The sequence below is a fragment of the Halobellus sp. H-GB7 genome, assembly GCF_030848585.1.
Taxonomy (GTDB): Archaea; Halobacteriota; Halobacteria; order Halobacteriales; family Haloferacaceae; genus Haloquadratum; species Haloquadratum inordinatus.
The window spans coordinates 53363-110003 of record NZ_JAVDDW010000005.1 but is presented as its reverse complement, the minus strand read 5'-3'; the positions used below and the strand labels follow the sequence as shown (position 1 = coordinate 110003).

Genomic DNA, 56641 nt, shown 5'->3' with positions numbered 1-56641 from the left:
TGTCGGAGACGGAGTCCCACATATTGGAGAGGCCGCCTTCGTACATCAGATCGACGATGAGCTTCAGTTCGTTCAGACACTCGAAGTACGCCATCTCCGGGGAGTAGCCGGCGTCGACGAGCGTCTCGAATCCCTCGCGGACGAGCGCGGTCATCCCGCCGCAGAGGACGGCCTGCTCCCCGAAGAGGTCGGTCTCGGTCTCCTCGCGGAACGTCGTCTCGATGACGCCGGCGCGAGTACAGCCGATCGCGTGCGCGTACGCGAACGCTTCGTCTCTCGCCTCGCCCGTCTCGTCCTGGTAGACGGCGACGAGACCGGGCGTGCCCTGGCCGGCCTCGTAGTTCCGGCGGACGAGGTGGCCCGGCGACTTCGGCGCGACCATCGTCACGTCGACGTCTTCGGGCGGGCGGATCTGGTTGTAGTGGATGTTGAATCCGTGTGCGAACTGAAGCGTGTCGCCCGCGTCGAGTCCGTCCTTGATCTCCTCGAAGACAGCCGGCTGGACGGTGTCGGGGACGAGCACGGAGACGATGTCCGCCTCGGCGGCGGCGTCGGCGGGCGTCTCGACGCGCAGGCCATCTGCCTCGGCAGCGGCGCGCGAGGAGGAGTCCTCGCGCAGGCCGACGATCACGTCGACACCGCTGTCTGCGAGGTTCTGAGAGTGCGCGTGACCCTGGCTGCCGTATCCGAGTACGGCTACGGTCTTGTCGTCGATGTATGAGCGATCCGCGTCGTCGTCGTAGTATACTGTCGTGTTCAGGTCTGTCATTGTGCGTTTGTGGGTTGTGTGGGTTCGTCTGCTGTGCCTGGCTTCTCGCCCGGCACGGTCGCCTGATCGCCGCGTGCCAGCGCCGTGTATCCCGTTCGGGCGATCTCGATGATGCCGAACTGGCGGAACGCGTCGATCGCGTCGTCGATCTTCTGTTCGTCGCCGGTGAGTTGGACCGTGATGGTCCGCGGTCCGGCGTCGAGCGTCTGTCCGTCGTACATCTCCGTGACGGCGTGGACCTTGTCGGGGTCGTCGCCCTCGACTTTCAGGAGGACGAGCTCGGTCCGCACGGCGTCGGCGTCGAGTTCACCGACGGAGATGACGGGCTTGAGTTTGGCGAGTTGCTTCTCGATCTGGTCGATCCCCGGATCGGGCTCTTCGACGACCATCGTGATCCGCGAGTGGTTCTCGACGGTGGTCGGCCCGACGGTGAGGCTCTCGATGTTGAACTGCCGGCGGGAGAACAGCCCGGAGACGCGCGAGAGCACGCCCGGGTCGTCCTCGACGAGCGCCGAAATGACCGCACGCCGCGGTTCGTGTTCGGCTTCCGCCTCGGGGTCGATACGGATCCCCTGGGAGTTACGTCGCCCTTCGGGGTGCGGGCGCTCTTCGGGGGCCGGTCCTTGCAGTCCGTGCTTGGGCAGGTCGTCGTCAGAACTCATAGCTGATCATCCGTCAGAGCGAATTGTCCGTTCGCGCCGCCAGAGGGAACCATCGGGTAGACGTTCTCCGCCGGGTCGATGTGGAAGTCGATGACGGACGGACCGTCGTATTCGAGGGCCTCCTCGACGGTGTCTGCGACTTCGTCGTAGTCGTCGACGCGGAAACCGCGCGCGCCGAACGCCTCTGCGAGTTTGTCGAACTCGGGACACCAGTTGTACTCGGCGGCCATCCGACGCCCCTCGAAGAAGGCGTCCTGCCACTGGCGGACCATCCCGATGTACTCGTTGTTGAGCACTGCGACGGTGATGTCCAGTTCCTCGCGGACCGCGACCGAAAGCTCCTGAATCGTCATCAGGAACGAGCCGTCGCCGTCGACGCAGACGACTTCCTGGTCGTCGTCGGCCGCGATTCGTGCACCGATCGCCGCTGGCAGTCCGTAGCCCATCGTCCCGAGCCCGTGGCTCGACACCCAGGTGCGCGGCTCGCGGTACGTCCAGTACTGGGCGGCCCACATCTGGTGCTGACCGACCCCGGTCGTGACGATGGCCTCGTCGGAGGTGGCCTCGTCGAGGACCTCGACGACGAACTGCGGCTTCAGCGGTTCGTCGTCGGGCGTCGCGTAGTCCATCGGGTACTCGTCTTTCCACGTCTGGACCTGTTCGCGCCACTCGTCGGCCTCGGGGGCCGTGTTGATGGCGTCGTCCAGTTGGTCGATGACGATCCCCGCGTCGCCGACGAGCGGGTAGTCCGCGTAGACGTTCTTCGAGATCTCCGCGGGGTCGATGTCGACGTGGATGACCTCCGCTTCCGGCGCGAACGTGTCGATGCCGCCGGTCAAGCGGTCGTCGAAGCGCGTCCCGACCGCGATGAGGAGATCGGTGTGGGTGATCGCCATATTGGCGTAGCCCGTGCCGTGCATCCCCGCCCACGAGAGACAGAGGTCGTCGTCCTCGGGGAACGAGCCGATGCCCGGCATCGTCGTGACGACCGGGATCTCGTAGTCGCGTGCGAACGCGCGGGCCTCGTCGGTCGCGTCGGCCTTGATGACGCCGCCACCGAAGAGAAGCAGCGGCCGTTCGGCCGCCTCGATCGCGTCGGCCGCGGTCTGGACGTCGCCCTCGTCGGCGACGTACTGCGGGCGCGTCGTCTCCGGCGGCGCTGCCGGACCGGGCTCTGCGTCGGTCTCGCCGAGCGTGACGTCCTTCGGGAGGTCGACGAGCGTCGGCCCCGGACGGCCCTCGTCGGCCAGCGCGAGCGCTTCACCGACGGTGTCGCCGACGGTGTCGGCGTCGCTCGCGAAGTAGTTGTGCTTCGTGATCGGCGCGGTGACGCCTGTGGTGTCTGTCTCCTGGAACGCGTCGGAGCCGACCATATCCGAGGGAACCTGGCCGGTGAGCGCCAGCAGTCCGTCGGAGTCCATATTCGCGTCGGCGATGCCGGTGACGAGGTTGGTCGCTCCCGGCCCCGACGTCGCCAGGCAGACGCCTGGTTCGTTGCGGACGACGCTGAACGCGTCGGCGGCGTGGGCTGCACCCTGCTCGTGCGCCATCGTGACGTGGCGGATGTCGGAGTGATACAGCGCGTCGTAGACGGGCATAATCGCCCCGCCCTGGACGCCGAACGCGGCCTCGACGCCCTCGTTCTCCAAGGCGCGAATGACGGACTCGGAGCCGGTCGTCACGGGCGAGTGCGTCGTCTCGGGCTCGTCTGCTTCCTCCGCGTCCGGTGGTGCCTGCTTACTCATCGTGCATCACCGCCGTCTGCGGGCGCGTTCGCGGGTGTCGTTCGTGGTCGATACGTCGATGGTCGTGTGGGTCGAGCGTGGTGCTCCATTGGCCTTGTGTAACGGTCGCTGGTGGGTTAGTTGGCGGGCGCGTACGGGAACCGAAAATCGAAAATTGGGTGTGAGGGGCTAGGCGGCCCCTACAATACGCACGTCGACGTCGAGCGTCTCGACGCCGGCCGACCGGAGCACACGCGCGACCTGCGCCGCCGCTGCAGCGGCAGCCGTCGCGTCGGTGGTCCGTCGTCGCATCGTATCCCACAGATTCTTCTCGCCCGTAATGAACGTTTCGCGCCGCGGGTCCGTTTCGGGAGGTCGGTCGGCGGCGCACCCGTGGCTCGTCGATTCGAGCAAACGGGGCGCGCGCCATCAGGCGCGGACCTCCTCCTGTTCTTCGTCCTCGCCTTCCTCGGCGCGTTCGACGCCCGACTCGCGGGCGAAGCGCGTCAGCACGTCGACGGTGACGCGCTCTTTCTCGGCGCCGTAGTCTTTGACGCGGCGGGTGATGTCGCGCACTTCCGCGTCGGTCGGCGTGAAGCCCGACTCCTCCAGTCGCTTGCGGACGGAGTGAGTCCCGGTGTGCTTCCCGAGGACGAACTCGCGCTGGGCCCCGACCATATCGGGCGTCATCACACCCGGCTCGAACGTGTCCGTGTTCTCGATGACGCCCGCGGCGTGGATGCCGCTCTCGTGTGAGAAGGCGTTCCGTCCCACGACCGGCTTGTTGGCCGGAACCGGGATGTCGCTCGCCTCCTCGACCATCCGCGACAGTTCGGTGATTCGTGTGGTGTCGATCCCCGTGTCGACGTCGTACAGCGACTCCGCCGCCATCACGACCTCCTCGAAGGCGGCGTTGCCGGCGCGCTCGCCGATGCCGTTGACGGACACCTGCGCCTGCGCGGCCCCGGCCTCGAAGCCGGCCATCGCGTTCGCGGTGGCCAGCCCGAAGTCGTCGTGAGCGTGGACGTCGATCTGCGCTTCGGTGTGTTTTCTGATCTCGCGGATCAGACTCGCAAAGCGCGTCGGCGTCGCGACGCCGGTGGTGTCGGGGACGTTGACCCAGTCGACGCCCGCCTCGTCGACGGCGCTCAGGATCTCGGCTAAGAAGTCGACGTCGGTCCGGGTGGCGTCCATCGGCGAGAACATCGCCTGGGCACCTGCCTCTTTGACTCGTTCGACGCTCTCGACCGCGCGCTCGACGGCCTCCTCGCGGGAGGCGTGCATCGAGTCGGCCAGCTGGACGTCGCTCGTGCTGACGAAGACGTGGACCAACTCGACGCCGGAGTCGAGTGCGGCCTCTACGTCTTTGTCGACGACGCGAGCCAGCCCGCAGACGGTCGTGTCCGTCGCGGCAGCGATGTCGCTGACGGATTCGAACTCGGCTTCGGAGTTCACCGGGAATCCCGCCTCGATGACGTGCGTCCCCATCTCGTCCAGCGTCGCCGCGATGTCGCGCTTCTCGTCGTAGCTGAACGAAGTGCGTGGCGACTGTTCGCCGTCGCGGAGCGTCGTGTCGAAAACCCGTACGTTCTCGATCTCGGATTCAGTTATTTGGGCTAATGTGCCCTGGAAGAACTCGACCAGCCGGGGTGTCCGACTGAGCCTCCATGTCGTCGTTAGACATTGTGTCTGTTCACTACCCGGAAAGACATTAAAAGGTTTCGCTGTCAGGGATCTGATCCCGGGACAGCGCATCCGAACATCGCCGATCTCTGAGTCGCCGAGCGGGCTCCGTACCTGCTTCTCGCGGTGGTTTCGCGGACAGACGCGCCTACAATCGAACGCGGCCGTCGTCCACGACCCGGACCGTGTGAGGAGTGGCCGTTTGGTGCAAATTCCGCCGCGAGTGCGGCCGATTGCCCACCTGAACTACTCGCGCGCGGCGTTGGGTGGACGAACGTTCAGGTGCGCGCGTTGCGGGAGGGCCGCTCGAACAGCCACGTCTGTGCGGTCCATCAGATGAGGGACGTCGACACGAGAGAGGATGATAAAATTGCTTACAAATCCCGGGAGAACGCGTCCGAATCCTTTTCGTGCCGGTCTGCGTGGCCCCTGGTATGAGCGACTTCAACCTGAACCTCTCGGAGGCCGAAGAACATCTCGACGAGGAGGGCACCGGCAACGTCGTGCTCGGCGTCCTCGACGGCTCTACGGACCCTGACGAGTGGGTCCGGTCAGTCGAGGCGGGTAACGTCCTCGTTCTCGCCGTCGAGGGCGACCTCAACGAACTCGCGAAGGGCTTCGCCCGCCCGGTCAGAGACATGGACGGCACGCTCACGCACTTCCGGGATTTTCTGATCGTCTCCCCGCCCGGCGTCGACATCAACACCGACCGACTCTAATCGACGCTGAACGGTCTCGCCTTCGCGTCGGGTCTCACGATCCTACAATCACTCACCTGACTGCGGTGGCACGAACGTCAACACGTGCCCGTCGTCGTCGACGACGCGGACGCCCTCCTCGACGTCCGTCGGCCCGACCGCCCAGGGCGCGCCGGCTTCGACGGCGGCCGCTGCGTCTCCTGTCGTGAATGCGAGATCGACGTGGAGGCCGCCGCGAGCGTCCGCGATGCCGAGTTGTGGCTCCCAGAGTTCGAGGTCGACGGGTCCCGTCAGCCGGACGCGGCGTCGCGTCTCGCCGCGGTCGACGACCTCGAAGCCGAGCCGTCGGTAGCGTGCCTCCGCCCGCGACAGGTCGGTCACTTCCAAGACGACCTCAAAGACGCCCGTGAGCGGCGGCACGTCGTCGGTGTCGTTCTCGACGGCCGCTGCCTCGGTGTTGTCCTCGCCGGCCGCTGTATCGTGAATGCCGCCGATCTCGACGCAGTGACCCGCGGGGTCGTAGACGTACAGCGAGTCGCTGGAGCCGAACGAGAACTCGACGGGGTCGAGATCGGCGAGTCGGCGTCGCCAGCGGGGGTACGCCGCTCGCGTCGTGGCAAACGCGTAGTGCGTGTGGACGCCCCCGCGCGGCTGCGCTGTGGGTCGGCGGAGCACGAGGCTCGTGGGGTCGGCGTCGGCTCCCTCCACGGCCGCCCCGCTGGCAGACGCGCCCACGTCGTAGAGGACGTGCGACTCCGACGCGGATCCGGGCGCTGCCTGGAGACCCAGCCGGTCTTCGTAGAACGCGCGCGTCGCGTCGAGATCCTTCACTTCGAGGCCGAGTCGACGGAGGCCGCTGAGCATATCTGCCACTCGGGCGGCAATCGTGAAAGGGCTACTGTCGACCCGGGTAGACGGACGTTCGAGTTCACAGTCCGCACACGGCACGTAGCTTACACGCCTCGATGGCGTGCAAACATATTTGATCCTGGTGTCAGTACGCCAGTGTATGTCCGGGCCACCGAGCGAGTATCCGATCGGCGAGTCCCCGGAAGAAATTCGCATCCTCCACGTGGACGACGACTCCGAGTTCGTCGACCTCACCGCGTCGTTTCTGACCCGGCAGAACGACACGTTCTCCGTGTCCACCTCCACCAACCCCGACCGGGCGCTCGACCGCATCGAGGACGGCACCCTCGACTGCGTCGTCAGCGACTACGAGATGCCCGAGATGTCCGGACTCGAACTGCTCGAACGGGTCAGAGAGCGCGACTCCGAGGTGCCGTTCATCCTGTTCACCGGGAAGGGAAGCGAGGAGATCGCGAGCCGGGCGATCTCCGCCGGCGTTACCGACTACCTCCAGAAGGGGGTGGGCACCGACCAGTACGCCGTCCTCGCGAACCGGATCGAAAACGCCGTCGAACAGACCCGGTCCCGGCAGGCGTTGGCCGCGAGTCAGCGGCGGCTCTCCCGCTTTATTGAACAATCCCCGCTGGGGACGATCGAGTACGACGAGACGTTCACGATCGTCAAGACTAACCACGCCGCGACCGAGATCACCGGCTACGAGGACTCCGAGCTCGTCGGTGGCACGTGGCTCCCGATCGTCCCCGACGAGGAGAAGCGACACGTCGCCGAGATCGAACGGCAACTGCTCGACGATCGCGGCGGCTACCAGAGCGTCAACGAGATCGTGACGAAAGACGGAGAGAGACGGCTCTGTACGTGGTACAACCGAGTCGTCACCGACGAAGACGACAGCGTCATCACGATCTTCTCTCAGTTCGAGGACGTCACCGCAGAGCGCGCCCAGCGGCGGGAACTGGAGCGTGCGAACGCCGTCCTCTCGACGCTCTTCGAGACGCTTCCGATCGGCGTGCTCGCCGAGGACGCCGACAGAGAGGTTCTCACGGCCAACGACCGGCTGTTCGACCTGTTCGAGCTACCGGGATCGCCCGAGGACGTCGTCGGCGCGGACTGTGCGGCGTTCGCCGAGGACGTCAGCGAGATGTTCGTCGATCCCGACGGGTTCGTCTCCCGGATCGATACGCTCGTCGACGAGCGCGAACCGGCGTGGAACGACGAACTGCTCCTCGAAGATGGCCGAGCGCTGGAGCGGAGCTACCGGCCGATCGAACTGCCGGACGGCCAGGGCCACCTCTGGGTGTACTACGACGTCACCGACCGGAAAGTTCGCGAGCGACGGCTGGAAGCGCTGAACGAGACGGCCCGGGAGTTGATGACCGCGGCGAGTCGCGAGGAGGTCGCATCGATCGGCGTCGACGCGGCGGCAGAGGTGCTCGATCTGGACGCGAGCGCGATCCACCTCTACGAGGAGGATGCCGGACTGGTTCCAGTCGCCTCCAGTGACGCCGCTCGCGAACTCGTCGGCTCGCCGCCGACGTTCACCGACGGCGACGGGATCGCCTGGCGGTCCTTCGCGGAGGGCGAGGTGTACTCGATCGACGACGTTCGCGAGGACCCCGACGTGTACAACCCGGAGACACCGATTCGAAGCGAGATCCACCTGCCGCTCGGCCGCTATGGCCACTTCATCGCTGGCTCGCCGACCCCGGGGGCCTTCGACGACGAGGACGTCGTTCTCGGTGAACTCCTCGCCGTCAACATCGTCAGGGCGCTCGAACAGGTCCGGCGTAACGAGCGCCTCCACGAGCGCGAACGGGAACTCACGCGACAGAACGCCCGACTCGAAGAGTTCGCGAGCGTCGTCTCACACGACCTCCGCAATCCGCTCAACGTGGCCGAGGGTCGGCTCGAACTCGCGATGGAGTTCTGTGAGGACGAGCAGGCCAGAGACCAGTTGACGCAGGTCGCAGGCGCCCACGGGCGGATGGCGGATCTGATCGAGGACCTGCTGACGCTCGCTCGCGACCGCGAGACGACGCTCGATCCGACGCCCATCCAGTTTGAGCCCTTCGTCCGGGCGTCGTGGCGGAACGTCGACACCGGTGCGGCCACGCTCGTCGTCGATGATGACGGCACGATCACCGGCGACGAGTCACAGTTGCGACAACTGTTCGAGAACCTGTTTCGGAACGCAGTCGAGCACGGCGGACCGGACGTCACCGTCCGCGTGGGCACCTGCCAGAACGGCTTCTACGTTGCCGACGACGGCGACGGTGTCCCCGAAGACGAGCGCGATCACGTCTTCGAGTACGGCTACTCGACGTCACAGAGCGGCACGGGATTCGGCCTCGCGATCGTCTCCGAGATCGTCGACGCGCACGGCTGGGAGATCCGCGCGACCGAGGGGACCGACGGCGGGGCTCGCTTCGAGATCAGCGGCGTCGGCGCCGCACTCGATGGAGACGACGCCCCCGACGTCTGATGACTGCTGTCGCTCTTCAGCCTCACCGGATCTTCCGCACGTCGCTCACGTCGAAGCCCCCCTCGTGAATCTCGGTTTCGAACCGGACGATGTCCTCGCTCTCGATCTGTGAGAGGACGCCGCGGAACTCCTGGACGACCATCGTCCGCGCACGCTTGGACCCGCCGGACTCCCACTCGAACTGGAGCGTCCCGTCGGCGGCGTCCATCAGGTGCCCGAGTTCGGTCCGTTCGAGCGTCTCCCGACTCGCGTACGCGAGCACGAGGCCGCCCCAACGGTGTGCGGCCTTGCCGAGGCCGCGAATCAGCATCGCGATGTCGTTCCACGCCATCTCGTCGGAGATGGCCGCGACGAGATCGGTGATCGAGTCGATGATGACGAGGTTGTCCGCGGCGTTGTCGTTGAGGTACTGGCCGAGCGCCGTCAGCACGTCGGCGCGCTCCTCGCGACCGCCGAGGTCTTGCAGCGTCGTCGTCTCACCGAGGTACCACTCCCGCGGGACCGGACTCAGCTGGAAGTACTCCGGCGAGAAGTCGCGGACGTCGATGTGCTCTGTCGCCGCGCTCACGATGTCGTCGTCCAACACGTACGACATCTCGCGGCGCACGTTCGACTCGTCGGCGGTGAACGACAGATAGTGCACCTCCGGTGGGAGCGTGGCGTCGGCGTGGAGGTCGCCGTAGTGCAACTCGAATAAGTCCCGGTCGGTGTGAGCGACGGCGTTCATCGTCGCGCTCGTGTACATAAACTCCCGGGCGCCGGCCCCGGGTTCGCCGACGAGCAGGACGACCGTCCCAAGCGGCGCGCCGCCGTCGACGACGCGGTCGAAGCGAGACACCCCGAACGGGATGCGGTCCATACCCGTCCGTCTCGGGCGGTGCCGTTAATCGTTTCGGGCGACTGCGCGGCCGATGCGAGAGCGCGGTCGGCCTATCCACTCACGGAGCGACGCCTACGCGACGACGTCGTCGACGGTCTCGGTCTCTGCCCCATCGTTCCGCCCGGCCACGATTCGCACGTCGCCGTCGATACCGGCAGCGTCGAGCGCCTCGGCCCCGGCGTTCCGGGCCGCATCGGCGTGTGCAGCGTCGGTGACGCCGTAGACGCACGGCCCCCACGACGACTGGCCCGCCCCATAGCACGCCGGGTCGCTGTCCAGCGCGGTGACCAACTCGCCAACCGGAGGGCGGTAGACGCCGCCCTGCTCGTCGGCGTACCACGTCCCGTTCAATCGGCCGAGAGACTCGACCGCGCCCCCGAAACGCTTCGCGTCGCCCTCGGCGACCGCCGGGAGGAGCCGTCGCGTCACGACGCCGGCGATGCGGTCTGCGACGCCCGGATCGGCCCGTTCGACGACCGATCGCATACTCTCCTCTTCGGCGTCGCCGTTCCGCCCCGGTTCGACGTCCGGGAGGACGAGCAGGAACCGCCAGTCGTCGGGGACTGATCGCCGGACGGTGACCGAGGGCACAGTCCAGTCGCCGTCGGCCGGGCGTTCGGTCGTGAACTGGGCGGTCGGGTGGCCGCTGTCGACCACGAATCCGCCGTGCTCGAACGTCCCGACACCGACGCCGGAGCGACCGCCGCGGCCGAGCTCCGGTGCCAACGACCGGACGTCGGGGGCGCGGTCGTGTGCCCGTCCGACGGCTGTGAGGACGGCCAGCGCCAGTTGGGTCCCGCTTCCGAGCCCCGAGTGCCGTGGGAGTGCTGATTCGACGGTGACGGCTGCGCCGGGTACGTCGAGCAGGTCGACGGCGCGCTCGGCGTACTGGCAGGCGACGGGGTCGTCGCAGTCGACGCTCGCGGCCGGTTCGGCGGTCACGACTGTCTTCGGTTCGTCGACGGCGACGCCGATACCGCCGTACAGTCGATCGAGCGCCAGGCTGAGGTTCAAGAACCCGAAGTGAATGCGGGCGCTGGTCGCGACGCGAGCGCGTCTCATCGACTCCTACTACTGGGGGCACCTCGTTGTGGGTTTCGACGTGGGCAAGCCGGCCCGGTGTCGGAACTCCCGCGCCGACGCCGAGTCGCTCGTCGTCTTTCAGGGTATGGGGCAGAGACTCGCCGTAAAGACGGCGACGTCGTCGGTCTCGTTGCGTGCGCCGTGGACGGCACCGCGGTCGTGGCGCACGACGCCCGGCGCGTCGACGGTCTCCTCGTCACCGTCGCGAACGACTACCACGCTGCCTTCCAGAACGTGAAAGACGTTCGTGCTGTCGGGATGCTCGTGAGGGTCCAGTTCCGCACCCGGGCCGAGCGCGAACCCCTTCACGAGTACGTCGTCGGTGACGACCAGTTCCGTCGTCTCGATTTCGCCGTCGTCGGGGTCGAGCGCGGCTCGCGCTTCGTCGTACAGATCGAGTGAAGCCATCAGCATGGACTGCGTCGGGATCGCATATATACTATCGGTCGCCCGAACGCGATACGCCCGGTTCTCGGCGGCGCGCTATTCGGTTCGAATCTCGAACCGCGCGCCGCCCGCGTCCCCCTCGGTCGCGCGGATCTCCCAGCCGTGCGCGTCGACGATCTCGGAGACGATCGCGAGGCCGAACCCGGTCCCGTCGGCAGCCGTCGTGAACCCTGCGTCGAAGACGTCCTCGCGTTCGTCCTCGGGGATTCCGTCGCCGTCGTCCGCGACGTAGAACCCGTCCGCGATCGCGCCCACAGAGATGACGACGTCGTCGCCACCGTGTTCGATCGCGTTCCGAAACAGGTTCTCGACCAGTTGTTGCAGTCGTTCGGGGTCCGCAGAGACCGTACACTCCAAGTCGTCTTCGATTGAGAGCGTGGCCTGGTCGGCGGCGATCATCCGCCACGCCTGTTCTGCGAGTGCGGCGATGTCGACGCGCTCTGTGTCGTCGATCGACATTCCCTCACGCGCCAGTGTCAACATCTCCTCGATCAACTGTTCCATCCGTTCGTGGGCCCGGACGACGGGCTCGAGGTGGTCTATGTCTCCCGATTCCAGCGCGAGTTCCGTCCGTCCCTTCGCGACCTGGAGCGGGTTCCGGAGGTCGTGGGAGACGATGCTCGCGAACTGTTCGAGCTTCTCGTTCTTCGCTTCGAGTTCCTGCCGGTACTGCTCGCGCTCGGTCACGTCTGTCAGGACGACGGAGTGACCCATCTCTGCGCTCCCCATCGTGAACGGGTTCGACGTGACGTTGTAGTAGCGATTCGTTCCGTCGACCTCGACTTCGATGATCGGATCGGACTCCTCCATCGTGTCCGCAAGCGCCGGAACGGGGTCCGAGAGCGGTTTCCCGATGGCCCCCGAAAGCGACGGAAACAGGTCGCCCGCGCTAGTGTTGAAATCCCTGATTTCTCTCCCGTCGTCGACGACGAGGACCGGGTCGGTGCTCTCGCCGGTGACGCGGACGTACTGGAACCGATCGAAGTACGTCGAGAACACGCCGACTGCGAAGACGGCGACGCCGATCGACGAGTAGGTGATATCCAGGATGCCGGGGGCGATGGCGCCCAGAACGTCGAAGACCACCGGGATTCCGGTGAGCGAGAGGAGCGCGAACAGCGGGCGGGTGTTGGAGTTGACCCGGATGAACAGCTCGAAGAGCATAAAGAAGCCAACGAACGCGAGCGCGTACGCCAGCCCCATCGCGATCCAGTGCAACGGGCGGTGGCTGATCTGCAGGTAGACGAACGGCGTGTTCGCTTCCTCGGCGACGAAGTACCAGTTGTGGATCGGGTTCGTCACCTTCACCGCGACGAACGCGAGAAAGACCACGAGCAGCCCCTTCCGCGCGGCCGAGTTATGATGGACCTGTCGACCGGTGTACGCCGCACAGAAGTACAGCCACGGCCCGACGGAGGCTAAGCCGACGACGAGCCCGGTCAGGTAGAACACGTACTGGAGGTCGGGCGTCGGCATCGTGAGATACCCGACGTGGGCGGCCGCCCAGCCGCCGCTTGTGACGAGAAGCCAGAAGACCCCCCGGCGCGTGTCCTCGTGTTCGATCCGCCGCGTCCGGCGGAGCATCCCGAAACAGAGCACGGCGGCAGCGGCAAATGCGAACACGTATGCGCCGTATAACGCGCTCGAAGAGAGTGGCGGCAACATCTGAATCGGTTGTAATCCGGGATTAACAGGGAGCATCATCAACCCACCGACCACAGGGTATGACGGTATCGACCGCAAAGGGGTGTCGATCTTCCCGTCGGAGGCGAACCCTCCATTGGGGTGCCTCTGCATCGGTCAGTCGTCGGATGTCGGAGACGACCTGGAGATGCGCCGACTACGGGCGGGTGGTCACCCCGGCCGCAGCGGTGCCGACGCCGCCGTGACGGGAGGTCGACGGCGTCGGTGCGTGAATCCGACAGTCGCGTTCGCGACTGTAGCCAGCACCACTGTCAGCGCGGCGGGACGCGGGTGGGGGCAGCGTCCCGGAGTGCGGGCTGTGTCGTAGCGGCGTCCCCGTCCATCCAGCGGGGTGGCCGCACTGCGACGTCGAACTATCTGCACGACGTCGCAACCATCCCTTACCCGGGGACCCACTTCAACTGGGGCGACGGTCAACTCGGATTCGGGGCCACACGCCGAATGAAATCCGGCTAAATTCGGCTAAACTGTTCTCTAAATAGTCGGTTTGAGGCGCTCAAATCGCTGTTTTCCACAAAACCGTTGCTTTCGACGTTCCAGCGTTCAGTCGATTTCGACACGTCTCACGGGTGAGGTCGTAGCGTGTGGCTAGCACCGAGAGTAGCCGTCGGCGGCCGACGCTTTTTGTACGATGCCGCGCAACCCGACGTATGGCGACGATCAAAGACAGCGTCCACGACCACATCGAGGTCGAAGGCGTTGCGGCGGCCCTCCTCGACACCGAGCCGGTGCAGCGGCTCCGCCACATCAAGCAGTTGGGGACGGTCCAGTTGGTCTATCCGTCGGCGAACCACACCCGGTTCGAGCACTCGCTCGGGGTCTATCACCTCGCCGACCGCGCGCTCGACCACCTCGGCATCGACGGGATCCAGGCCGAGCGACTCCGCGCTGCGGCGCTCCTCCACGACGTCGGTCACGGCCCGTACAGTCACAACGTCGAAAACGTCACCCATCGTCACACGGGCAAGTACCACGACGACGTGCACGAACTCCTCGACGAGGGGACGGTGGGCGCGGTGCTCCGCGATCACGACCTCGGTCCCGCGCACATCGCCGACCTCGTCGCCGGCGACGCCAAGTACGGACAGCTCGTCTCGGGCGAGCTGGACGTCGACCGAATGGACTACCTCGTGCGCGACGCCCACCACACGGGCGTCCCCTACGGCACGATCGACCACGAGCGCCTGATCCGGGAACTCACCTTCGTCGACGGCGAACTCGTCCTCGCGGAGGGGAACGTCCAGACCGCCGAGTCGCTGCTGCTCGCGCGCGCGTTGATGAATCCCACCGTCTATCAGCACCACGTCGCCCGCATCTCGAAGGCGATGCTCCGCCGGGGCGCCGAACGGCTGCTTGAACAGCCGAACGTCACTCCCCGACGGCTTCGCCGGATGGACGACCACGACCTCCTGGTCGCGCTCCGGACGACGCCGGCGACGAGCGAGTTCGCCCGTCGGCTCCGGACTCGGGACCTGTACAAACGCGCGGTGTGGGCCGAACTGGAGGCCGTCCCCGAAAGCGTCGTCGACGCCGACTACGAGACGCTGCGCGACCTCGAAACGGAGATCGCAGACCGCGCCGGACTGCCGGCCGAGCAGGTCGTCGTCGACGTCCCGGAACGGCCGTCGATGACCGAATCGACGTCGCGGGTGATGGTGAGCGGCGAGATGCGTCGGCTGGGCAAACAGTCGCCCCTGGTGTCGGCGCTGCGGACCGCCCAGAAGCAACAGTGGCGGCTCGGCGTCTACGTACCTGCCGACGAGACCGATCGTGCGGGGCGGCTCGCCGTGGAAACGCTCGGTCTCGACGTCGACGGCGCGCTCGTCTCGGACGTACGGCCGGGCGTGACGGCGACGCTGGACGAGTTCACGGAATCGTGATGGTATCTCTATTCGCCACGCACGACGAGATCGTTCCGCTTCGGGAGTTTCAAGCCGCTGCGCTGGCGACACTCGCGCAATGATCGTCGAGGGGACCGTACTCAGAGGGCCCGAACTCGAACCCATCCGGGGCCGCGTCGTCGTCGAGGACGGCGTGATCACGGCCGTCGAGGAAGCCGACGTCTACTCCGACGACATCGTGCTCCCGGCGTTCGTCAACGCGCACACACACATCGGCGACTCGATCGCCAAGGAAGCGGGTGCGGGCCTCTCGCTGGATGAACTGGTCGCGCCGCCGGACGGACTGAAACACCAACTCCTCAGAGCGGCGAGCCGCGAGGAGACCGTCGACGCGATGCGTCGCTCGCTCCGGTTGATGAGCGAGACCGGGACGGCCGCCTGTATCGAGTTCCGCGAGGGCGGCGTCGAGGGCGTCGAATACATCCGTGATGCAGCCGCCAGTCTCCCGATCGACCCGGTCGTCCTCGGCCGCGAATCCGAGGACGCGATGCACGAGTCCGACGGGTTCGGTGCCTCAGGCGCGCGCGACGCCGACTTCGACCGCTTGCGGAACGCCACCCGCGAGGCCGAGAAGTTGTTCGGGATCCACGCTGGCGAGCGCGACCCGCACGACATCAACGCCGCGCTCGACCTCGATCCGGACTTTCTCGTCCATATGGTCCACCCCGAACCGCTCCACTACGAACGGCTGGCCGACAACGACATCCCGGTGGTCGTCTGTCCGCGATCGAACCTCGTCACCGGCGTCGGCGTGCCGCCGATCCGCGAATTGACCGAACGGACTACGGTCGCGCTCGGCACCGACAACGTGATGTTGAACTCGCCGTCGATGTTCCGCGAGATGGAGTTCGCCGCCAAACTCGCGGACGTGTCGGCGAGCGAGGTGCTGCAGATGGCGACTGTCAACGGCGCGGCGATTGCAGGGTTGAACTACGGCGTCATCGAGCCCGGTCGCGAGGCGAAACTCCTCGTCCTCGACGGCGACTCCGACAACCTCGGGGGAGCGCAAGACGTAGTCCGTGCGGTCGTCCGCCGTGCGGGCGCAGCGGACGTGAAAGACGTCATCGTCTGAATCGCAAATCAGACGCCAACCGCCGGACGCCGAGTGGCCACCGTCCGGCAGTACCGTCGTGGCGAGGACTTTTCTGCGCTCCGAACGGTTCGGGCGTATGCACCTTCCACGCCCGGCCCTCGGCCGCGTGACCCCGCGGATGCAGATTACGCGCCGCGGCACAGACGGCGACGATCTGCTTTTCGTCCTCGGCTGGGGGAACAAGCCGACACACGAACACGTCGCGTGGCTCCTGACGCGGCTGATCGAGGCCGACTACCGCGTCCACGCGGTCACGATTCCGACGAACGTGTGGGACTTCGACGACCAGTACCTCGCGCCGCTCGGCGAGTACGTGCGCGAGCGCGACTTCGACGTCGCCTTGAGTCACAGCACCGGCGGACTGATCGCCGAACACCTCGCGAGAAACCACGACGTTCGAAACGTCTTCCTCAGTCCGTGGTGGGGCGTCGAAACCGACGGCCTGCTCGATCGCGCAGTTCTCGCCGTCTTCGAGCGACTCCCGACCGCGAGACGGCTCTACGATCCGGAACTGGACGTCGACGCGATCGGCGCGCTGAAGTCGCCCGCGGAAGCCGAGTCCGGTCCGAGCGGACTCTCGCCGGCGTTCCTGGCGACGATTCGGGACGCTCAGTCGCGACTTGGTCCCTTCGACGACGAAGACGCCGTGTTCTACACACCGGACGACCAGGTCGTCGACCCGGCGGCAATCGAAGCGCGCGCCCCGCCGTCGAACCGTCGCCAGTACGACGGCGGCCACGAGTTCTTCGCGTCACCGGGGCGCGAGTCGGTCCTCGAAGACGTGCTCGGGGCACTCGATTCGGGGCCGGAAGTGATCTGATCGGACGCAATTATCTAATTGGACCAGTCGGTCGTCGCCGTCTCCGCCCGGCCGGCTCGAGGCGGCTGACGTGCGCTTCAATATAAATCCTACTACCTGACAGGCAACCACACAGGAAAATCGCAGTACAGCGGAGGCGCGCGATTCACCCCCGGCTGCCACCGTCTAGTAACCTTTAACCGATTTAGACCAGTAGTTGGCGGCAAGATGGCGAGCAACAAGATCCTCGGTATCGACCTCGGCACCACGAACAGCGCGTTCGCGGTGATGGAAGGGGGCGACCCGGAGATCATCGTGAACTCCGAGGGCGACCGCACCACGCCCTCTGTGGTGGCGTTCACCGACGACGACGAGCGACTCGTGGGCAAGCCCGCGAAGAACCAAGCGATCCAGAACCCAGAGCACACGATCGGCTCGATCAAGCGGCATATGGGGGAGGACGACTACACCGTCGAGATCGACGACGACGAGTACACGCCCGAGCAGATCTCGGCGATGATCCTCCAGAAGATCAAGCGCGACGCCGAAGACTATCTCGGCGACGAGATCGAGAAGGCCGTCATTACGGTCCCGGCGTACTTCAACGACCGCCAGCGCCAGGCGACCAAGGACGCCGGCGAGATCGCCGGCTTCGAGGTCGAGCGCATCGTCAACGAACCGACTGCGGCGTCGATGGCGTACGGTCTCGACGACGACTCCGATCAGACGATTCTCGTCTACGACCTCGGTGGCGGGACGTTCGACGTGAGCGTGCTCGACCTCGGCGGCGGCGTCTACGAGGTCGTCGCGACGAACGGTGACAACGACCTCGGCGGCGACGACTGGGACGAGGCCATCATCGACTGGCTCGCCGAGCAGTTCAAAAACGAGCACAACATCGACCTCCGCGAGGACCGGCAGGCGCTCCAGCGACTGAAGGACGCCGCCGAGGAAGCGAAGATCGAACTCTCCTCGCGAAAGGAGACGACGATCAACCTCCCGTTCATCACGGCGACCGACACCGGCCCGGTCCACCTCGAAGAGACGCTCTCGCGCGCGAAGTTCGAGTCGCTCACCGAGGATCTGATCGAGCGCACCGTCGGCCCGACCGAACAGGCGCTCGCAGACGCCGGCTACGATAAGGGCGACATCGACGAAGTCATCCTCGTCGGCGGCTCCACCCGGATGCCGCAGGTCCACGAGAATGTCGAGGAGATGCTCGGCATCGAGCCGAAGAAGAACGTCAACCCCGACGAGGCCGTCGCGCTCGGCGCGGCGATCCAGGGTGGCGTCCTCGGCGGCGAGGTCGACGACATCGTCCTGCTCGACGTGACGCCGCTGAGCCTCGGTATCGAGGTCAAGGGCGGCCTCTTCGAGCGACTCATCGACAAGAACACGACGATCCCGACCGAGGAATCGAAGATCTTCACGACGGCCGCGGACAATCAGACGTCCGTGAACGTTCGGGTCTTCCAGGGAGAACGTGAGATCGCAGACGAAAACGAACTGCTCGGCGAGTTCCAGCTCACCGGCATCCCGCCGGCCCCCGCCGGAACGCCCCAGATCGAAGTCTCGTTCAACATCGACGAGAACGGAATCGTGAACGTCGAAGCCGAGGACAAAGGCTCCGGCAACGCCGAGTCCATCACCATCGAGGGCGGCGCTGGCCTCTCCGACGAGGAGATCGAGCGGATGCAGGACGAAGCCGAGGCGCACGCCGAAGAGGACGAACAGCGTCGCGAGCGCATCGAGGCCCGCAACGAGGCCGAGAGCACGATCCAGCGCGCGGAGACGCTTCTCGAAGAGAACGAAGAGAACGTCGACGACGACCTCCGCGAGTCGATCGAAGCGAAGATCGAAGACGTCGAGGCGACCCTCGAAGACGAGGACGCGACGAAAGAGGACCTCGAAGAGGTCACCGAAGCGCTCACCACCGAACTGCAGGAGATCGGCAAGCAGATGTACGAAGCCCAGCAGGCGGCCGGTGCGGGCGGCGCCGGTGCCGGTGCCGCAGGAGCAGGTCCTGGCGGCGCTGCCGGTGCTGGCCCCGGCGGAATGGGTGATATGGGCGGCGCTGCCGGCGATGGTGACGAGTACGTCGACGCTGACTTCGAGGACGTCGACGAAGACGACGAGGAGTAGCTCGCGTCTACGCCCTCTGGGAGCTTTTTTGTAATCACGGCCGTCGACACGGTAGAACAGTGCGTCGACCTCACAGGCCCGCAGTGAGCGCCTGCCGGACCGAGTCCAATCTGGCAAAATACTTTTTCCGGTGCCGTTCGACCGGCGCGTATGCCTATCAGTGACGACGAGTGGGAGTCCGGTAAGCAGTGGACCGAAGTCGAACGTTCGGTCGCAGAGTTCCTCGACGCCGTCGAACCGCGAGCCTACACCGTCCCCGAACTCCACGACCTCCTCGCAGACGGTGGCACCGTCGTCACGCCCGAAACTGACACGTGGAGCGACTGCGAGGACGACGATGACGACGAGGTCGACGTCGCACCGATGGATGTGACTGAGCGCCAGGTCCGCGAAGCCGTGATAAACCTGCGCGACGCAGAGTACCTCGCGTCGAAACGGATCGAAACCGACGGGGGAACGACCACCTACTACCGACGATCGAACGGCGCCTTCCTCGGTTGATAACGGCCACCCGGGTATACACGTGTGTGTACATTCTGCCCCGGATTATCGGACGAAGGTAGCATATGGACGGGTTTTTAGCCCCCGGCATCCGTATCCTCGCATATGCCTGACGGGCGGGACCCTTCGAACCCCACTCCCGGACGCGAGACGACGAACGCGGGACCGACACACGGGACACCGACGAGCGCGGACCTCTCCGGTCCGACCGAGAAGTGCGGTGTCGTCGGTGTCGCGCTCGACGAGCGGGCGGCCGCACGTCCGCTGTACTACTCGCTGTATGCGCTCCAGCACCGCGGGCAGGAGTCCGCGGGAATCGTCACTCACGACGGCTTCCAACAGCACAGCCACGTCGAGATGGGCCTCGTCGGGGACGCCTTCGACGAGTCCGACCTCGACTCGCTGGCGGGACAGACTGGAATCGGTCACGTCCGCTACCCCACCTCGGGCGGCGTCAACGCCTCCTGTGCCCAGCCGTTTTCGGTCTCGTTCAAGTCCGGGTCGCTCGGGCTCTCACACAACGGCAATCTCGTCAACGCCGACGAGATCCGCGAGGAACTCGCCGATCTGGGCCACGCGTTCACGTCCGACGGCGACACAGAGGTCATCGCTCACGACCTCGCGCGGAATCTTCTGGAAGCCGACCTCGTCCGCGCCGTCAAGCGGACGATGGATCGAATTCACGGCTCGTATGCGCTGACGATTATGCACGACGAGACCGTCCTCGCCGTCCGCGACCCGCAGGGGAATCGTCCACTCTGCATCGGCGAACTGGAGGACGGCTACGTCGTCGCCTCCGAGTCCGCCGCGATCGACACGCTCGGCGGCGAACTCGTCCGGGACGTTCGACCGGGCGAACTCGTCGTCCTCGAACCCGACGGTTCCGGATACGACACCTATCAACTCGTCGAGAACGACGACACCGCCCACTGCTTCTTCGAACACGTCTACTTCGCCCGCCCGGACTCGGTCATCGACGACACGCTCGTCTACGAGGCCCGTCGCGACCTCGGGCGAAAGCTCTGGGAGGAGTCCGGCGTCGAGACGGACGTCGTGTTGCCCGTCCCAGACTCCGGCCGCGCGTTCGCTTCCGGCTACGCCGAGGCGGCCAACGAGACGACCGCCGACGGGACAGCGCGCGACGAAGGAGAAGACGCCGTCGAGTTCGCAGAGGGGCTGATGAAGAACCGCTACGTCGGCCGGACGTTCATTATGCCGACGCAGGACGAGCGCGAGCGCGCGGTCCGACTGAAGCTCAACCCCATCAAGAGCACCATCGAGGGACGCTCGGTCACGATTATCGACGACAGCATCGTCCGCGGAACGACGTCCCGACAGCTCGTCTCGCTGCTCCGGGACGCCGGCGCAGAGGAGGTCCACGTCCGCATCGGTGCGCCGCCGATCGTCGCGCCGTGTTATATGGGGATCGATATGGCTTCCCGTGAGGAACTCATCGCGGCCGATCGCTCGATCGAGGAGATCTGCGAGGAGATCGGCGCCGACAGTCTCGGCTACCTCTCGGTCGACTCCGTCGCCGACGTTCTCGGAGCGTCGAAACTCGATCTCTGTCTCGGCTGCGTCACCGGCGAGTATCCTTACGACATCGAGGGCGAGGAGACCGACCGCGACGTCCAGCGGCCGGTCATCGGCGAGGGTGAGCCCGCCCACGCCGACGACTAACGTTCTGCAGTCCCGTCGACGGCAACGTTCTGCAGTCCCCTTACAGTACTGGCAGACAGCGACGGGCTACAGACAGAAGAGGAACGGATAGACGAGCGCGACTCTGTCGCCGTCTTGTAGTTCCGTATCGAACCCGTCGAGATTCTCGTTGAACTGCCCGTTGATCAGGATTCGCGCGTAAGCGCGCGTTCGTTCGCCGTCCGGATTCTTTCGGAGATGCCCGGGGACGTCGGCCGCGTTGATGGGCGCCCAGCCCCGGGTGGTCGAGTCAGCCTCGGTTTCGGCGATCACGAGGTCGCGGACGTCGTACTCCGCGAAGAACTCCTCGACGAACTCGCGTAGCGTGTCGCCCTCGAAGGTGTACGTGAGCTGTGACTTACCGAGCGCGTCGCGGACGTGGCCCGTCGCGCGCACGTCGACGGTCGTCTCCGTCGTCGACCGAGCCTGAGGCTGCGCCATACCCTTTGTAGACCGCCGATCCATATGTCGATGCCGCCGAATATGTTCGGAGCCTCGTACTGCCGGATAGACGTTCGAGAAGTAGTGTGACACCCCCCGGCGGGTGCCGAGAATATTCACATCGTAGGTCCGACGGTATCAGTACACGACGTACAGCATCACGTAGACGACGTCGCCGAGGAAAAAAGAGATCAGCCACAGTGAGGCGGCGATGCGACCGATTCGTCTGTGCGCGGAGTCGTAGATCTCGGGGATCGAACGTGTGACCGCGAGCAACAGCACGTAGTACAGCAGTGGGATGCAGACGATCGCGAGCAGGATGTGGACCGCGAGCGTCGGCAGATAGACGAACTGGTAGACGGTCTCCGGTCCGGGAAAGTCGGCGGTGCCCACGAGAATGAGCCGGTAGAGGTATAGCACGAGGAACGCGACGAACAGCCCGAGCGTCGTGAGCATCATCGCGCGGTGTCGACCGACATCGCCCTGCCGGATGAAGCGCACGCCGAGGAGGATCGTTACGATCGCGGCCGTGCTGAGCGCAGCGTTGATATGCGGAATCGCCTCGAGTAGCGTTGCAGGCGCCTCAGGGACGACAGACGGAGGGATCGCACCGAGCACGGCTCCGAACACCGCGGCGAGCGAAACCACCGTGAGTGCCGTCGTGAGTTCGAGAACGTGATCGCGGGCACGCAGTTCCATACCTGATGGCCGGACGGAGCGGTAAAAACGGTGCCGGCTGCGAGAAGCGACTCCCGCCGTCGAAAGGAAACTCATTTAAATTACCCCGGACAACCAGTGATTGCACGATACGACACTGCGAGCGTGGGTAGCCAAGCTAGGCCAACGGCGCAGCGTTGAGGGCGCTGTCCCATAGGGGTCCGCCGGTTCAAATCCGGTCCCACGCATCGCACGGCGGACAAATCCGCCACTCGATGCAGGTGCTCATCCCTTCGGGGACACAGCACCCACGCACAATCCTTCCGAAGCTACACTCGATAGCCACGGCCGTCGCGCTCGGTTCCGAAAGTCGCCGACGGCTGTCAGCCCCGGCAACAGGCGGCGCAGGCGGCGCGGCGTCGACGGGGCTACGTTTTAAACTGTGGAGCCAGTACGGAGTGCTATGCGCAAATACTCCACCGGAAGCGGAAGTGGCGGTGGCGACGGCGACAGCTGCGAACTCTGCGGTCGCTCGACCGGCAATCTCCGCCGGGCCAACGTCGCCGGCGCGGAACTCCTCGTCTGTGAGGACTGTGCGCCACACGACGACTCGCAAAAGACGACCAGCGCGTCCTCGGGAGCGGACTCTGGGGCCGGCTACGACGACTCCGAGACGTCCCGCAGCAAGCGCGCGGCCCAGAAACAAGCGCGGATGTACGACCAGGCGAAAGGCGACGCGAGCCACTGGGAGAAAGAGGGGACCGACTACGAGCAGGACCGGCTCCCCTACCTCGTCACCGGCTACGGGGATCGCGTCGAAGCGGCACGACAGGACGCGGGACTGACGACCGAGGAGTTGGCGGCCGAACTCGACGTCGAAGAGGCCGATGTCGTCGCCGTCGAGCAGGGACGTGCGACGCGCGCTGGCGTCGGCGGGTCACTCGTCCGAGCGCTCGAAGAGCGGCTCGGCGTCGAACTGGTCGACGAGTAGTCGGCCCTCGACGCGACGGCGCATCGGGCGGGTGAACTGCCACCATTTTTGTCTCCCGACACCCTCAGCGGCTCGTATGCGAACACGTGCCCCGGCAGATCCCGAGGTTCGCGAGTTCACCGCCGAGGTCGTCGCTCTCGACGACCGGACGGTGACGCTCGACACCACGTACTTCTACGCCGAGAGCGGCGGACAGCCTGCGGACAGAGGAACGATCGACGGCATCCGGGTCGTCGACGTACAAGACGACGGCGACGCCGTGCACCACACGCTTGCGTCCTCGCCCGACTTCGAGGTCGGCGACACAGTCTCCGGTGTGATCGACGACGACTTCCGCACCTACTGTATGCGCGCTCACACGGCGAGCCACGTGCTCTACGGGGCGGGACGTCGCCTCCTCGAGGATCTCGGCTACGGCGGCTTCGACATCGCCGAGGAGAAGGTTCGCGTGGACTTCACCACGCCGACCGACATCGACGACGAGACGCTCGTCGAGCTCGAACGGCTGACCAACCGAGCTGTGTGGGACTCCCTGGACGTGAGCTGGGAGGAAGTCCCGACCGAGGAAGCGACGGCTCGCGAGGACGTCGCGTTCAACACCAAGACCGAAGAAGGTGTGATGGATGACGCCGACACGGTCCGAATCGTCGACATCGACGGCTGGGACGTCGCCGCCTGTGGGGGCACCCACGTCGGGAACACGCGAGAGATCGGCCCGGTCACGGTCCTCGATCGGTCGAATCCGGGCGAGGGACTCACTCGCGTCGAGTTCGCTGTCGGACCGGGTGGTATCGACCGTAGCGCAGAGCGGCACCGCGCGCTCCGGCAGACCGCGGCGGCGCTCGAAACGAACGTCGACGACCTCGCGGAGACGGCAGTCGCGGTCCGGTCCGAGCGCGACGATCTCCAGGACCGCGTTCGCGAACTCGAACAGGCGGCCGTCGCTGACGCGATCGACGGCTTCGAAGCCGTCGAGAAGCAGGGTGCGACGTGGCGACTCGGCGTGCTCGACGGCGTCGATCCCAACGACGCTGGCGAGGCGGCGAAAGATGCGGTCGACGACGCGGGCGTCGTCGGTGCTGTCGGTGGCGACGAGCGACCCTACGTCGTCGTCGCGGCCGGATCCGAGAGCGGTGTCCACGCCGGCGATGTCGTCGATGCCGTCACCGACGAGTACGGGGGCGGCGGCGGTGGCGGGCCGCCGTTCGCACAGGGTGGCGGTCTCGACGCCGACCCCGCAGACGTCCGTGACGCGCTTCGCGAGTGGGAATCGACGGAGTAGGCCTTCCGAAGCGTCAGGTCTTCCGAAGCGCCTTTTCACCTCGCGCTCCTACGACCACTAATGACGAACCACCCGATACAGGTGCCGCCACTCGAGGAGTTCGATGCCGTCGTCTGGGATCTGGACGGGACCCTCGTACACCTCCCTGTGGACTGGGAGATCGTCACCGGTGACGTCGCCACGGTGTTCGAAAACGCCGGGATCGACGCCGCCGGGATCGATCTCTGGGAACTCCTGGAGCTCGCCGACGAGTCAGGGCTCCGCGACGACGTCGAGACCGTCATCGCGAGTCACGAGCGCGACGGCGCACAGCGTTCCGAACGGCTTCCGCACGCTGACGCAGTCGGCCAGTTCCAAGCAGAGGGCGTCTGCTCGCTGAACTGCGAAGACGCCTGTCGGACCGCGCTCGACGTTCACGGACTCGATCCCCACGTCGACGCCGTCGTCGGACGCGACACCGTGGCGACGCGGAAACCCGATCCGGAGCCGCTGCTCGAAACGCTCCGTCAGATCGATGTGGACCCAGCGGACGCCGTGTTCGTCGGCGACTCCCAGCGAGACGAGGAGGCGGCCCGACGCGCGGGCGTCGCGTTCCGCTACGTCGACGAGCGGTCCGCTACATCGACCGTCTCAGAGTAGCTGGCGAACAGGCGGCACCCGCGTTCCGGCGAGACGCCGTGCCGCACTCCCGCGTCACGTCTCCCGGCCGTTGTCAACGCACGCGGTCGCTGGTCCCCCGATCGTATTTGAACTCTATGGTAGCATTTGCAACTGATTGCTCATCTGATCGCACGATAGCGTACGATCCGATGAGTGAGGACTTGCAAATGCCACTATAGGTATCCGATTTCGAGCGTTCGATGCGGCGTAAATCCCTGTCGGCGCGGGCGTTAAGTCCATTCGAGCCCGTTACCTGCGTAATGAGCTATCCGGTCACGTACTACTGTCCACACTGCGGTGCCGTCGTCGAACTGGAACGGGAGGGCTACCTCGCTGATAAGTCGGTCACACCCTACCCGCTCGCCGGGTGGGAGTATGTCGAGCCCGACGAGGATTTCGAGGCGACCGACGGCGTCCGCTTCGTCTGTGGCGAGGGTGGCGACGACGTCGACGCTCTGCGGTGGACGGGTGAACGGAGCGACGCGGACGACGTCGAAGATCCGACTGCGGAGAGTCCGTGCGGACGACCGTTTTACCTCTCGTTCGTCCGATTCGTCGACGGCGAAGAAGTCGAACCACGACCGGAAGCCACTCACACGACGATCGCGGGTGGCGGACCGTCCCAACCACGGGGTACAGACGGCCCGAGCGGCCCGGGGGGACCGAGCGGTTTCGGTGGCTGAAAAGCGGGACGACGACGTCGTAACAGGGAGCCGCCCGCGGCCTACGGCAGGTCGACCTCGATCCCGGCCACGTCGCCTGCGGCCTTGACCGTGTTCCACAGGAGCATCGCGCGCGTCATCGGCCCGACGCCGCCCGGGACGGGCGTGATCGCGCTCGCCTTCTCTTTCGCACTCTCGTAGTCGACGTCACCGACGAGTTCGGAGCCCTCGTCGGTCTCGACGCGGTTGATTCCGACGTCGATCACGACGGTCCCCTCCGAGAGCATCTCGCCGGTGATCATCTCGGGGACGCCAGCCGCGGCGATGACGATGTCGGCCGCACGCGTCTTTTCGGCGAGGTCATCAGTTCGGGAGTGACAGACAGTGACGGTCGCGTTGCCGCCCTCGGCCTTCTGGATCAGGAGGTTCGCCATCGGTTTGCCGACGATGTTCGAGCGGCCGACGACGACGGCGTCTGCGCCCTCGGTTTCGACGTCCGCGGCGGCGAGGAGTTTCTGGACGCCGTGGGGCGTGCAGGGCTTGTATCGAGCGTTACCGGCGACGAGCCGACCGACGTTTTCGGGGTGGAAACCGTCGACGTCCTTCGCGGGGTCGATACGCCGCAGGACCTCCCGCTCGTCGACGTGGTCCGGAAGCGGCATCTGGACGAGGATGCCGTGTACCTCGGGGTCGGCGTTCAGCTCGTCGACCGTCTCGAAGAGTTCGTCTGCGGGGGCTTCGGGGTCGATCTCGATATCACGCGTCGCGATTCCGACTTCCTCGCAGTCTTTGTGCTTCATCGAGACGTACGTCTGGCTCGCAGGGTCGTCGTTCATCAGGACGGTGGCGAGACAGGGCGTCGTCTCTGCGTCGGTCAGCGTCTCGATGCTGTCGAGGAGGCCGTTCCGGATGTCCTCGGCGACGGCGTTGCCGTCGATGATCTCGGTCATACGCTATAGGGATCGGTAGCACACTTCAAACGTGTGGGTTTCCGCGCTGAAAACGAGGCAGATGCGTCGAAAAAACGGCGTGTCGTATGTTTCGGAGCGTTACTCGTAGAGCGGGAACTCCTCGCAGAGTTCCTGTACGCGGTCTGCGACGTCTGCCACGACGTCCTCGTCGTCGTAGTTGTCGACCACGCGGACCACGAGTTCGCCGACCTCGCGGGTGGCCTCCTCGTCGAAGCCACGCGTCGTGAGCGCCGGCGTCCCGAGGCGGATCCCGCTCGGGTTGAACGCCGAGCGCGTCTCGCCGGGGACCGTATTCGCGTTCATCACGATCCCGGCCTCTTCGAGTGCCGACTCGACGTCTTTACCCGTCGTGTCGGGATGCGAGGGTCGGAGGTCGACCAACACGAGGTGGTTGTCCGTGCCACCGGAGACAACTTCGAGACCGTGTTCGGTGAACGTCTCGGCGAGCGCTTTGGCGTTCGTGACCGTCTGTTCGGCGTAAGCGTCGAACTCCTCGGAGAGCGCTTCTTTGAACCCGACGGCCTTGCCCGCGATGTTGTGCATCAGGGGGCCGCCCTGAGCGCCGGGGAAGACCGCGTTGTCGATCGCATCGGCGTGTTCCTCGTCGCACATAATGATCCCGCCGCGACCTGCGCGGATCGTCTTGTGCGTCGAGCCAGTCACGAAGTCCGCGACGCCGACCGGCGACTCGTGGACGCCCGCTGCCACGAGGCCTGTGATGTGTGCGATGTCCGCGAGATGGTACGCGTCGGTGTCGTCTGCGACTTCCTGCACGCGCTCGAAGTCGACCTCGCGGGGATACGCGGAGTACCCCGAAACGATGATGTCTGGGTCGAACTCCTCGGCGATATCGGCGAGACCCTCGTAGTCGACGTAGCCCGTCTCGGCGTCGACCTCGTACTGTTCGACCTCGTAGGTCTGCCCCGCGAAATTCGCCGGGTGACCGTGCGAGAGGTGCCCGCCGTGCGTGAGGTCAAGCGAGAGGATCTTATCGCCCGGCTCCAACATCGCGAGGTACACGCCCATATTCGCCTGCGTGCCGGAGTGGGGCTGGACGTTGACGTGCTCTGCGCCCCACAGTTCCTTCGCTCGCTCGATCGCCAGGTTCTCGACCTCGTCGGCGTACTCACAGCCCGCGTAGTACCGCTCGCCCGGGTACCCCTCGGCGTACTTGTTCGTGAGCGCACTCCCCTGCGCTTCGAGGACCGCCTCACTCGCGTGGTTCTCGCTCGCGATCATCGCCAGCGTGTCCCGCTGTCGCTGTACTTCGCCGGAGAGCGCGTCTGCGACGTCCGGGTCGACGTCGCGGACGTGGCTGTAGTCCATACGTCATAGGGGGCCCGTCCACCCAATAAGTGTGTTCACTTTGGATCCAACTGGCGGTGAAATCGTCACAAACGTGCATTAGAACGGCGGGACGGCTCTCCCACCCGCCCGTCTGTCTTCCGGTAAACGTTACCCCAGAACGTCGCGCGCGGCGGCCACGAGTTCGTCGGGATCCGCATCGTGGAGCCGGTCGTCGCCGAGTCGTAACCGCAGGCGCGGTCGACCGACGTCGATTGGTACCTTCTCCGTCTCGATCAGGCCCAGATCCTCCAGTTCGGTCTTCGTCCGCGAGAACGTCGCCTTGCTGGCGATGCCCACGTCCTCGCCCCACTTCGAGACGTCGTACAGGAGTACGTCGTTCTTCGCGGCGACGAGCAAACTGATCGTTACTTCGTCGAGTCCCGGTCCGTCGCTTCGGACCGTTTCGAGCAGCCCGAGAACCGCGTCGAAGTCCGAACGGACCGCTTCGCCGAGGTCCTCTTCGAGGGACGTGCGGACTGCCGAAATCGCGGGTGTTCGAAGTCGGAATTCCTCGGCTTCCTGGAACTGCTCACTGTAGGCGTCGTTTGCGCCCTCGACGAACGCCTCGTCGTCGGTTTGCAACCCGGCCACTTGGTCACCGGCGCTGACGACGGCGACGACCGACGAGTCGGTCACGAGCAGGGTGTTTTCGACCGGCTCCGCCGTAACGCGGAGTTCGAGGATTCCGGAAACAACGAGGTCGGCGGCGTTGCTCGCGACGAGGAAATCGTCCATCACGTCCTTCAACAACTGCTTGTCAGCGAGCACACGAATCGTGGGCGGGGACGCTGACTCGGCGGCGACCTCGACGAGCGATACTACGATCTCCGGAGTCGGATCGAGTACGTACACGACGTCCGAAGCCGACTGGAGGGCCGACGAAATGACGTGCTCGACGTCGGATTCGAGCACGTTCGATTCAGAGGACATACGTTGTATAATTTACCAGTGTGTATTTAATTTTAACGCAGTATAGTCTGTATATTCTCTGATCACGGTGGAGACGCCCCGAGCACGGGCCATCGAGTCAGACCCCGCTGCTTTTTCTTCGTCACGGCCGACGGCGGATCTGTGACATACGAGATCGAACTCGTCGGAAGCGGTCCCGCTGCAGCGGCCGCGGCGGCCGCCTTCGAGGACATCGACGCACGCGTAGTGGAGGCTGCCGACGACCCGGCACTGACGCTCGTCGTCGTCCCGGCGGGAAGCGACGTCGAGGACGCTGTCGGCCCACGCGAGCGTCTTGTCGTGGTCGAAATCGGCGGCGTCGGTGGGCACGTGGTCGGATCAGTCGACGCCAGCGTCTCCGTGTTCGGCGCCGCGGGAGTCAGTTTCGCCGACCTGCGTGCGCGTGTTGCTGCGACGACCGACTCCACCGGAACGCCGTCTGGGGAGCGCAGCGCGGTTCGACTCGCCGGTGCGATCGCTGGTCGACGGGCCATCGCACTTCTCACGGGCGATGACGACGTTTCCGGAACCGTCGTCGAAGTCTCCGGCACGGGGATAACCGCAGAGCGGCCGATTCTCCCGGTACCTGAGCCGACGTCGCGTGATCGCAGCGTTCGGCGGGAGTACCGAGCAGTCGACCTCGACGACTCACTGGCCCGCGCGGAACGGGCCCTCGACGAGCGGACGGGAATCGTCGCGCAGGTCGGCGAGCGCGAGTCGTTTCCGGTCCCGTACTACCTCGCACAGACGTCCGACACCGAAGGGTTCAGCGACGCTCGCGCGGCCGAGCTCGCGGCCGGCGTCGATTCCGACTGGGACGCCGCGTTTATGAAGGCACTCGGGGAGGCGCTGGAACGCTACTGCGCCGGCGTCTACCGCGGCTCGGAGTTCACCGTCGCTCCCGAGCGGACGCGGGCGCGTCCGGTTTCGCCGTCGCGCTTCGTCCGGCCAGACGACTATCAGGCCCCGGACCCCGAAGCGCCGATTCCCTGGGTCTCGGGCGTCGACCTCGGAACCGACGAGACGGTGTCGCTGCCGGCGGAGTTCGTCCACTACCCGCCACCAGTCGAGCAGTACAAGCCGGCGATCACGACGGGATTGGGGCTCGGAAATTCGGGGGCCGAAGCCTTGCTGTCGGGCCTCTACGAGGTCGTCGAGCGAGACGCGACGATGCTCGCGTGGTACTCGACGTTCGAACCGCTGGAACTCAGAGTCTCGGACCCCGGCTACGGCGAACTCTGCAAGCGAGCGCGAGCGGAAGACCTGTCGGTGACGGCGTTGCTCGTGACCCAGGACGTCGACGTTCCGGTGGTGGCCGCGGCCGTCCACAGAGACGGGGAGTGGCCGCGGTTCGCCGTCGGGTCGGGGGCGTCGCTCGATCCCACCGACGCCGCGAGGTCGGCACTGGCGGAGGCGCTGCAGAACTGGATGGAACTGCGGTCGATGGGACCGAAGCAGGCTTCCGCAGAGGGCGGCGCGATCGGCGAGTACGCCGACTTCCCCGAGGCCGCTCGCGACTTCGTCGACGCCGACGCAAGCGTCCCGGCCGAACGCGTCGGCCCCGAGGAGCCCCCGAGTGGCACCACAGAACTCACAGCGGCGGTCGAGCGGGTCGCTGACGCCGGACTCGATGCCTACGCCGCGCGGACGACGACGGCCGACGTCGCCTCGCTCGGCTTCGAGGCTGTCCGGGTGCTCGTGCCCGAAGCCCAACCGCTGTTCCAGGGGAGCCCGTTCTTCGGAGAGCGCGCGCGGTCCGTCCCGTCAGACCTCGGATTCGAACCGGAGCCCGATCGGCCCTACCACCCGTTCCCGTGACTCGGTCTCCCTCGTGACGGCGTGAGCTGGCGTGCGGAGCTGACAGCCGACACCGATGGCGCGGCTCGCGCGACGGGGTGTCGGACTCCCGCAAATCGTCGCGCGGTACGCTAGTGAGTGATGCGGGCACTGGCCGCGTCTTAGTATAAAAGCGTCCGTCGCGAAGTTCTGTCCGGATACGAACAGTCGACCGCCTACACACCGAACGTCGCGCGGAGCATATCTCGGGTGCCCGGACCGAGCCCGACCGCGAGGACGGCCACGAGCAGCAACATCGTGTAGCGCGGACTCTCCTCGAATATTTCGTCTTCGAACACCCAGAGCACGAACGTCGCAGCGACGAGTTTCACGAGGAGGAACGGCCACGTGTCGCCGGTCACCGCCAGCACCGACGCCGGGAGGAGCGAGCCGGTGACGTCGACGACGAACTGATTGACCGGGTGTTTCGGGATCAGATTCGGCCCCGCTCCGAGCGCGGTCATCCAGTCGAGGCCGATGACGTTCGCTACGCCGTCGATGGCGTGCCCCCAGAGGATAACGAAGCCGATTCGCCCGGTCCCCTCGTTCACGGCCGGCGCGAACCGCTCGATGAGCCACCACGTCACGCCCGCGGTAATCGTCGCGCCGACGAGCACGGTCCCGAGGACCTGCGGATAGAACTCGACGCCCTCCGCGCCCGTGAGAAAGAGCGAGAAGAGGTAACCGAGCGTGACGACCAACACGACGGAGCCGACCCCGAACAGGAGGCGGTCGTACCGCTCGACGAGGCCGGCACGCGACGCCCAGATGGTGGCGACGACCGCGACGAGCGTGAGCGCGAAGACGGTGAAGTAGATGATCGGGCTGATAAACAGCGTGTTGAGCGGGTAGGTGATGAGGGCGTCCGCGGCGGGGACGGCGTCGTTGGCGTCCTCGACGACGCGGAGCGCCCCCCCGAAGAAGACGAACGGGAGCAGCGCGTAGAAGAACTCCCTGTCGGTGCCGAGGTCGAGTCGCCGCAGCAGGAAGACGACGCCGGTGAGCGCGACGAGCAGCGTCACCATATAGCCGACTTCCGAGACGAGCGTGTAGCCGGGGAACGCAACGGGCTCAGCCGCGCTCGCACACGCCTGTGAGCTGTACAGATACTCGACGGTGCTTCCGGGGCGGATGGCACAGACGGCGGAGTTCGCGTCCGCCTGCACGGGACCCCAGAAGTAGTGCCAGATGAAGCCGTCGTAGACGGTCTCGGGGAGGACGAGCGATCCGACCACGAGCGCGACGAGTGCGGTCGCCACGCCCCCGGCCCAGAGCCGCTCGGGATCGACGCCGACGCGTTCGGCGACTGTTGACATACGCGAAAAGCCGACGGCGGGCGTGTTGAGGATTCCGGTCTGTGGTGCGCCCTCCGCGTGACCGCGTGTAGATCCAGCGATCCCGGCTATCAGATCGGCAGCGGCCGCTCTTCGAGGTCAGTCGCGAGGATCACCATCGTCTGCGATCGGGAGAACCCCTCGACTTTCGCGATGTTATCGAACATCAGTTCGCGGAGGCTGTCGGTGTCTTCGGCGTAGACGCGGAGCACGACGTCCCACTCGCCCGTCGTGAGATGAATTTCTTGGACCCCTTCGATCTCCCGTAGCCGTTCGAGCGCGTCGTTCTCGTTCCCCTGCTCGATTCGGAGACCGACGAGCGCCGACGTTCCGAGACCGATCGCCCGCGGATCGATCTTCGCGTGGTATCCCTCGATGACGCCGGCGTCCTCCATCCGACTCACACGATCGTGGACGGTCGCACTCGACATCTCGATCTGCCTTGCGACCTCGCTGAACGGCGTCCGCGCGTCAGACTGGAGGATCCGCAGAATCGCCCTGTCCGTCTCGTCCAGTTCCATAGTAACCGGTGATACCCCCAGCGACTTGCCGCTTTGGATGTGGTGGGGCTACATACGCCGAACGACGGAGGCGTCCGCCGAATACCGGTTCATTCGATCCGGCCGATCTCTCGGGCGGCGTCCAACATCGTCTCGTGGACGTGCCCGTTCGAGGCGACCAGGCCGACCGAATCGTGTCGCCAGCGCTCGCCATCGAGGTCGGTGACGGTCCCACCAGCCGCGCGAATCATCGCGACGCCGGCGACTGTGTCCCAGGGGTTGGCTCGCAGATTCGTCACGACGCCGTCGAGCGACCCGTCGGCGACGCTCGCGAGGGCGGCCTGCGCGCAACCGACGCGCCGGAGGTCACCGAAGCGGTCGACGATGGCCTGACAGGCCCGCCCGTACTGATCGCGGGCGTCGAAGTCCCACCACAGCGTCGGCGCGACGACGCCGGCCTCCGGGTCGTCGGTGGTCGAGACGGTGACGGGATCACCGTTCCGGTACGTTTGCTCACCGTCCGTCCAGTAGACGTCGTCGAGCGCAGGGAAGTGCGTCGCGCCCGCCAGCGGCTCCTCGTCCCGGACCGAAGCGACCGCGGTCCCCCACACGCGAGTGCCGCGGACGTAGTTGTTCGTCCCATCGATTGGGTCGATCACCCACGCCGCGCCGGAGTCAGGGATCACTTTCAGTTCGTCCTCTTCCTCGCCGACGATCGCGTCTTCGGGGTACGATTCCCTGATGGCGTCGATGACGGCCACCTGCGCGTCGCGATCGGCCTGCGTCACGACGTCTGTCTTTCCCCCTTTCTGCTCGACGTCGATCTCGGTCCGAAAGCGCTCGACTGCGACGGCTGCGCCCGCCTCGGCCGCCTGCCGTGCGACCGCCGTCCGGTCTTCGTTCGCCATACTTGAGCACGATTCGCTGCCGTCCTAAACGTCTCGGGTTGGTGCGTGCCATATCAGAGCCGCGCCGTGTCTCGGAGGGTGAATAACCGAGAGACAGCGCCGCTACAGCACTATTAACTCGATTTCGAGTCTGAGTACATTTTAGTATCCAGATCCCGTTATAACAGGTATGAACCCGTCCGACGCGGCACGACAGCTTCGGTACGCAGTCGCCTCGAAGACCGACACCTACGACTACGAGATCAGCCACTGGGAAACGCACGCGTACGAGGACGTATTCGCCGAGGTTGCCCAAGAGGGCGACCTCTCCGACGTGATGGACGTCGTCGAGGAACTCGGCTCGCGCTTCGTCGACGGCACCCGCCCGTCACCGGCCGAAGCCCGCCAGATCGCCGACGGCGTTCTCACCGCCGGCGGCCGCCCGCTCACGGACGGCGGCGACGGGAACTGATACTGTCGTCTATCCGGCTGTGAAGGGTGTCGCGACTCCGGGGTCGCGAATCTCGTAGGCAGTCACACCAGACACCACGACGCTGTCTGCCGCGGACGCGGATCACGTTCGACTCGGTTTTTTCTGCAGGCCGCCGTTCGAAGATCGAGCGTTAGCTGGGCCGCAAGTGTTCGCAGTCGCCCGCGTGGACGACTTCCTCGCCGTCGTCAGTCTGTACGACGAGACTTCCGGGGAAGCGGATGTCGACAGCTTCCCCTTCGATCGTTCCACGCGGGGTTTCGACCCGGACCCGTCGGCCGAGCGTCGCGGCGTGCTCGCGCCAGGCATCGAGTACTGCGTCGAGGTCGGCGTCTTCGGCCGTCAGGTCGTAAAACGTCTCCAGCATCCGCTGGAGGAACACGCGTCGATCCACGTCGCCGACTTCCGCGCGGAGGCTCGTCGCTCCCGGCGGGAGGTCCTCCCGGTCGATGTTCGCGTTCACGCCACAGCCCGCGACGAGCCACGAGACGCGGTCGGCCTCGCCCTCCATTTCGGTCAGAATCCCGGCGAGCTTTCGCTCCGTCTGCGTGGATTCGGCCGTCTCCCCGCTCCCGGCCACGAGCACGTCGTTTGGCCACTTGATCCGCGCGTCGACGCCGACCGCTCGCGCTGCACTGGCGATGGCGACGGCGGCCGCGAGCGTGTACATCGGGGCCTCGCTGGGCGGGCGTTGCGGGCGGACGAGCACGCTCGCCCAGATGCCGCCCGACGGCGCGGTCCACTCGCGCTCTAAGCGTCCACGGCTCCCGGTCTGTTCGTCGGCGACGACGACGACGTCGGATTCCCCCTCGTCGGCGAGTTCACGGGCGCGATGGTTCGTGTTCCCGATTTCGTCGTGATACTCGATCCGGTAGGGTGCCTCAAGTCCGAACTCGATCGCCGCAGCCCCGTACGCCGGAACGTCGACGATGCGATAGCCGCCGTCGCCGCTTTCGACCGCGAAGCCCTCCTCGCGGAGCGCCTCGACCTGCTTCCAGACGGCCGCTCGCGAGACGCCCAGTTGCTCGGCGAGCACCGGCCCCGAGACGGGGCCGTCGGCGAGTGCGGCCAAGAGCGCGCGTCGGGTCTCGTTCATCTGCTTCCTCCTACTCTAAGACGACGAGCACGTCGCCCATATCCGCGCTGTCGCCCTCCTCGACGAGGACCTGCGTGACGGTGCCGCCGCGTTCGGTGACGATGTCGTTCTCCATCTTCATCGCCTCCAGGACGCAGACGACGTCGCCGGCGGCGACCTCCTCGCCCTCCTCGACTTCGACAGAGAGGATCGTGCCCTGCATCTCGGCGGCGACCTGCTCGCCCTCGCCCTCGATGACGACTTCGTCGTCCTCCGACGTCGCTTCTTCGGGTCGCGAGCGCGTCGCCTGTGCGCCCTGGCCGCCAGCACCGCCGCCGTTGCTGATCGCTTCGACCTCCGGCATCGGGGGGGCACCGCGCTCTTCGAGGTTGACCTCGAAGCGCTTGCCGTTGACCTCGACGGTGAACTCGCGCTCGGTCACTTCTTCGGCGTCGGTCTCGTCGCTCTCGCCGTCCGCGTCGGCGGTGGCAACCGTGTCGGCCGACCCCCACTTCTCGACTGCCTGGTCGATCCGCTCGCGGTCCAGTTCCTCGTCGAGGTACTTCGTCGTGTGCTCGCCCGCGCGGAACGCCTCGTCGGTCAGCATCAGGCGGTGGAACGGAACGATCGTCTGGATCCCCTCGATCTCGAACTCCGAGAGCGCCCGTTCCGAGCGTGCGAGACACTCCTCGCGGTCGCCTGCGGAGACGATCAGTTTCGCGATCATCGAGTCGTAGTCGCCGCCGATCTCGTCGCCCTGTCTGACCGCGTCGTCAACGCGAACGCCGATGCCGCCCGGCGGATCGTACGTCTCCAGGGACCCTGTCGCGGGCGCGAAGTCGTTCGCGGCGTCCTCGGCGTTGATCCGGTACTCGATCGCGTGGCCGTCGATCTCGACGTCCTCCTGTGCGAAGTCGAGTTCGTCGCCGGCGGCGACGCGCAGTTGCCACTTCACCACGTCGATCCCGGTGACCTCCTCGGTGGCGGTGTGTTCGACCTGGATCCGCGTGTTGACCTCCATAAAGTAGAACTCCCCGTCCTCGACGAGGAACTCGACCGTCCCGGCGTTGGTGTAGTCGGCTTCGCGGACGCCGCGGCGGGCCGCCTCGCCGATCCGCTCGCGGAGGTCGGCGTCGAGCGCCGGCGACGGCGCCTCTTCGATCACCTTCTGGTGGCGTCGCTGGAGCGAGCAGTCGCGCTCGCCGAGGTGGCGGACGTTCCCGTGCTCGTCGGCGAGGATCTGCACCTCGACGTGCCGCGGCGCTTCGAGGTACTTCTCGACGTAGACGGAGGCGTTGTCGAAGTACGCCTCGCCCTCGCGCTGGGCCGTCTCGAACTGTTCTTCGACCTCGTCTTCGGAGCGGACGACCTTCAGCCCGCGCCCGCCGCCGCCGCCCTCGGCTTTGATCGCGACCGGATAGCCGTACTCCTCGGCGATCTGCTTTACTTCCTCGGCTGATTCGACCGGCTCTGTCGTCCCCGGGACGACCGGCACGTCCGCCTCCTGCATCAGCGCGCGGGCTTTCGTCTTCTCGCCGAGGCGCTCCATCGCGTCGGCGGACGGGCCGATCCAGGTCAGTTCGCTCTCCTCGACCTTTCGGGCGAACTCGGCGTTCTCCGCGAGGAAGCCGTAGCCCGGGTGGACCGCGTCAGCGCCCGCCTTGCGTCCGGCCTCGATGACGGCCTCGTGGTCGAGATACGAGTCCGCGGCGCGCGCGGGACCGACGTTGTACGCCTCGTCGGCGTACCGGACGTGCCCGGCGTGCTTGTCGGCGTCGCTGTAGACCGCGACGGTGCGGACACCGAGATCGCGGCACGCCCGCATCACTCGCAGGGCGATCTCTCCGCGATTGGCGACGAGAACCTTGCTGAACATTTGTCGAAACGTTCTGAAACGCGGCACGTCTATCTGTCGGTTCTGCACGAAGGGGTATTCGACGATCGTCTATATGCCCGCAGCCTGTCAGACTCAAAAAAGCGCCGACATCGAGGGGGCAGACGCAATTTTGGTGAAAAATCTGACTCAAGTGTCTCTGATACCGTATATTACTCAGTTTCTCCCCCGATGTTAGCGACGTATCTGAACGTTCGTGAAATACGCGGGAAATCCAAACCGCCTTATGTGTGTGTCTCCCACGCCCACGGTAATGACAGTACGTGTCGGTATCCTCGGCGCAACGGGCGCAGTAGGACAGCGGTTCATCCAACTCCTCGACGACCACCCGACGTTCGAACTCGCGGCGCTCACCGCCTCCGAAGACAGCGCGGGCAAGACCTACCGCGAGGCGGCGAAGTGGCGCGTGAACACGCCGATTCCGGACGACGTCGCAGAGATGACCGTCGGCGCGACGACGCCGGGAGACGTTCCGGACGACGTCGACCTGCTTTTCTCGTCGCTCCCGTCCGGCGTCGCGGCCGAAGTCGAACCCGAGTTCCTCGACGCGGGCTACGTGGTCTCTTCGAACTCCTCGAACGACCGGATGGCCCCGGACGTCCCGCTCACGATCCCCGAGATCAACGCCGAGCACCTCGACCTCATCGAGGTGCAGCGCGACGAACGCGGCTGGGACGGCGCGCTCGTGAAGAACCCGAACTGCTCGACGATCACGATGGTCCCGACGCTCGCGGCGCTCGATCAGTTCGGTCTCGAAGCGGTACAGGTCTCGACGCTGCAGGCGGTCTCCGGCGCGGGCTACTCCGGCGTCACGTCGATGGAGATCATCGACAACGCCATCCCGCACATCAACGGCGAGGACGAGAAGATGGAAACCGAGTCACGAAAGCTCCTCGGCGAGTTCGACGGCGCGGAGATCGACCTCCACGGGATGGAGGTCGCCGCCTCCTGTAACCGCATTCCGACGCTCGACGGCCACCTCGAAAACGTCTTCGCCGAAACGGCCGAGGACGTCTCGACCGAGGACGTCGCCGAAGCGATGCGGGAGTTCCCGAGCGTGGATCTCCCCTCTTCGCCCGACCCGCTCATTCACGTCTTCGAGGACTTCGATCGGCCCCAGCCCCGCCTCGACCGCGAGCGCGGCGACGGGATGCAGATCTCCGCCGGTGGGATCCAGACGACCGAGAACGGCGTGAAGTACAACTGCCTCGCGCACAACACGATCCGCGGCGCAGCGGGTGCCTCGCTGCTCAACGGCGAACTCCTCGTCGAAGAAGGCTGGGTCTAAGCGGCCCGGAGACTGCCAGAATCGTCTCTTATACTGTCGGACAGAAGTTCGTGAATCATTCTGGCACCCACGGGGTGCTGATACTTTTCACATCGTTCTGTCCGACAGTATTACCAGTTGGACACTACATTTTGGTCGCTCGCGTCCGATATGGTGAGTGACGATGTCACAGACCCCCACCATCGGCGACGACGCACCGACGTTCTCCGTAACCCAGGCTGACGGCGACGTGTCGGCGTTCTATCTGGACGACGTGATCGGTCACGGCCCCGTGGTTCTCGCGTTCTTCCCGGGCGCGTTCACGCCACCGTGTACGAACGAGATGGTCGCGCTGCAGGAACACAGCGAGGAGTTCGAGGCCGCCGGCGCGAGCGTGTACGGCGTGAGCGCCGACTCGGCGTTCTCCCAGAACGCCTTCCGCGAGGAACACGGCATCGAGTTCCCGCTACTCAGCGATATGGCACGGAGCGCCATCGACAAGTACGGTGTCGAGATCGACATCGACGACCTCGGCCTCTTCGGCGTCGCGAACCGCTCGGTGTTCATCATCGACGACGACGGCACGATCGCTTACGACTGGGTCGCCGAGGACCCGACGAACGAACCCGACTACGAGGAACTGCTCTCGGAAGTGCAGGACCTCTGAGTTCACCCCGAACCGCCGCCGACGGTAATCTGCAGTCGATCCGTCGGGATCGACTCCCCGTCGTCGTTCGTCGCGGTGGAGACGTTCAGAGAGAGTGCGTCCGGGTCCACGTCCGCACCGAACGTCAGCGTAAATAGCGTCCGCGTTTCCTCGAAAGACCCGACAGACTCCGAGAGATCCGCCGCTCGGACGGCGACGGACGCGCTCTTGACGCCGCCGTTGACCACCTGAAACTCCTCTCCGCCCACGAGGACGGGTTCGACCTCGGTGATCGGCGCGTCGCCGTCCTGTTCGACCAGACACTGATACTTCTGCAGTCCGCTCGGCGCCCCGGCGAGGACGACGTCGACGGCTGAGCCGTCCGAGCCGGAGCCGCTCGAAAGCGCGCTCCCACAGCCCGCCAGGCCAGCAGTGAGCCCCGCTGCTGCGGTACCGAGGAACCGCCGTCGTGTCCGTCCAGCGAGCAGATCCGAAGACGACGCCTCAGCGCTGTCGATCGTCGGCTCGTCTGCACCGGACGTCGAGGCGGCCGTCGCTCTCGTTGCGCCGTCCCTGTCGTCGGAGTCGTCCGCGTCGGACCGATCGGGAGCGGTACTGCGGCGGGCGTTCGCTGTTCGAGAGTCATCAAACATCATTCGAAGGCGAGTGTGACTGCATCGTCCGTATCGAGATCGCCGTCCTCGTCGAAGTCGAGGGCGGTGACCTGCTCGCTACGCAACTCCGTGGCCTGGACGAACGAGAGCGCGACCGCGTCTCCGAACGTGACGGCACCGTCACCGTCAATGTCCTCGAAGCGGCCGTCGTTGTCAGGGTCGGTGGGGGCTTTCTGGGCGTCTGCGCCCGGAAGCGGGTCCGTGAAGAGCGACCCGGCGCGAACCGAGACCGAGATGTGGTCGCCCGAGACTGCGGCTCCCCGATCGTTCCGGAGATTTTCGACCGAGATCTCGACGTCCTCGGTGTCGAGCGCCCGGTCGTATGTCAGCCGCGCAAGCGTCTGCTCTCCGTCGATCGCGTCGACGTTGCCGGCAAGGTCGACCGCCTGCACCGTCGTCGACTGCGGCCCGTCGGAGACGACACGCAGTTGGCTCTCGGAGACGAGTCCGGCCTGCGATTCAATCACGGACGCCTCGGCGCCCGTCCGAACGGTCACGCTCGCCTTCTCGAACCCCTTCGGGAGGTCCGAAACCGAGAGGACGACCATCGAGCTCCCGGACCCGCTTCCGCTGCCGTCCCCGCCTGATCCGACGGTGAGCGTCGTCGACTGCGCGGGGGCGACCTCGTAGGTGTTCCCCTGCTCGTCGCCGAGGTCGTCGGTCTCGACGGTTACCGGCGTCGTGCCGGCGGCGACGCCTTCGAGCGTCACGGTCGCGACGTGCGCCGTCCCGGCGTCGTTCGTGTCCATCATCGCGCCGCGGACGACGGCGACGGTCCCGTCGTTCCTCACTTCGGTCTGTGCGACCCCCGCGTCGCCGGCGAGTTCGACGCCGGCGATCTGCGCCGCGTCTCCGGAGCCGACCGAGATCCGGGCCTCGATGGCCCCGACACCGCCGTCGACGCCGGTCGCGACGACGCGGAGTTTCGATAGCTCACCGACGCCGACCGACGGGCTCGCGGATTCGAGCGTCACGCGAGGGCCGTCGCCGGGTGCCGGCGTGTCTGTCCCGTCGGGCATGTCTGTCCCGTCGGACGTGTCCGTACTGCCGGACGTTTCGGTCTCCTCGGGCCCGACGTTCAGCGTCACCGAGTCGTTCTGGAAGGTCTCCTTCGCAGTCGACTCCTTCGAGGCGACGGCCGTCACGGTCTCGGCATCGCTCGCCATCGACTCGGTGATCTCTACCGTCGCGACGCCGTCGAGACCAGTCTCGTAGACCTCGCCGCCGAGGTGGACTGTCGCCGACACCAGCGCGTCGCTGTCGGCGCGTTTCACCTCGAAGTCGACCTCGTCGCCGGCTTCGACGGCCGACGCGTCGGCGGTGATCTCAAGGTCGACGGCATCGGCGGTCCCCGAGACGGTGAGCGAACCCCCCGGCGTCGTGCCGACGTCGTAGGGGTCGCCAGACTCGTCGCCGAGCGATTCGACCGACAGGTCGACGTCACTCGACCCCTCGCTGGTACCCTCGACTGTGACGGTCCCGATGGTCACCGTTCCGGTATCCTCTGTATCCATCAGCGCCGCGCGAACGAACACCTCGGAGCCGTCTGACTCGACGTCGATCGTCTCGGCGCCCGGATCGCCTCGCAGTTCCATCTCGTCGATCGAGGCGACGTCCGCGTCACCGACGGAGATAGTCGCCGTCACGGCTCCGACGCCACCGTCGGCGTCGGAGACTACGAGATCGAACGTCTGCGTCCGGCTCTCGTTGATCGCTGCTGTCGTCGGCGACAGTCGAACCGACGTCGACCCGGCGGTTGCGGCCCGGACGTCGCTGTCGGCCGTTAGTGACGCGTCGTCGGCCTCGCTCTGCGGGGCGTCCACTGCGACGGCGCTGCCTGCGCCCGCGACGAGCCCGCCGGTGACGACGAGCGTCACGAGCAGGACGGCGAGTCGGGTGCCTCGAACGGCGTCCCTGCTCATCGTTCCCCTTTGAGGATCTTGAACAGCGCTTGCACGTCGGTGATGTCCACTTGTCCGTCGCCGTTGAAGTCGAACAGCTCGGGGTTCTCTTGGACGGCGTCGCTGTCGAGGTTCGCGAAGAGCGCCTGCACGTCGGTCGCGGTGAACGCCCCGTCGCCGTTGACATCCTCGTAACGACCGTCCCCGTCGAGGTCTCCCGCAGGGCTCCCGCTACCGGTGACGTCGGGCGCGGCGATGCCCGATCCCTCACCGAGTGCGTAGAGGATGCCGTCGGTGCTCGCCGCGTACACGCGGCCGTCGACGACGACCGGGGGTGCGACCACGGAGCCGCCGGTCTGGAAGCTCCAGAGTTCGGTTCCGTCGCTGGCGTCGAACGCGTAGACGTAGTTGTCCTGCGCACCCAGATACAGCACCCCGTCGGCGTACACCGGTGAGGTGGGCGTCCCGTTGATCGAGACCTGCCACTGTCGCGTCCCGATCGCCGGATCGAGCGCGTGGAGGGTGTTGTCGCCGGTCGATGCCACGTAGAGCGTTCCGTCAGCGAGCACAGGAATGGTCGACACCGACGCGATGTTTTCGAATTCCCAGTCGATGCTCCCCGACGCTGCGTCGATCGCGTAGACGATGCCCTCGTTAGTGCCGGCGTACAGCGTCCCGTCGGCATACGTGATCCCCCACGTCTTGCTGCCTCCGTTCGCTAACGTCTGCTGCCACTCCTGTGATCCGTCCGAAGCCGCGAGCGCGGTCGCGACTGCCTCGTCGTAGTAGTCGTCTTCGCGGTGGGTTACGTACACCGTCTCGCCATCGACGACTGGTGTACCGATGGGCCCGAGATACGTGAGGTCGGATTCCCATTCGACCGCTCCGTCGTTCGGATTGAGCCGGTACGCCTGCCGGAAGTCGTGTTCACCGCCGGCGACGAACAGATCCCCGCCGACGAGCGTCGGGCTCTTGACGTGCCGTGTCGGAACCGAAGACGCCCAGAGACCGTTACCCGTCGCCGCGCTGTATGCGAGCACACGTCCCCGAGGCGTCGGCTGGTACACCACGCCGTCCCCGACTGCGGGCGACGCTGGCAGCGACCCGTTCGTCCCGGCGGACCACACCTCACTCCCGTCGCTCGTCGAGATCGCGTAGAGTTCGCTGTCGTGACTCGCCTGGAACACCCGCCCGTTCGCCACGATCGGCTGGGCGGTCAGTTTGCCACCGGTTTCGAACGTCCAGATGTCGTCGACGTCCTCTTTCGGTCCGCTCGCGGGTGCGACGCCGCTGTTGTGGGCGTCGTATCTAAACATCGGTACAGTGCTCGAATCGGCGGTCTGTCCGCTGACGTTCTCGCCCGTTCCAGCGAACGCGAACGTCCCCCCAACGACCGCCGCGAGTCGGATCGCATCCCGTCGCGACAGATTATGAATCATTGGTCCCCACTGTCACGTTTATCTGATGTGTCCCCGTACAAGTATGTTTGCGCTTAGTCACTAGTTGCGCGGCTGTAGCAGTTCCCGGACACAGCGACACGGGTGTGCGAAGAGGGAAACCCTGAAGTGTAAAATAAAAGAGACCGAACTACGTTGGAGTTATTACCGCTTCGCGCCGGGGTTCGTCACCGCGCCGTTCGCGGCCGAGCCGAAGTCGTTGCCGTACTTCGCGAGCACGCCGGTCGTGTACTGCGGATCCTTGGGCTCCCACTCCTTGCGGCGCTCGTCCAGTTCGTCTTCCGAGAGGTCGACGGAGAGTTCGCGCTCGGGAATGTCGACGGTGACCTCGTCGCCGTCCTCTAAGAGCGCGATCGGGCCGCCGACAGCGGCCTCCGGTGCGACGTGGCCGACCATCGGGCCGCGGGTCGCGCCGGAGAAGCGACCGTCGGTCAGGAGTGCGACGTCGTCCTCGTGGCCCTGACCGACGACGGCGGCAGTGACGCCGAGCATCTCGCGCATTCCGGGGCCGCCCTGCGGACCCTCGTTACGGATGACGATGACGTCGCCGGACTCGATGTGGCCCTCCTGGACGTAGCGCATCGCCTCCTCCTCGCTCTCGAAGAGGCGGGCGGGGCCGGAGTGGTGGAACTTGTCGTCGCCGGTGACCTTCAGAACCGCGCCGTCGGGCGCGAGGTTCCCGGTGAGGATCTTGATCGCCCCTTCCTCTTGGTAGGGGTCGTCGACGGTGTAAATGAACTCGTCTGAGATCTCCTCTTCGTCGGGGAGGTCCATCTCCTCGAGTTCCTCGGCGATCGTCCGCCCGGTGACGGTCATCGCGTCGCCGTGGAACAGGCCGGCGTCGAGGAGACGACGGATCACGACCGGGACGCCGCCCTCCTCGTGGAGATCGTTCATCGTCTTCGTGCCGCCGGGCTGGAGGTTCGCGATCTTCGGCGTCCGCTTCGAGATCTCGTCGAACTCCTCGATCGTGAGGTCGATGCCAGCCTCCGCGGCGAGTGCGAGCAGGTGCAGCACGGCGTTGGTCGAACCGCCGATCGCGACCTGCAGGGCGATGGCGTTCTCGAAGGACTTCTTCGAGAGGATGTCGGAGGGACGAAGGCCTTCCTCGACGGCCTGCAGGACCGCTTCGCCGGAGCGTCGCGCGACGTCGTAGCGCTCGTCGGATTCGGCCGGCGCGTCGGCCGTGCCGAGCGGAGCCATTCCGAGCGCCTCGGAGATCGACGCCATCGTGTTCGCGGTGAACATCCCGCCGCAGGAGCCCGCGCCGGGGCAGGCGTGCCGTTCGAGGTCGTCGAGTTCCTCGGCGCTCATATCGCCCTGCGCGTAGGTGCCGACGCCCTCGAAGACGTTCTGGACGGTCACGTCGCGGCCCTCGTGCTGGCCGGGCATAATCGAACCGCCGTAGAGGAAGACCGAGGGCAGGTCCGTCCGGATCGAGGCCATCATCATTCCGGGGAGGTTCTTGTCACAGCCCGCGACCGTGACGAGTGCGTCCATCCGCTCGCCGAAAGCGACGAGCTCGACGGAGTCGGCGATGACCTCTCGGGAGATCAGCGACGCCTTCATTCCCTCCGTACCCATCGAGATGGCGTCCGAGATGGTGATCGTGCCGAACTCGATCGGCATCCCGCCGGCGTCCTCGATGCCCTTGATCGCCGCGTCGGCGACGTCGTCGAGGTGAACGTTACACGGGGTGATGTCTGCGGCCGGGTTCGCGACGCCGACCATCGGGGAGCCGAGGTCCTCGTCGTCGAAGCCCATCGCGCGGAACATCGCCCGGTGTGGGGCCTTGTCCGGCCCCTCGGTGACGTCCGTGCTGGGGAGGTCGGGGTCCTTCCCACTGGAGAACGGTTCGCCGTCCTCCTCGCGTTCGGGGGGTTCCTGCTTGCTCATACACGAGTCGTTGTCGCAGTGGCATTAAAAGGCCACGCATACCCTCTCGCTCGCCGGTTACGCGTCGTTGCGGCCGCCCCCTTGCCGGTACCGTTCTCGGAGCCTCACGAGGCGTCTTGTGCGTCCTCGTCTTCGTCCGCTGCTTCGGTTTCGTCTTCCCCCTCCGCTTCTTCCTGCTCTGCTTCCTCCTCCTCTTCCTCGCGCGTCGCCAACCCCGCGAGGTGGGGTGCCTCGGGGACGATGATCTCCTCGCTGCCGAGGCGGGCCGCGTTCTCGCTGCCGGGCAGACAAAACACCGGCACGCCCTGGACGATTCCCGCCCTCGCACGGGTCCCGACGACGCGCGTGCCGATCTCGGACTCCGAGCGCCGGCGGAACAATTCGCCGAAGCCCGGGAGGTCCTTCTGGAATAGGTCGCCGACGGCTTCGACGGTCACGTCGTCGGGCGTGACGCCCGTGCCGCCCGTCGTCACCAGTACGTCGACGTCGTCGCGGTCGACGAGGCGATCGACGGTCGACTGCACACCGTCGAAATCGTCGGCGACGACGTCTCGGACGGTGACGTCGTGGCCGCTATCGTCGAATGCAGCAGCGATCGCGTCGCCCGCCGCGTCGTCGTCGATCGTTCGCGACGTGGAGACCGTGACGACGGCCGCAGACAGCGACGCGACGTCGTGGGCGTGGTGGTGGTCGTGATGGTGGTCGTCGTCGCCGTGGTGGTGATGTCCGTGGTCGTCGTCGCCGTGCTCGTGGCCGCGATCCTCGTGCTGGTGGTCGGTATCGTGCGTGTCCGCTCCAGAGTGGGACTGCTCGTCGTGGGTCACACCACGCGGTTTGGCGCCCGGTGACAAAATGTCACCCGATACCGGGCGCTCGCGGGTGTCGAGTTCGAGAGCCCCCTGTCGGTCGTCCGACGGCGACTCGGGAGAACGAAGCGAGAAGAGACGTAGTGTCAGACCGCCAGTTCAGTTGTCGCCGGCCTTCGACGTCCACTCGTAGTCGCGACGTTTCGCCGATTTGCCGAAGCCACAGGACGAGCAGACCTTCTTTTTGACGTGGTAGGACTTCTCGCCGCAGCGGCGGCACTTGACGTGCGTCGTCTTGTTCTTCTTTCCTTGGCTAGGGGTTCCAGCACCCGTCATGTTTGTATCGTGACGACGTTGTCGCCGCGTATAATCGTTGTGTCTTCGACCGCCGTGACGTCCAGTTCCCCGAGGACGGTCGCGTCCGCGTCCGTCGCCGGTTCGAGAACGGCGTTCATATGTTGGTCGTACCCGGCGAGAGTTCCGTAGTACGCGGTGCCGTCCTTCAGAGTGACCGTGACGACGTCTTCGAGTGCGGCTTCGAGAACGTCGAGGGGTCGTCCGCTCATACCCCAAGCGCCTCCCGTTTCGGTATTAAATGTGCCGGACCACCGCCGAATCGTCGGCGTACGGCGGCGAACGTTCTCACTGAGCGACATACGTGGCGTTTCCGAACCTCTGCGTGTGCATCCCCCGACGCTGTGCGTCCCTGAGGGCTGTCGTACAGGGGAGGACCGCCGCTGCTGCGTCTGTTCGGCGTGCGTTGCCGCACTCGCCGCAGAGATTCGCCGCGCGTATCCAACCCGGATAGTTTTTAGTACCCGGCCGAGAACCATCTTCGTACCAAGACTCCCGCGGGTAAGTGCTTCGGCCGTTCCGGGGCACGCGGGACCGACGACCGACGCGCTGTAAGACGCCGGGGCCGATCGGTCCCGAGACGCGTCGCCCACGAGTTGTGGGCGGCCGTCGAACACGACGGGACGTTTGAGTGAGCACCCTCGCCACGTCAGTGGCTTTCGATGCTCGGATTCAACTATGGAAATCGAAATCGCGACAATTGGCGGATACGAAGAGGTCGGTCGACAGATGACGGCCGTTCGCGCGGGCGACGACGTCGTCATCTTCGACATGGGCCTGAACCTCAGTCAGGTCCTCATCCACGACAACGTGGAGACCGAAAAGATGCACAGCCTCGATCTGATCGATATGGGCGCCATCCCGGACGACCGGGTGATGTCCGACCTCGAGGGCGACGTGCAGGCCATCGTGCCCACGCACGGTCACCTCGACCACATCGGCGCAATCTCGAAGCTCGCCCACCGGTACAACGCGCCGGTCGTGGCCTCGCCGTTCACCATCGAACTGGTGAAACAGCAGGTCGAAGGCGAGACCAAGTTCAGCGAGAGTTTCGACAACGACCTCGTCAAGATGCAGGCCGGCGAGACGATGTCGATCGGCGACTCCGGCAACGTCGAACTCGAGTTCGTCCACGTCACGCACTCGATCATCGACGCGATCAACCCGGTCGTGCACACGCCCGAGGGCGCGATCGTCTACGGCCTCGACAAGCGGATGGACCACTCGCCGGTGCTGGAAGATCCGATCGATATGCAGCGCTTCCGTGAGATCGGCCGCGAGGGCAACGGCGTCCTCTGTTACATCGAAGACTGTACGAACGCGGGCCGCAAGGGCCGGACGCCCTCGGAGTCGCACGCCCGTTCGCACCTCGAAGACACGATCCGATCGATCGAAGACTACGACGGCGGGATCGTCGCCACGACGTTCTCCTCGCACGTCTCGCGTGTCTCCTCGATCGTCGAGTTCGCGAAGGACATCGGTCGCCAGCCCGTCCTGCTCGGCCGCTCGATGGAGAAGTACTCCGGCACCGCAGAACGCCTCGGCTTCGTCGACTTCCCCGACGACGTCGGGATGTACGGCCACCGGAAGTCCGTCGACCGGACGTTCAAGCGGATTATGAAGGAAGGCAAGGAGAAGTATCTCCCCATCGTGACGGGCCACCAGGGCGAACCGCGCGCGATGCTCACCCGGATGGGCCGCGGCGAGACTCCCTACGAAATCGAGGACGGCGACAAGGTCATCTTCTCGGCGCGGGTCATCCCCGAGCCGACGAACGAGGGCCAGCGCTACCAGTCCGAGCGCCTCCTGCGGATGCAGGGCGCGCGCATCTACGACGAGATCCACGTCTCGGGCCACCTGCGCGAGGAGGGCCACTACCAGATGCTCGATGCGCTCCAGCCGCAGCACGTCATCCCCGCCCACCAGGACCTCGAAGGCTTCGCGCCGTACGTCGACCTCGCGGAGTCGCAGGGCTACGCGATGGGCCGGGATCTGCACGTCACGCGGAACGGGAATATGATCCAGCTGGTGGAGTGAGATGAGTTCGGAAGCGGCGGAGGAACGGGTACTCGAAGCGGTCACGAAGCGACGCGAACTCGTCAACGAGGCGCTCGACGAGGACGTCCCGATGAAGTCCCCCGAGCGGCTCTACGAGGCGACCCGCTACCTGCTGAAGGCCGGCGGCAAGCGGCTTCGCCCGACGGTGTCGCTCCTGACCGCGGAAGCGCTCGCGGACGTCGAACCGCTCTCGGTCGACTACCACGCGTTCCCGGCGCTCGACGGCTCGGAGATCGACGTGATGTCGGCTGCGACGAGCATCGAGGTCATCCAGTCGTTCACGCTGATCCACGACGACATTATGGACGACGACGACCTCCGTCGCGGCGTCCCCGCGGTCCACAAAGAGTACGACACCGAGACGGCGATCCTCGCGGGCGACACGCTCTATGCGAAGGCCTTCGAGCTGCTGTCTGAAACCGGCGCAGACCCCGCGAACGGGCTCGAAGCCGTCCGACGGCTCGCGACGACCTGCACGCAGATCTGTGAGGGACAGGCGCTGGACGTCGAGTTCGAGCACCGCACCGAGGTCCTCCCCGAGGAGTATCTCGAGATGATCGAACTCAAGACCGCCGTGCTGTACGGCGCGGCGACGGCGACGGCGGCGACCCTGATGGACGCCGACGACGAGACCGTCGAGGCGCTCTATCAGTACGGGATCGACTCCGGACGCGCATTCCAGATCCAAGACGACGTCCTCGATCTGACAGTTCCCTCGGAGAAACTCGGCAAACAGCGCGGTTCGGACCTCGTCGAGAACAAGGAGACGCTCATCACGCTGCACGCACGGCAGCAGGGCGTCGACGTCGACGACCTCGTCGATGCCAACGACGTCGAGTCCGTCTCTGAAGCCGAGATCGATCAGGCGGTCGCCGAACTCGACGCCGCCGGGTCGATCGAGTACGCGGAGCAGAAGGCCCAAGAGCTCACGGCGAACGCGAAGGACCACCTCGACGTCCTCCCGGACAACGAGGCGCGCGCGCTGCTGTGTGACATCGCCGACTACCTGATCTCGCGCGGATACTAGCGTCCGCCGATCAGCGGTCGGCTCGCGTGGACAGCTGCGCCGTCCACCCACCCAATCCGGGTCTGTTTTTACCGGGGAGGACGCACTGCCGCGTAATGGACGACGATCTACGCGAGCAGGTCGAGCGCGAAGCCGAGAAGCACGCGCTGCTCAACGCAGTCAAGTACGAGAGCGACGCCGACGTCGGCGCGGTGATGGGGCCGTTGATGGGCGAGAATCCCGACTTCCGCCCGCACGGCGACGAGATCCCCGGCGTCGTCGGCGGCGTCGTCGCCCGCGTAAACGACCTGTCGACCGAGGAGAAGCGCGAACGTCTGGAGACGCTCGCACCCGAGGAACTCGAGGAGATCGAAGCCGAAGACGAGGGCGACGAACACGACCTCCCGGACCTCCCGAACGCCGAGGCGTACGACGAGGTGCGGATGCGCGCCGCGCCGAACCCGAACGGCCCCTGGCACATTGGTCACGCCCGGATGCCCGCCGTCATCGGCTCCTACAAGGAGCGCTACGACGGGTCGTTCATCGTCCGTTTCGACGACACCGATCCCGAGACCAAGCGCCCGGATCTCGACGCCTACGACGCCATCCTCGACGACATCGACTACCTCGGGTTCGAGCCCGACGACGTCATCATCGCGTCGGACCGACTGGAGACCTACTACGAGCACGCCCGGAACCTCATCGACGCCGGCGGCGCGTACACCTGCTCGTGCTCGGGCGAGACCTTCTCCGACCTGAAGAACAGCGGCGAGGCCTGTCCGCACCGCGACAAGGACGTCGAGACCACGATGGAGGAGTTCGAGGCGATGATCGACGGCGAGTACAGCGCCGGCGAGATGGTCCTCCGCGTGCGGACCGACATCGAGCACAAGAACCCCGCGCTCCGCGACTGGGTCGCCTTCCGGATGATCGATACGCCGCACCCGCGCGATGAAGCCGCAGCGTATCGGTGCTGGCCGATGCTCGACTTCCAGTCCGGCGTCGACGACCATCTCACGGGCGTCACACACATCATCCGCGGCATCGACCTCCAGGACTCCGCGAAGCGCCAGCAGTTCGTCTACGACTACTTCGACTGGGAGTACCCCGAAGTGATTCACTGGGGTCACGTCCAGGTCGACGCCTACGACGTGAAACTCTCGACCTCGACGCTGAAGGAGAAGATCGAGGCCGGCGAACTCGACGGCTGGGACGACCCGCGCGCGCCGACGCTGAAGAGTCTCCGCCGGCGCGGCATCCGCGGCGAGGCCGTCGTCGAGGCGCTGACCGCGCTCGGCACGTCGACCTCGAACGTCGACCTCTCGATGAGTTCGATCTACGCCGAGAACCGCGAGCTCGTCGACGACGAGGCCGAGCGCTACTTCCTCGTCCGCGACGGCGAGCGCTTCGAGGTCGCGGGCGGTCCGGACGCGGGCCATCCGCCGCTGCATCCCGATCACGAGGAGCGCGGCGAGCGGACCATCCCCGCGACCGACGGCGTCGTGCTCGAAGCCGGCGACGTGCCCGCGGAGGGCGAGCGCGTCTGGCTGAAGGGCTACGCCTGCGTCCGCCGCGAGGGCGACGACCTCGTCGCAACCGACGATGGTATCGACGTGGTTCGTTCTGGTGACGTCGACGTCGTCCACTGGGCTCCCGCAGAGGACGTCGTCGACGTCCGGATGCGTTCACCCGACGGCGACGTGACGGGCGTCGCCGAACCCGACTTCGCCGACACTGCGGTCGACGACGTGGTCCAGTTCGAACGCATCGGCTTCGCCCGCGTCGACGAACACGGCGCCGAGGAGTCGGTCGTCTACTGGACGCACCCCTGAGGACGCATTCGTGAGGACGCACCCGTGAACGACCAGTCGGACTCGGAACCCGCGGCGGACGGCAGTCTGATCGACCTCACGCGCGCTGTCGAGTCGGGAATGCCGACGTACCCCGGCGATCCCGAGGTGCGAATCGGGCCGCACGCGACGCACGAATCCGACGGCTACCGCGTCTCCAGAGTTGCACTCGGATCGCACACCGGCACACACGTCGACGCGCCCGCGCACACCGTACCGGACGGGGCAACGCTCGGCGCGTTCGACCCCGATGACCTCCGGTTCGACGCCCGCGTCGTCGACTGCCGGGACGTCGAGGCCGGTGAGGCGATCGCTCCCGGCGTGCTGGAACGCGACGGGACGAACGCCGGTCTCGACGACGTGTCCGCGCTCGTCTTCCGCACCGGGTGGGCCGACGCGTGGGGGTCCGACCGGATGCTCGCGCACCCGTATCTGGCGCCCGAAACCGCGCGCCGATGCGCCGAGGCCGACGTCGCCGTCGTGACCGACGCGCTCAGTCCCGATCCATCGGACGGAGCGCCAGATTCCGACAGCGCGTCTCACGCCGGTTCCGGTCACGACCTCCCCGCCCATCGCGCGCTCTTGGGCGCGGGACTCCCCATCGTCGAGAACGTCTGCAACCTCGGTGCGCTCCCTGAAACAGGGGTCTTCGAGTTGACCGTCTGCCCGTTGAAGATCGACGCCGACGGCGCACCGGCGCGCGTTCTCGCGCGAGTCTGATAGGGATTATCGTAACTGTTCGGAGATTCTCGCCGTACTGTCCGGCGAGAAATCTATGCGGACTTACGATAATTCCTATGAGCTTTCGGGACACATTTTTACCACTCTGCGCTCTCGCTGGCCGCGGCGTTGAGACCGACTCCAATCCCGCCAAATCCGAGTAAAACGTCGCGCAAAACGGATGGAAACGCGATTGACGGACGGCCCGTTTAACGTCAGTGCAGCTATTGGCTCCGGATGAGGATCGACGATGAAACGAACGACGCTACTCGCCGTCGCGCTCGCCGCACTCCTCGCGGTGACGGGTGCGGCGGCCGCGACGCCCGGCAGCACAGCCCCGGCAGACACTGGCAGCGGGCCAGCGGCGACCGACGCAACCGACTGTTCGGGTGCGGCCGGACAGGCCGGGCCGCCGGACGACCTCCCCGGTCCCGTTCCGGACTTCGTCTCGAATATCCACGGACTGGTCCAGCAGTTCCTCGACGGGACGCTCGACTCGCTCGGCCCCGAGGTGAGCGAGGCCGCCGGTAACGGCGACGAGGCCGACGCGGCCGGAACCGCAGGAGAGTCGACGCCGGACGCGTGACGCCACCGGCGCACTCACCTGTCAGCACAGATATCGATACCCATATCCGAGTGCTCGAAGACAGATCCGATATTCGAAGGCAGCCGGTGAGGTCTCGGATTCGCCTACGCGTTTCGGGGTCGAAACCGGCTGCACGGCAACTCACTACCACACGCACACACGAGCTATGAGAGGAAAACCGATCATCGTCATCGCACTTGTCATCGCACTCGGGGCCGGCCTCGTCATCACGGGCACGGACGTTCTGCCCGGCAACGACGACGGTGCGGCCGACCCGTTCCCGACGGAGACGGCTGCACCGTCGGCACAGGAGACGACGCAGGTCGCCAGTGGCTCGGATGGGGAGACGGCCACCCCGACGGCCACACCGACCCCACCGTTCGGTTTCACGATCGAGAACATCGAGGAGTGTGGCCAGACCTGCCGTGACGTCACGTCGACGCTGACGAATCAGCAGGACACGACGGCCGAAGACGTCGTCGTCTACACCCGCATCTTCGCCGGTCAAGGTACCGACGGCGACGTCGTCTGGCGCGGCGACGCCGGCGTCGGTACGCTCGGTCCCGGGCAGTCCTACACGACGACGCGGCGCGTCGAACTTGGATTCCAGGATGCGCTGGCGGTGCAGAACGCCGACGGGTGGATCACCGTTCAGACGACCGTCGAGACCGCCGACCAGACCGTCACGTTCACCGACGAACGACAGGTCGCCTGATCAGCGGCAGGCCCGTTCGATCGACCACGAGACCGTGGTCTGCGGTCGCATATCCGGAACGTCCTTACCCGCCCGCGTCGAATCGCGCCGTATGAAGCTGGAAGTTCGGGCTATTTCTGACCTCTCGCCCGACGAGCGAGCGGCGTTCTTCGATCGCGACGCCGGCGTGAGCGACGTCCGGGCCGACGTCAGCGAGATCGTCGGTCGCGTGCGCCAGGAGGGCGACGTCGCCGTCCGCGAGTTCTGCCGCGAGTTCGACGGCGTCGAGGTCGGGAACCTGGATATCACCGACGACGCCGAGCGCGCCTACGAGGCGATCGACGACGACGTGCGCGAGGCGATCGAGACCGCCGCGGAAAACATCAGAGTGTTCCACGAGCGTCAGGTCCCCGACGACTGGCGGGCATCGTTCAGTTCCGGCGCCGACGGCGGCGACTCCGGCAGCGGGCGCCGAGAACTCGGCCGGCGCTTCCGGCCGCTCGAACGGGTCGGCGTCTACGCGCCCGGCGGCACTGCGGCGTACCCATCGAGCGTCCTGATGGGCGTCGTGCCCGCGAAGGTCGCGGGGGTCGAGCACGTCGCGCTCGCGACGCCACCGGCGGAGGAACTCAATCCCGTCACGCTCGCGGCCGCACACGTCGCCGGCGCGGACCGAATCTACAGCGTCGGCGGCGCGCAGGCCATCGGTGCGCTCGCGTACGGGACCGAGAGCGTCACCGCCGTCCAGAAGGTCGTCGGCCCCGGAAACAAGTGGGTCACCGCGGCGAAAGCCGAAGTCAGAGGCGACGTCGACATCGACTTCCTCGCCGGCCCCTCGGAGGTGCTCGTCCTCGCCGACGACACCGCCGACCCCGAGTTAGTCGCGTCCGACCTCGTCGCGCAGGCCGAACACGACCCCAACGCGTCCGTCGTGGCCGTCACCGACGACGAGAGCCTCGCCGAGGACGTCGTCGCCGCGGCCGAGGCGCAGGTCGACGACCGCGAGCGCGCGGACGTGATCCGCGCGGCGCTCGAAAACGACGCCTCGGGCGTCCTCCACGCGCGGTCGATGTCTGAGGCCGTCCTGTTCGCCGAGGAGTACGCCGCCGAGCACCTCTCGATCCAGGCCGACGACGACGAGGCGCTGCTCGATCGGGTCACGAACGCCGGCAGCGTCTTCCTCGGCCCGTACACGCCCGTCGCGGCCGGCGATTACGCCTCCGGGACGAACCACGTCCTCCCCACCTCCGGCGGAGCAAAGCGCTACGGCGGGCTCTCGGTCGACACGTTCCTCCGATCGACGACCGTCCAGCGACTCGACCGCGACGGCCTCGCGGCGCTCTCCGAGACGGTGACGACGCTCGCGGAGGCCGAAGGGCTCGAAGCGCACGCCGAGAGCGTCCGCACGCGGTTCGAGGGCGCGGACACCGACGGCGCGGGCACGGAACCGACGGACGCGGAGTGATCCGGGATGTCGGACCGCGGTCGCCGTCCCCCGACCTTCGCGGACGCCTGTGAGGCCGTGCTCTCGAACCCGGGAGACGACCACGGTGCCGAGACGACGCTCGCTCCCGTGCACGCGCGGTCGATTCCCGACGGGTGGGGCGAGCGCCGGAAGCGACTCGTCGCCTCGCGTTTCTCTGCGGACGTCGACCGCGTGCTCGAACTGGGGTGCGGCGTGGGGGCGCTCCTCCGCGAACTGGGAACGGAGTACGACGTCGTCGGCGTCGACTCCAGGCGCGAGTACCTTCGGTTCCCCGCGGCGCGCGGCGCGGCCGTCGTCCGTGGCGACCCGACTCGGCCCCCCGTCCGGCCGGTATTCGACGGGGTCTGCGCCGTCGAGGACGTGGCGAGCAACGTGCCGTCGGTCGACCTCTGCGTCGCGGCCTACGGGGCGCTCCGCCCGGGTGGAATCTTCGTCGTCGCCGCGCCGACCGACCCGACCGCTGTCCTCGACTCCAGTGTCGAGACCTACAGCGGGTCGCGTTACCTGCTCGAACGTGCGGTCGACGTAGCGGCCGACGGCGTCGCCACGATCGACTATCGGATCTCCGACCGCCGGACGGGCAAGACCGCGGTCACGACCGAAAAGCGGGCGGTCCACACGACGTCCGCCGATGGACTCACCGCGGCGCTCCGAACGGCGGGGTTCGAGAACGTCCTCGTCGCCGGCGAGAGCGACGTGCCGGGTATCGTCGTCGGGGCCGGCGTTCGCCCCGTCGATACCGGCGGTCCCGCAGACGTGGGGACCGCCGGCCCTCCGGTGCTCGACGAGTAGCCGTTCTCGACGCGTAGCAGTGCTCGACGAGTCGAGGCACCGGGTTACGTCTCCTAGCAGCTCACTCTGACTCCTCGCGGACGGTCAACACCGGAATAGACGACAGTCTGACGATTCGCTCGGTCGTGCTGCCGAGGAGGTATCGATCGAGGCCCGAGCGGCCGTGCGTTCCCATCACGATGACGTCGGCGCCGACCATTTCGCCGTAATCGAGAATCGTCTCTACTGGGTCGCCCGTCTCGACGGTGTCGACGATTTCGACGTCGCTGTCGAGTCGCTCTCTCGTCTCCGAGGTGACCCGTTCGCCCTCGGCTTCGAGCGCGTCGACGACCCGGCCGCCGACCGTCGTGACGCTGTCGCGGTTCGTATCGGCGACGTAGAGGAGATGAATCGTCGCGTCATTTTCCCGGGCGAGCGAGACGGCGTGGTCGAGTGCGGCGTCCGCTTGGTCGCTGCCGTCGGTCGGAACGAGGATCGTCTCGTACATACGCGGCGGTTCGAAACCCCCGGACAAATATCTCCCGTCGTGAGGACTGGGCCAGAGCGCATCGCCGGCAGCGTCAACATTAACACGCTGCGCTTGCTATAATATAGCAATATGAGTACCGAAACGGCCGACAGCAGTGGCGATCCGGCGGTGACCGTCACGCAGGAGGCCGCATCGGAAGCGCTCGAACTCATCGAGTCCGAAGGGCTCGACACCGACGTGGCGGGGCTCCGACTGTTCGTCCAACAGGGCGGGTGCGCGGGGCTCTCCTACGGGATGCGCTTCGACCACGAACCCGAAGCGGACGACGCGATCGTCGAACAGCACGGCCTGCGGGTGTTCGTCGACCCCGCGAGCCAGAACTACGTCGGCGGCTCGACGCTGCGCTACGAAGGCGGTCTCCAGGGCGCCGGCTTCCACGTCGAGAACCCCAACGTCGTCAGCGAGTGCGGCTGCGGCGAGTCGTTCCGGACGTAGCGACGTCGGCTGTTTTCGGGACTCATCGTTTCCGGTCTGAGACGGCTCCGCGATCTATCGGCGACCCGACCGAGCGTGAGGTCTATACCGACACCCCGTCAATCGCGGGTATGGCTGTCGAACTCGATCCCGTCGAGACGCCCGACGGAGAGACCGTCTACGTCGACCGGACGGAAACGCTCCGGGGTGCGAAGGGACCGTTCTTCGTCGTGTACACGACACCCGACCACGACCAACGGTGGGGCTACTACTGTTCGAACTGCGAGTCGACGGACAACGCGATGGACACGATGGGACGCATCGAGTGCAACGTCTGCGGTAACATCCGAAAGCCCGACGAGTGGGACGCAGCACACGAGTGACTCCTCGGTCTGCG

54 protein-coding genes and 1 tRNA gene (1 of these 55 only partly in view) are annotated in these 56641 nt (G+C 66.2%); 27 read left to right on the top strand and 28 right to left on the bottom strand.

Annotation, left to right across the window (positions count from 1 at the left end):
* From ilvC to RBH22_RS10855, 5 genes are all read right to left on the bottom strand, one after another.
* Positions 1–769: the 5' portion of a ketol-acid reductoisomerase gene (ilvC, locus tag RBH22_RS10875; protein WP_256288940.1), read on the bottom strand. Its footprint begins 272 nt before the window's first position; the window shows 769 of its 1041 coding nt (coding positions 1–769); it begins with the start codon at positions 767–769; its stop codon lies off the left edge, out of view.
* Entirely contained in the window at positions 766–1431 is a 666-nt protein-coding gene (ilvN, locus tag RBH22_RS10870; protein WP_121569457.1) for an acetolactate synthase small subunit, read from the bottom strand. The genes ilvC and ilvN overlap by 4 nt, the downstream gene beginning before the upstream one ends.
* Positions 1428–3176: a biosynthetic-type acetolactate synthase large subunit gene (gene ilvB / locus RBH22_RS10865; protein WP_306677479.1), complete on the bottom strand. Its 1749-nt coding sequence runs from the start codon at positions 3174–3176 to the stop codon at positions 1428–1430. The genes ilvN and ilvB overlap by 4 nt, the downstream gene beginning before the upstream one ends.
* Positions 3177–3344: 168 nt before the next feature.
* A complete protein-coding gene (locus RBH22_RS10860; protein WP_306677478.1) occupies positions 3345–3467 on the bottom strand; it encodes a hypothetical protein in 123 nt (40 codons plus the stop codon).
* Between the two features lie 117 nt (positions 3468–3584).
* On the bottom strand, positions 3585–4910 hold the full coding sequence (locus RBH22_RS10855) for a 2-isopropylmalate synthase (RefSeq protein ID WP_306677477.1): 1326 nt from the start codon (positions 4908–4910) through the stop codon (positions 3585–3587).
* A 362-nt stretch (positions 4911–5272) separates the two neighbouring features.
* Here RBH22_RS10855 and RBH22_RS10850 point away from each other — a divergent pair, with 362 nt between their 5' ends.
* Complete coding sequence (locus RBH22_RS10850; RefSeq protein WP_256288936.1) at positions 5273–5557, top strand: DUF5779 family protein; 285 nt, start codon at positions 5273–5275, stop codon at positions 5555–5557.
* Positions 5558–5605: 48 nt separating this feature from the next.
* Here RBH22_RS10850 and RBH22_RS10845 read toward each other — a convergent pair whose 3' ends face one another.
* The gene (locus RBH22_RS10845) at positions 5606–6400 is read right to left on the bottom strand and encodes a fosmidomycin resistance protein (protein WP_256288935.1); all 795 of its coding nucleotides are present in this window, start codon (positions 6398–6400) and stop codon (positions 5606–5608) included.
* A gap of 145 nt (positions 6401–6545) precedes the next feature.
* On the opposite strand from RBH22_RS10845, the gene RBH22_RS10840 reads away from it, so the two are divergent.
* Positions 6546–8885 carry a response regulator gene (locus tag RBH22_RS10840; protein ID WP_306677476.1) on the top strand — a complete coding sequence of 780 codons (2340 nt, stop codon included), beginning with the start codon at positions 6546–6548 and terminating at the stop codon, positions 8883–8885.
* Positions 8886–8907: 22 nt separating this feature from the next.
* Here the strand turns inward: RBH22_RS10840 and RBH22_RS10835 are convergent, their stop codons facing one another.
* From RBH22_RS10835 to RBH22_RS10820, 4 genes are all read right to left on the bottom strand, one after another.
* Positions 8908–9744, bottom strand: coding sequence for an HTR-like protein (locus RBH22_RS10835; RefSeq protein WP_256288933.1), 837 nt, complete (start codon positions 9742–9744; stop codon positions 8908–8910).
* Between the two features lie 93 nt (positions 9745–9837).
* A complete protein-coding gene (locus RBH22_RS10830) occupies positions 9838–10827 on the bottom strand; it encodes a beta-ribofuranosylaminobenzene 5'-phosphate synthase family protein (RefSeq protein ID WP_306677475.1) in 990 nt (329 codons plus the stop codon).
* Positions 10828–10926: 99 nt separating this feature from the next.
* The gene (locus RBH22_RS10825) at positions 10927–11256 is read right to left on the bottom strand and encodes a cupin domain-containing protein (RefSeq protein ID WP_306677474.1); all 330 of its coding nucleotides are present in this window, start codon (positions 11254–11256) and stop codon (positions 10927–10929) included.
* 75 nt (positions 11257–11331) lie between these two features.
* Positions 11332–12918: an ATP-binding protein gene (locus RBH22_RS10820; RefSeq protein ID WP_306677473.1), complete on the bottom strand. Its 1587-nt coding sequence runs from the start codon at positions 12916–12918 to the stop codon at positions 11332–11334.
* A 731-nt stretch (positions 12919–13649) separates the two neighbouring features.
* Here RBH22_RS10820 and RBH22_RS10815 point away from each other — a divergent pair.
* The 6 genes from RBH22_RS10815 (at position 13650) to purF (ending at position 21115) form a co-directional block, all read left to right on the top strand.
* Positions 13650–14879: an HD domain-containing protein gene (locus tag RBH22_RS10815; protein WP_306677472.1), complete on the top strand. Its 1230-nt coding sequence runs from the start codon at positions 13650–13652 to the stop codon at positions 14877–14879.
* Positions 14880–14958: 79 nt separating this feature from the next.
* Complete coding sequence (locus RBH22_RS10810; protein WP_256288928.1) at positions 14959–15972, top strand: amidohydrolase family protein; 1014 nt, start codon at positions 14959–14961, stop codon at positions 15970–15972.
* Between the two features lie 97 nt (positions 15973–16069).
* Positions 16070–16813 carry an alpha/beta hydrolase gene (locus RBH22_RS10805; RefSeq protein ID WP_306677471.1) on the top strand — a complete coding sequence of 248 codons (744 nt, stop codon included), beginning with the start codon at positions 16070–16072 and terminating at the stop codon, positions 16811–16813.
* Between the two features lie 207 nt (positions 16814–17020).
* Positions 17021–18934: a molecular chaperone DnaK gene (gene dnaK / locus RBH22_RS10800; RefSeq protein ID WP_306677470.1), complete on the top strand. Its 1914-nt coding sequence runs from the start codon at positions 17021–17023 to the stop codon at positions 18932–18934.
* Positions 18935–19084: 150 nt separating this feature from the next.
* A complete protein-coding gene (locus RBH22_RS10795; protein WP_256545549.1) occupies positions 19085–19435 on the top strand; it encodes a hypothetical protein in 351 nt (116 codons plus the stop codon).
* A gap of 105 nt (positions 19436–19540) precedes the next feature.
* Complete coding sequence (purF, locus tag RBH22_RS10790; protein ID WP_256545548.1) at positions 19541–21115, top strand: amidophosphoribosyltransferase; 1575 nt, start codon at positions 19541–19543, stop codon at positions 21113–21115.
* A gap of 66 nt (positions 21116–21181) precedes the next feature.
* On the opposite strand, the gene RBH22_RS10785 is transcribed toward purF, so the two are convergent.
* Complete coding sequence (locus RBH22_RS10785) at positions 21182–21574, bottom strand: MoaD/ThiS family protein (protein WP_306677469.1); 393 nt, start codon at positions 21572–21574, stop codon at positions 21182–21184.
* Between the two features lie 138 nt (positions 21575–21712).
* Complete coding sequence (locus RBH22_RS10780; RefSeq protein WP_306677468.1) at positions 21713–22273, bottom strand: DUF420 domain-containing protein; 561 nt, start codon at positions 22271–22273, stop codon at positions 21713–21715.
* 121 nt (positions 22274–22394) lie between these two features.
* Between RBH22_RS10780 and RBH22_RS10775 the strand changes: the two genes are divergently transcribed.
* From RBH22_RS10775 to RBH22_RS10755, 5 genes are all read left to right on the top strand, one after another.
* Positions 22395–22479, top strand: a tRNA-Leu gene (locus tag RBH22_RS10775).
* 215 nt (positions 22480–22694) lie between these two features.
* Positions 22695–23222 (top strand): multiprotein-bridging factor 1 family protein, encoded by a 528-nt coding sequence (locus RBH22_RS10770; RefSeq protein ID WP_306677467.1) that lies wholly within the window; start codon positions 22695–22697, stop codon positions 23220–23222.
* A 76-nt stretch (positions 23223–23298) separates the two neighbouring features.
* On the top strand, positions 23299–24504 hold the full coding sequence (locus tag RBH22_RS10765; RefSeq protein ID WP_306677466.1) for a DHHA1 domain-containing protein: 1206 nt from the start codon (positions 23299–23301) through the stop codon (positions 24502–24504).
* Positions 24505–24579: 75 nt separating this feature from the next.
* Complete coding sequence (locus RBH22_RS10760; protein WP_256546641.1) at positions 24580–25143, top strand: HAD family hydrolase; 564 nt, start codon at positions 24580–24582, stop codon at positions 25141–25143.
* A 281-nt stretch (positions 25144–25424) separates the two neighbouring features.
* On the top strand, positions 25425–25847 hold the full coding sequence (locus RBH22_RS10755; protein WP_256545543.1) for a hypothetical protein: 423 nt from the start codon (positions 25425–25427) through the stop codon (positions 25845–25847).
* Positions 25848–25888: 41 nt separating this feature from the next.
* Here the strand turns inward: RBH22_RS10755 and RBH22_RS10750 are convergent, their stop codons facing one another.
* The 3 genes from RBH22_RS10750 to RBH22_RS10740 all read right to left on the bottom strand — a co-directional run bounded on the left by RBH22_RS10750 (position 25889) and on the right by RBH22_RS10740 (position 29074).
* Positions 25889–26776: a bifunctional methylenetetrahydrofolate dehydrogenase/methenyltetrahydrofolate cyclohydrolase gene (locus RBH22_RS10750; protein ID WP_256545542.1), complete on the bottom strand. Its 888-nt coding sequence runs from the start codon at positions 26774–26776 to the stop codon at positions 25889–25891.
* Between the two features lie 99 nt (positions 26777–26875).
* The gene (gene glyA / locus RBH22_RS10745; protein ID WP_306677465.1) at positions 26876–28123 is read right to left on the bottom strand and encodes a serine hydroxymethyltransferase; all 1248 of its coding nucleotides are present in this window, start codon (positions 28121–28123) and stop codon (positions 26876–26878) included.
* 129 nt (positions 28124–28252) lie between these two features.
* Positions 28253–29074: a DUF5821 family protein gene (locus RBH22_RS10740; RefSeq protein ID WP_306677464.1), complete on the bottom strand. Its 822-nt coding sequence runs from the start codon at positions 29072–29074 to the stop codon at positions 28253–28255.
* A 141-nt stretch (positions 29075–29215) separates the two neighbouring features.
* On the opposite strand from RBH22_RS10740, the gene RBH22_RS10735 reads away from it, so the two are divergent.
* Complete coding sequence (locus tag RBH22_RS10735; protein ID WP_306677463.1) at positions 29216–30910, top strand: YcaO-like family protein; 1695 nt, start codon at positions 29216–29218, stop codon at positions 30908–30910.
* A 194-nt stretch (positions 30911–31104) separates the two neighbouring features.
* Here RBH22_RS10735 and RBH22_RS10730 read toward each other — a convergent pair whose 3' ends face one another.
* The 3 genes from RBH22_RS10730 to RBH22_RS10720 form a co-directional block, all read right to left on the bottom strand.
* Positions 31105–32244: a DUF63 family protein gene (locus tag RBH22_RS10730; RefSeq protein ID WP_306677462.1), complete on the bottom strand. Its 1140-nt coding sequence runs from the start codon at positions 32242–32244 to the stop codon at positions 31105–31107.
* Positions 32245–32333: 89 nt separating this feature from the next.
* Entirely contained in the window at positions 32334–32783 is a 450-nt protein-coding gene (locus tag RBH22_RS10725) for an Lrp/AsnC family transcriptional regulator (RefSeq protein ID WP_256289730.1), read from the bottom strand.
* Positions 32784–32872: 89 nt separating this feature from the next.
* Positions 32873–33670: an inositol monophosphatase gene (locus RBH22_RS10720; RefSeq protein WP_306677461.1), complete on the bottom strand. Its 798-nt coding sequence runs from the start codon at positions 33668–33670 to the stop codon at positions 32873–32875.
* 169 nt (positions 33671–33839) lie between these two features.
* On the opposite strand from RBH22_RS10720, the gene RBH22_RS10715 reads away from it, so the two are divergent.
* Positions 33840–34121 (top strand): hypothetical protein, encoded by a 282-nt coding sequence (locus tag RBH22_RS10715; RefSeq protein WP_256289728.1) that lies wholly within the window; start codon positions 33840–33842, stop codon positions 34119–34121.
* A gap of 151 nt (positions 34122–34272) precedes the next feature.
* Here RBH22_RS10715 and RBH22_RS10710 read toward each other — a convergent pair whose 3' ends face one another.
* Complete coding sequence (locus RBH22_RS10710; RefSeq protein WP_306677460.1) at positions 34273–35235, bottom strand: biotin--[acetyl-CoA-carboxylase] ligase; 963 nt, start codon at positions 35233–35235, stop codon at positions 34273–34275.
* Between the two features lie 10 nt (positions 35236–35245).
* Positions 35246–37090 (bottom strand): acetyl-CoA carboxylase biotin carboxylase subunit, encoded by a 1845-nt coding sequence (locus tag RBH22_RS10705; protein ID WP_306677459.1) that lies wholly within the window; start codon positions 37088–37090, stop codon positions 35246–35248.
* Between the two features lie 271 nt (positions 37091–37361).
* Between RBH22_RS10705 and asd the strand changes: the two genes are divergently transcribed.
* Positions 37362–38396, top strand: coding sequence for an aspartate-semialdehyde dehydrogenase (asd, locus tag RBH22_RS10700; RefSeq protein WP_256289725.1), 1035 nt, complete (start codon positions 37362–37364; stop codon positions 38394–38396).
* Between the two features lie 163 nt (positions 38397–38559).
* Positions 38560–39042, top strand: a complete 483-nt coding sequence (locus RBH22_RS10695) for a redoxin domain-containing protein (protein ID WP_256289724.1) — start codon at positions 38560–38562, stop codon at positions 39040–39042.
* Positions 39043–39044: 2 nt separating this feature from the next.
* Here the strand turns inward: RBH22_RS10695 and RBH22_RS10690 are convergent, their stop codons facing one another.
* The 7 genes from RBH22_RS10690 to RBH22_RS10660 form a co-directional block, all read right to left on the bottom strand.
* Entirely contained in the window at positions 39045–39677 is a 633-nt protein-coding gene (locus tag RBH22_RS10690) for a hypothetical protein (RefSeq protein ID WP_306677458.1), read from the bottom strand.
* A complete protein-coding gene (locus tag RBH22_RS10685; RefSeq protein ID WP_306677457.1) occupies positions 39674–41617 on the bottom strand; it encodes a hypothetical protein in 1944 nt (647 codons plus the stop codon). The genes RBH22_RS10690 and RBH22_RS10685 overlap by 4 nt, the downstream gene beginning before the upstream one ends.
* Positions 41614–43035 carry a PQQ-binding-like beta-propeller repeat protein gene (locus RBH22_RS10680; RefSeq protein WP_256545532.1) on the bottom strand — a complete coding sequence of 474 codons (1422 nt, stop codon included), beginning with the start codon at positions 43033–43035 and terminating at the stop codon, positions 41614–41616. The genes RBH22_RS10685 and RBH22_RS10680 overlap by 4 nt, the downstream gene beginning before the upstream one ends.
* Before the next feature lie 162 nt (positions 43036–43197).
* A complete protein-coding gene (ilvD, locus tag RBH22_RS10675) occupies positions 43198–44949 on the bottom strand; it encodes a dihydroxy-acid dehydratase (RefSeq protein ID WP_306677456.1) in 1752 nt (583 codons plus the stop codon).
* Between the two features lie 104 nt (positions 44950–45053).
* Positions 45054–45773: a molybdenum cofactor synthesis domain-containing protein gene (locus RBH22_RS10670; protein ID WP_306677455.1), complete on the bottom strand. Its 720-nt coding sequence runs from the start codon at positions 45771–45773 to the stop codon at positions 45054–45056.
* 141 nt (positions 45774–45914) lie between these two features.
* Positions 45915–46091: a 50S ribosomal protein L37e gene (locus RBH22_RS10665; protein WP_121569422.1), complete on the bottom strand. Its 177-nt coding sequence runs from the start codon at positions 46089–46091 to the stop codon at positions 45915–45917.
* Complete coding sequence (locus tag RBH22_RS10660; protein ID WP_121569421.1) at positions 46088–46321, bottom strand: LSM domain-containing protein; 234 nt, start codon at positions 46319–46321, stop codon at positions 46088–46090. Before RBH22_RS10660 ends, RBH22_RS10665 begins: the two co-directional genes overlap by 4 nt.
* Positions 46322–46787: 466 nt before the next feature.
* On the opposite strand from RBH22_RS10660, the gene RBH22_RS10655 reads away from it, so the two are divergent.
* The 8 genes from RBH22_RS10655 (at position 46788) to RBH22_RS10620 (ending at position 55301) form a co-directional block, all read left to right on the top strand.
* On the top strand, positions 46788–48146 hold the full coding sequence (locus RBH22_RS10655; protein ID WP_256289718.1) for a ribonuclease J: 1359 nt from the start codon (positions 46788–46790) through the stop codon (positions 48144–48146).
* A 1-nt stretch (position 48147) separates the two neighbouring features.
* Complete coding sequence (locus tag RBH22_RS10650; protein WP_306677454.1) at positions 48148–49194, top strand: polyprenyl synthetase family protein; 1047 nt, start codon at positions 48148–48150, stop codon at positions 49192–49194.
* 95 nt (positions 49195–49289) lie between these two features.
* The gene (locus RBH22_RS10645; RefSeq protein WP_306677453.1) at positions 49290–51005 is read left to right on the top strand and encodes a glutamate--tRNA ligase; all 1716 of its coding nucleotides are present in this window, start codon (positions 49290–49292) and stop codon (positions 51003–51005) included.
* Between the two features lie 24 nt (positions 51006–51029).
* On the top strand, positions 51030–51743 hold the full coding sequence (locus RBH22_RS10640) for a cyclase family protein (RefSeq protein WP_256545527.1): 714 nt from the start codon (positions 51030–51032) through the stop codon (positions 51741–51743).
* A 250-nt stretch (positions 51744–51993) separates the two neighbouring features.
* Positions 51994–52329 (top strand): hypothetical protein, encoded by a 336-nt coding sequence (locus tag RBH22_RS10635; protein ID WP_256545526.1) that lies wholly within the window; start codon positions 51994–51996, stop codon positions 52327–52329.
* 166 nt (positions 52330–52495) lie between these two features.
* On the top strand, positions 52496–53044 hold the full coding sequence (locus tag RBH22_RS10630) for a hypothetical protein (RefSeq protein WP_256545525.1): 549 nt from the start codon (positions 52496–52498) through the stop codon (positions 53042–53044).
* 91 nt (positions 53045–53135) lie between these two features.
* On the top strand, positions 53136–54488 hold the full coding sequence (gene hisD / locus RBH22_RS10625) for a histidinol dehydrogenase (RefSeq protein WP_306677452.1): 1353 nt from the start codon (positions 53136–53138) through the stop codon (positions 54486–54488).
* A 6-nt stretch (positions 54489–54494) separates the two neighbouring features.
* The gene (locus tag RBH22_RS10620; protein WP_306677451.1) at positions 54495–55301 is read left to right on the top strand and encodes a class I SAM-dependent methyltransferase; all 807 of its coding nucleotides are present in this window, start codon (positions 54495–54497) and stop codon (positions 55299–55301) included.
* Positions 55302–55362: 61 nt separating this feature from the next.
* Here the strand turns inward: RBH22_RS10620 and RBH22_RS10615 are convergent, their stop codons facing one another.
* Complete coding sequence (locus RBH22_RS10615; RefSeq protein WP_256289710.1) at positions 55363–55788, bottom strand: universal stress protein; 426 nt, start codon at positions 55786–55788, stop codon at positions 55363–55365.
* 111 nt (positions 55789–55899) lie between these two features.
* Between RBH22_RS10615 and RBH22_RS10610 the strand changes: the two genes are divergently transcribed.
* A complete protein-coding gene (locus RBH22_RS10610; protein WP_121569413.1) occupies positions 55900–56265 on the top strand; it encodes an iron-sulfur cluster assembly accessory protein in 366 nt (121 codons plus the stop codon).
* Positions 56266–56375: 110 nt separating this feature from the next.
* On the top strand, positions 56376–56627 hold the full coding sequence (locus tag RBH22_RS10605; RefSeq protein WP_256289708.1) for a DUF5816 domain-containing protein: 252 nt from the start codon (positions 56376–56378) through the stop codon (positions 56625–56627).
* Positions 56628–56641: the final 14 nt, after the last annotated feature.

Coding starts and splice junctions, on each gene's coding strand:
- RBH22_RS10725 (WP_256289730.1), bottom strand. CDS start 32,783: ATGGAACTGGACGAGACGGACAGGGCGATTCTGCGGATCCTCCAGTCT.
- dnaK (WP_306677470.1), top strand. CDS start 17,021: ATGGCGAGCAACAAGATCCTCGGTATCGACCTCGGCACCACGAACAGC.
- RBH22_RS10615 (WP_256289710.1), bottom strand. CDS start 55,788: ATGTACGAGACGATCCTCGTTCCGACCGACGGCAGCGACCAAGCGGAC.
- RBH22_RS10840 (WP_306677476.1), top strand. CDS start 6,546: ATGTCCGGGCCACCGAGCGAGTATCCGATCGGCGAGTCCCCGGAAGAA.
- RBH22_RS10645 (WP_306677453.1), top strand. CDS start 49,290: ATGGACGACGATCTACGCGAGCAGGTCGAGCGCGAAGCCGAGAAGCAC.
- RBH22_RS10695 (WP_256289724.1), top strand. CDS start 38,560: ATGTCACAGACCCCCACCATCGGCGACGACGCACCGACGTTCTCCGTA.
- RBH22_RS10830 (WP_306677475.1), bottom strand. CDS start 10,827: ATGAGACGCGCTCGCGTCGCGACCAGCGCCCGCATTCACTTCGGGTTC.
- RBH22_RS10690 (WP_306677458.1), bottom strand. CDS start 39,677: ATGATGTTTGATGACTCTCGAACAGCGAACGCCCGCCGCAGTACCGCT.
- RBH22_RS10720 (WP_306677461.1), bottom strand. CDS start 33,670: ATGGCGAACGAAGACCGGACGGCGGTCGCACGGCAGGCGGCCGAGGCG.
- RBH22_RS10680 (WP_256545532.1), bottom strand. CDS start 43,035: ATGATTCATAATCTGTCGCGACGGGATGCGATCCGACTCGCGGCGGTC.
- RBH22_RS10850 (WP_256288936.1), top strand. CDS start 5,273: ATGAGCGACTTCAACCTGAACCTCTCGGAGGCCGAAGAACATCTCGAC.
- hisD (WP_306677452.1), top strand. CDS start 53,136: ATGAAGCTGGAAGTTCGGGCTATTTCTGACCTCTCGCCCGACGAGCGA.
- RBH22_RS10685 (WP_306677457.1), bottom strand. CDS start 41,617: ATGAGCAGGGACGCCGTTCGAGGCACCCGACTCGCCGTCCTGCTCGTG.
- RBH22_RS10650 (WP_306677454.1), top strand. CDS start 48,148: ATGAGTTCGGAAGCGGCGGAGGAACGGGTACTCGAAGCGGTCACGAAG.
- RBH22_RS10825 (WP_306677474.1), bottom strand. CDS start 11,256: ATGGCTTCACTCGATCTGTACGACGAAGCGCGAGCCGCGCTCGACCCC.
- RBH22_RS10860 (WP_306677478.1), bottom strand. CDS start 3,467: ATGCGACGACGGACCACCGACGCGACGGCTGCCGCTGCAGCGGCGGCG.
- RBH22_RS10770 (WP_306677467.1), top strand. CDS start 22,695: ATGCGCAAATACTCCACCGGAAGCGGAAGTGGCGGTGGCGACGGCGAC.
- purF (WP_256545548.1), top strand. CDS start 19,541: ATGCCTGACGGGCGGGACCCTTCGAACCCCACTCCCGGACGCGAGACG.
- ilvN (WP_121569457.1), bottom strand. CDS start 1,431: ATGAGTTCTGACGACGACCTGCCCAAGCACGGACTGCAAGGACCGGCC.
- RBH22_RS10785 (WP_306677469.1), bottom strand. CDS start 21,574: ATGGCGCAGCCTCAGGCTCGGTCGACGACGGAGACGACCGTCGACGTG.
- RBH22_RS10780 (WP_306677468.1), bottom strand. CDS start 22,273: ATGGAACTGCGTGCCCGCGATCACGTTCTCGAACTCACGACGGCACTC.
- RBH22_RS10705 (WP_306677459.1), bottom strand. CDS start 37,090: ATGTTCAGCAAGGTTCTCGTCGCCAATCGCGGAGAGATCGCCCTGCGA.
- RBH22_RS10715 (WP_256289728.1), top strand. CDS start 33,840: ATGAACCCGTCCGACGCGGCACGACAGCTTCGGTACGCAGTCGCCTCG.
- RBH22_RS10630 (WP_256545525.1), top strand. CDS start 52,496: ATGAGAGGAAAACCGATCATCGTCATCGCACTTGTCATCGCACTCGGG.
- ilvB (WP_306677479.1), bottom strand. CDS start 3,176: ATGAGTAAGCAGGCACCACCGGACGCGGAGGAAGCAGACGAGCCCGAG.
- RBH22_RS10855 (WP_306677477.1), bottom strand. CDS start 4,910: ATGCGCTGTCCCGGGATCAGATCCCTGACAGCGAAACCTTTTAATGTC.
- RBH22_RS10805 (WP_306677471.1), top strand. CDS start 16,070: ATGCACCTTCCACGCCCGGCCCTCGGCCGCGTGACCCCGCGGATGCAG.
- RBH22_RS10845 (WP_256288935.1), bottom strand. CDS start 6,400: ATGCTCAGCGGCCTCCGTCGACTCGGCCTCGAAGTGAAGGATCTCGAC.
- RBH22_RS10765 (WP_306677466.1), top strand. CDS start 23,299: ATGCGAACACGTGCCCCGGCAGATCCCGAGGTTCGCGAGTTCACCGCC.
- glyA (WP_306677465.1), bottom strand. CDS start 28,123: ATGGACTACAGCCACGTCCGCGACGTCGACCCGGACGTCGCAGACGCG.
- RBH22_RS10750 (WP_256545542.1), bottom strand. CDS start 26,776: ATGACCGAGATCATCGACGGCAACGCCGTCGCCGAGGACATCCGGAAC.
- RBH22_RS10835 (WP_256288933.1), bottom strand. CDS start 9,744: ATGGACCGCATCCCGTTCGGGGTGTCTCGCTTCGACCGCGTCGTCGAC.
- RBH22_RS10620 (WP_306677451.1), top strand. CDS start 54,495: ATGTCGGACCGCGGTCGCCGTCCCCCGACCTTCGCGGACGCCTGTGAG.
- RBH22_RS10610 (WP_121569413.1), top strand. CDS start 55,900: ATGAGTACCGAAACGGCCGACAGCAGTGGCGATCCGGCGGTGACCGTC.
- RBH22_RS10660 (WP_121569421.1), bottom strand. CDS start 46,321: ATGAGCGGACGACCCCTCGACGTTCTCGAAGCCGCACTCGAAGACGTC.
- RBH22_RS10710 (WP_306677460.1), bottom strand. CDS start 35,235: ATGAACGAGACCCGACGCGCGCTCTTGGCCGCACTCGCCGACGGCCCC.
- RBH22_RS10795 (WP_256545549.1), top strand. CDS start 19,085: ATGCCTATCAGTGACGACGAGTGGGAGTCCGGTAAGCAGTGGACCGAA.
- RBH22_RS10655 (WP_256289718.1), top strand. CDS start 46,788: ATGGAAATCGAAATCGCGACAATTGGCGGATACGAAGAGGTCGGTCGA.
- RBH22_RS10605 (WP_256289708.1), top strand. CDS start 56,376: ATGGCTGTCGAACTCGATCCCGTCGAGACGCCCGACGGAGAGACCGTC.
- RBH22_RS10730 (WP_306677462.1), bottom strand. CDS start 32,244: ATGTCAACAGTCGCCGAACGCGTCGGCGTCGATCCCGAGCGGCTCTGG.
- RBH22_RS10635 (WP_256545526.1), top strand. CDS start 51,994: ATGAAACGAACGACGCTACTCGCCGTCGCGCTCGCCGCACTCCTCGCG.
- RBH22_RS10815 (WP_306677472.1), top strand. CDS start 13,650: ATGGCGACGATCAAAGACAGCGTCCACGACCACATCGAGGTCGAAGGC.
- asd (WP_256289725.1), top strand. CDS start 37,362: ATGACAGTACGTGTCGGTATCCTCGGCGCAACGGGCGCAGTAGGACAG.
- RBH22_RS10740 (WP_306677464.1), bottom strand. CDS start 29,074: ATGTCCTCTGAATCGAACGTGCTCGAATCCGACGTCGAGCACGTCATT.
- RBH22_RS10665 (WP_121569422.1), bottom strand. CDS start 46,091: ATGACGGGTGCTGGAACCCCTAGCCAAGGAAAGAAGAACAAGACGACG.
- ilvD (WP_306677456.1), bottom strand. CDS start 44,949: ATGAGCAAGCAGGAACCCCCCGAACGCGAGGAGGACGGCGAACCGTTC.
- RBH22_RS10810 (WP_256288928.1), top strand. CDS start 14,959: ATGATCGTCGAGGGGACCGTACTCAGAGGGCCCGAACTCGAACCCATC.
- RBH22_RS10755 (WP_256545543.1), top strand. CDS start 25,425: ATGAGCTATCCGGTCACGTACTACTGTCCACACTGCGGTGCCGTCGTC.